A 57084-nucleotide genomic window follows, 5' to 3' on the forward strand; every position below is an offset into this window, starting at 1 on the left:
AAATTAGCTGATTACATCGGGCAAGAAACCGTTAAGCACAACCTTGCTGTGTTTATGGAGGCTGCAAAAATGCGCGAAGAAGCGCTTGACCATGTCCTGCTTTACGGACCGCCGGGCCTGGGGAAAACGACGCTAGCAGCCATTATTGCAGCGGAAATGGGCGGCGAGTTGCGGACTACTTCGGGCCCGGCAATTGAGCGGTCTGGGGATTTGGCGGCGATTTTAACCGCACTTGAGCCAGGAGACGTATTGTTTATTGATGAGATTCACCGCTTGAACCGCACAGTTGAAGAAGTGCTGTATCCGGCAATGGAGGATTTTTGTCTAGATATCGTCATTGGCAAAGGCCCGACCGCTAGATCGGTTCGTTTAGATTTGCCGCCGTTTACATTGGTGGGCGCGACAACGCGTGCAGGAATGCTCTCATCCCCGTTACGCGATCGTTTTGGTGTAATGGCAAGGCTCGAGTACTACAAACCTGAAGAACTGGCCCAAATTGTTGAGCGTTCTGCCGCCGTTTTCCAAGCGACGCTTGAGCCGGCTGCAGCGCTTGAATTGGCACGACGGTCAAGAGGGACTCCTCGGATTGCAAACCGTCTGCTCCGTCGTGTTCGCGATTTTGCCCAAGTAGGGGGGGAGGCTGCTATTTCGTTGGAAAGGGCATGCTCAGCCCTTGAACAGCTTCATGTCGATCCGTTAGGGTTAGACCATATTGACGATAAATTGTTGAAAGGCATGATTGAAAAATTTGATGGAGGCCCGGTCGGATTAGAAACGATTGCGGCAACCATTGGTGAAGAAGCGGCAACGATTGAGGAAGTATATGAGCCGTACTTGCTGCAAATTGGCTTTATCCAGAGGACGCCTCGGGGACGGATAGCGACGCCGGCTTGTTATGCTCATTACGGAGTGGAAAAGCAAAATGGGTAAAACATTAATGGTGATTGGCGCAGTGTTGCTCATTGTTGGTTTTCTTTGGCAAGTAGTGGGTCGCTTTTTGCCAATCGGCAAATTGCCAGGAGATTTTTTGTTTAAAAGCGGGCAAACGACCGTTTATTTTCCGATCATGACCTGCATTATTATTAGCATTGTTCTTTCCCTGCTGTTCTCGCTCTTCCGCCGTTAGAAGTGCTTGCACTAATTGAAAAACGCATGTATGCTAGGAAAAGTTTCAATGGAATGCGTTAGATAGATAGGTGATGACATGGACGTAAATGAATTTGATTTTGATTTGCCTGAAGAATTGATTGCCCAAACGCCTTTGGCAACACGGACGAATTCCCGTCTGCTTGTAGTTGACAAAAAAACGAAAGCGATAAGCGACCGAATGTTTCCTGGTTTGGTTGAAGAGCTTTCGCCGGGAGATTGCCTCGTCTTAAATGATACGAAAGTGATGCCTGCCCGCCTTTTAGGCGAAAAGGTAGAAACGAAAGCAGTCATCGAGCTCTTGCTTCTAAAACAGCTTGAAGGTGACTGTTGGGAAACGCTTGTGAAGCCAGCAAAGCGGGTGAAAATAGGGACAGAGGTCAGCTTTGGCGATGGGAAATTAAAAGCGATATGCACGGCAGTCCAACCCCAAGGGGGAAGGGTATTCCAATTCCACTATAGTGGTGTGTTTTACGAATTGTTGGAGGAACTAGGGACGATGCCGTTGCCTCCTTATATTAAAGAACGGCTAGAAGACGCCGACCGTTACCAAACTGTGTATGCGAAACAGATCGGTTCGGCCGCTGCGCCGACGGCCGGTCTTCACTTTAGCGAACAATTGCTTTCAGAGATTGAAGCAAAAGGCGTAAAAATCGTTTATATTACCCTTCATGTCGGGTTGGGGACATTTCGCCCAGTAAGCGCTCGTTCTGTTGAAGACCACCAAATGCATGCCGAGTTCTATCAAGTGACAGAAGAAGCGGCGCACACGCTGGCGTCTGCCCGGGAAAATGGCGGCAACATTATTGCAGTTGGTACAACCTCAGCAAGAACGCTTGAAACGATATATAGCGATCATGGCGCCTTTGTAGCGGCATCTGGCTGGACATCGATCTTTATTTATCCTGGCTACACGTACCAGGCCATTGACGGGTTGCTGACGAATTTCCATTTGCCAAAATCAACGCTTGTCATGCTTGTTAGCGCATTGATAGGCAAAGAGGCATTAATGGATGCCTATGCACATGCCATTAAAAAACGCTATCGATTTTTTAGCTTCGGTGACGCAATGTTTATACGACCGTAAGGAGAGACAAATAGTGACAGCAGCAATCACCTATGAACACATAAAAACATGTAAGCAATCTGGCGCTCGGCTCGGTCGTGTTCATACGCCTCATGGCACGATTGAAACGCCGATGTTTATGCCGGTAGGTACGTTAGCGACTGTAAAAACGATGAGTCCAGAAGACTTAAAAGCGATGGGTGCGCAAATTATTTTAAGTAACACCTACCACCTATGGCTTCGCCCTGGAGAAGAGATTATAAAGGAAGCTGGAGGCCTTCATAAGTTTATGAATTGGGATAAGCCGATCTTAACGGATTCTGGGGGCTTCCAAGTCTTTTCCCTTAGCGATTTGCGCAAAATAACGGAAGAAGGCGTCCATTTCCGCAATCATTTGAGCGGTGAAAAGCTATTTCTGTCGCCAGAGAAAGCGATGCAAATCCAACATGTGCTTGGATCGGACATTATGATGGCCTTTGACGAATGCCCACCTTACCCTGCTGATCATAGCTATATGAAAGCTTCGGTCGAACGGACTAGCCGCTGGGCAGAGCGGTGTCTTGCCGAACACGAGCGTTCAGGCAAAGATAGCGTTCAAGGGTTATTTGGCATCATTCAAGGCGGTGAATACGAAGATCTGCGCAAACAGAGTGCAAATGATTTGACAGCGCTTGATTTTCCAGGTTACGCTGTAGGTGGACTGTCTGTCGGAGAACCGAAAGATGTCATGAATCATGTGCTTGAGTTCACAACGCCATTGATGCCGGAAGATAAACCTAGGTATTTAATGGGAGTCGGCTCGCCAGATTCACTCATTGACGGGGCGATAAGGGGCATTGATTTGTTTGACTGCGTCTTGCCGACCCGGATAGCGAGAAACGGTACTTGCATGACAAGTGCTGGAAGATTGGTTGTCCGTAATGCCAAGTACGCGCGTGATTTCCGTCCACTCGATGAGAAGTGTGACTGCCATGTGTGCCGTACGTACTCGCGGGCGTATATTCGTCATCTCATTAAATGCGAAGAAACATTTGGGTTCCGTTTAACGACGTATCACAACCTTTATTTTCTTTTAAATTTAATGAAGCAAGTTCGCCAAGCGATTATGGATGACTGCCTTCTTGATTTTCGCGAACAGTTTTTTGAGGAATACGGTTTTAACAAGGAAAACCCACGCAACTTCTAATTCTCTAGAAGAGGTGGCGTTAAAGCAAGGAAGGGAGGGTGTTTCATGGAACTACTTGTCAGTATGCTTCCGTTTATCGCGATTATCGTGCTGTTTTATTTTTTGCTGATCCGTCCTCAGCAAAAACAACAAAAGCGTGTGCGTGAAATGCACGCAAATTTACAGCGAGGCGATAAAGTCATTACAATTGGCGGGTTGCACGGCGTCATTGACTCGATTGACGAGTCTGTTGTTGTGTTGTTGGTAAACGACAACCGCAAACTTACGTATGATCGTAACGCGATTCGCGAAGTGGTGCAATCAGATTAATACAAGAAAGCGCCTAGCTTAGTAGCGGTAGGCGCCATTTTAAGCAAAAGCTCACGCCCTCAAAAAAAGGGATGGGCTTTTTTGTGTGTGAGTGAGCAGGAGGTTCTTATGAATTCCCCCCTGAAAAATTGACACCGAAAACACCACCTAAAGAAGCAATGGCACAATAGCCTGCAAAGAGCAACAGCTGGCTGGAGGTGATTGCTTCATTATAGCCTAAGTAACTGATTGCCAGTAGAAGAGCGACAAACAAAAACGCTGTAAACGCACCAGCTAGCCAGCCTTTGTTTTTTGCTTTAGCTCCTGAAAAAAAGCCACCTACAAACAAGGCCAAAAAACCGCTGCCTACCATCACCCAACGAACAGATTGTTCAGTCAGTGAAGTCAAATAAAGCAATGTTGCCATGAGTATACTGAATGCGACGGCAATGCTAATGCTCACGAATGTGCCAATACATACCGCCGGAAAAAAACGTCTGCTTTCCATTTCTTTTCCCCCTCGTGCCGTTTTTTCTATTCGTATGCTTGCCAACCTGCGAACATGTCTATAGCAAAGGATAAAAGCAACCCCTTAGGGCATAGTAGCAAATAAGGAATGTAAGGAGAGGGGGAGACCTATGCATGGATGCCATGATTGTGCGCGCTGCAGCTACTTATGCGGCACTTGTGTTGATGAAGCAATACAAAAAAGAAACGACGCAAACGCAGCAAGGCCCTTTCGAGTTGGCACTCGCCTTGTTTGCCGGTGAAGCGATTTCCGCATTTTGGCCGTTATGGGTGCTATTGCCGCTCTTTTTGCTGTTAATAGCAGCAATGCTGAAAGGAACGAAAGGCGGGTCGGGCAAATCACAGCAAACAATCAAGTCCCCTACAGCAGCCCCTCCTCTACAGAAAGAAGGACCAGCTTTGGCCATGCCTTTGCCATTAATCATTGATGGTATGATCCAGCATGACCATTTGCGAGAACTGCGTCAAACAGAACTATGGCTCCGCCAGCAATTGCGCAAACTTGGCTACCGCGATATTAAAAAAATTGCTTATTGCTCGCTTAAAGGCAAAGAATCATTTTTTATCGACTCTTTTTAAAAAACACCGTGATAATATGTCCACCCATTTGCTTTGTCTAATAAAAATAGGTTTTTGCACTCGTGACAGGTGTGGACACGGCTATTGTTCCTTCTCATATGCTATTGTGTACGGATTTTTTAGAGGGGGACACTACACATGGCAGAGAATTATTATCACATTTGCCAGCAGCATATTGGCAAATGTGTCGTCATTACAGAACGCAATGGCAAACGCCATTATGGGCGGATTACGCGAGTGGACCATAAACACGTCTATTTGCAGCCTCTTGGCAACCGCGGCTATAGCTACGGCTGGGGTTGGGGCTGGGGCTGGGGTTACCCGGTTGCTCTTGGCGCAATTGCCGGCTTTGCCTTAGCGGGCCTATTCTTCTGGTAATACAAAGAAGCGCTTTTAATTGGGAAAGCGCTTCTTACATAAACTTTTTGATGAACGGAAGGCGCTTTAGTTCCTCTTTACTAAGAAGCTTAAGGGCAAGAATGCCGAATACATAGATCATGCAAGTAATGGCGATGTTGGCGAGCGCTTTTGCTGCGTAAGGCAACCCATTGAATAAATAGGTGTCTATTTGCATACCGGCGTATCCAGTTATGACGATGAGCACCGCTAGTTTCAACATTGGAACAGCGTGGATCACAAATCCTGTCGTCTTGGCAAGTGTAGCGATGTGGAGCAACGTAACGAGTACAAAGCCAGTTACAATTGCCAAAGCTGCTCCCATTATGCCAAAGCTCGAGCTAGAAGCCAAAGCGAAAATGGCAAGCGTTTTAACGATGGCGCCGATAAAACTATTGACCATGGAGGCTTTGGCGTAATCCAATGCTTGTAGAGCAGCAGCAAGGGGGCCTTGCAAGTACAAAAAGAGAGCGAACGGCGCCATTACTTGCAATAGCGAGGCAGCGTGTGGAGCGTTGTACATGAGCACCGTCAGTTCACTAGCAAATACATAAAGAACGACAACGCAAATGCCTCCTGACAAAAGCCCCATTCGTAAAGCTTGTTCTAAACGGTGGTGAATCAGGACTTTCTGTTTATTTGCTGCTGCTTCACTCAAGCTCGGCAATAGCGAAACGGAAAGGGAGTAGGTAATAAAGGTCGGTAATGTGAGCAGCGGCATGACATAGCCGACAAGCAAGCCGTACTGCTCCGTTGCGACAACCGTTGCTACTCCAGCTAAAGCGAGGCTTTGGGCAACGACAATCGGTTCGAAAAACAACGCAACTGTACCGATTAGACGGCTGCCGGTAGTCGGTAACGCAATGGCAAGGAGCTGGGAAGCGGTTTTCCGGCCAGATTTCACAGTCGCAAAAAACTGGCGGCGAAGTCGGAACGGTTTGTGTGATTTGAACAAGTACAGCATATACAAGAGGGAAGCGAGTTCACCACAACCAGCAGAAATCATCGCTCCTGCAGCAGCATACTCTAGACCGTAAGGCATAAAGGCAGCTGTAAAGACGGCGATTAAGCTGATGCGCACAACTTGTTCAAGTACTTGTGAATAAGCGGTTGGCTTCATGTTTTGGCGCCCTTGAAAATAGCCGCGCAACACAGAAGAAACAGCAATGATCGGCACAATTGGTGCTACGGCCAAAAGCGGATACAGGGCACGGGCGTCCGTCAACAGCGTTTTGGCAACGAGTGGGGCTAGCACGAGAATCGCCGTTGTGAAAACAATGCTCAAGGAACCTGTTATTGCAAGGGCAACGACGAGAATTTTCTTGGTTTTGCCTACTTCGCCTTTTGCTTCTGCTTCTGCAACAAGCTTTGCAATCGCAACTGGAAGGCCAAGTTGTGTTAACGTTAAGAGCAGCAACATTGTCGGTACTGCCATCATATAGAGGCCTACCCCTTCAGCACCAATCATCCTTGCCATGACAATTCTGTTAATGAAACCAAGTAACTTTGTGATAAAGCCTGCTGCAATTAAAATAAAAGTGCCCTTTAGAAAGGTTTGCTTGTTCATGGCAATCCCGCCTTCTTTGCTGATCTACCGCGTTTTATACATGTCTATGCGACAAAGGACAGGACATGACAAGCCTTTCCCAAAATGAAGTTCATTCGATTTCATAGCCGTAATAGCAATAATTTGTTAGTATATGTATACTTACAGTTATAAAGAGAGGGTATGAATATGGGCATGAAACAACAGTTTGATGGTTGGCGGGAAGACGTAGAGCCACTTCTTTCCATTAAACAGGAAGAGTTCCACGAACTTGGCTACAATAGTGTCACAAAAGATGATTTGTGGAATTATGCTGTGGACAAGCTTCGTCGCAAAAAAGAATTTACGCCTTTCTACGCATTTGTTGATGAACTTCTGTCGATTCAGCCCCAAGGGTACATGACATGGTTGACAGTCCATGCGTATAAGGAGCCGATTGACTGGTTCAAAACATTTGAGCAAGCAACAGCCGAAAAGTAACAGATTCGAGATTGCGTAGGAGGAAAAACAGATTATGGTTAAAAAAGGCAAAATTGCGCTTTTCTTTCTCATTACTGCGTTGTTTGCTTCTGGAATTGCCTATTTTGCAAAGCCTGTTGTAAACGACGTCAGCCTTGGGCTTGACTTGCAAGGCGGCTTTGAAGTGCTCTACGAAGTTGAGCCAATGAATGAGGGCGATGAAATTAATCAGGAGTCGCTTTTAGCAACAACGACTGCATTGAATGAAAGGGTAAATACGATTGGGGTTTCAGAACCGAACATCCAAATTGAAGGAGAAAATCGCATCCGTGTCCAGCTAGCTGGCGTTGAAGACCAAGAAACAGCACGTGACATTTTAGCGACTGGCGCCGAATTGACGATCCGTGACGTCGATGACAACGTGCTTCTTGATGGCAGCGATTTAACCCAAAATGGCGCTAGCGCGTCGATACACCCGGAAAAAAATCAGCCGATTGTTACGTTGACGCTAAATGATGCAGATAAATTTGGCGAGATCACACGGGAAATTTCTGAACGTCCACTAGGAGAGAATTTGCTCGTCATTTGGCTTGACTTTGAGGAAGGCGACAGCTTTGCAGAAGAATCAAAAAAACAAGACCCTAAATACATGTCAGCAGCGTCCGTTAATGGCCCGTTACATACGCGAGACGTAATGATTGAAGGGAATTTTACAACAGAGGAAACACGCTTTCTTGCTGAAATATTAAATGCAGGCGCTTTGCCTGTTGAATTAAATGAGATCTACTCTACATCTGTCGGTGCATCGCTAGGGGAAAAAGCGATGAACCAAACCATTTTTGCTGGCTCGCTTGGGATTGGATTGATTTTTTTGTATATGATGGTTTACTATCGTTTTCCTGGGATCATTGCTGTCATTACACTCAGCATTTATACCTTTTTAGTGCTTGTCGTCTTTAATGCAATGAATGCTGTTCTGACTTTGCCAGGTATTGCCGCACTCGTGCTTGGGGTTGGCATGGCTGTCGATGCGAATATCATTACTTATGAACGGATCAAGGAAGAGATCAAATCAGGGAAATCGATTTTGTCTGCTTATAAAGTTGGCAGCAGGCGCTCGTTTGCCACAATTTTTGATGCCAATATCACTACATTGATTGCAGCCGGTGTTATGTTTTATTTTGGTACTAGCTCTGTGCAAGGCTTTGCGGTCATGCTCATTATCAGCATTCTCGTCAGCTTTTTAACAGCGGTCTATGGTTCAAGATTGTTGCTCGGCCTCTGGGTGAACAGCAAATTTTTAAATAAACGGCCCGGTTGGTTTGGTGTGAAAAGAGGTGAAATTGATGAGCTTTAATCCGGAAAATTGGAATGTCGATTTGACAAAATACCGTAAAGGCTTCTTTATCGGCTCTGGCTTGTCAATTATCCTTGGAATCGTGTTATTGCTGACATTGGGCTTAAATTTAGGCGTTGATTTTGAAAGTGGCTCGAATGTCGAAATCCAAGCGGATCAGACATTGACACAAGAACAACTACTGAACGACTTTGCAGCTATCAATGAGGAATACGCTCCGAACATTACACTAGGAGGAGAGCAAAGCCAAAGTGCGACTGCCCGGTTTACAGTGGAACTGTCTAAAGGGGAAATTGCTACGATCCAGTCTTATTTCCAAGACAAATATGGCCATTCGCCTAATGTCAGTACAGTGTCCCCTCTTGTTGGTCAAGAGCTTGCTCGCAATGCGATTTTGTCCGTATTGATCGCTTCGGTCGGAATTGTTATTTACATCGGTCTCCGCTTTCACTACCTTTATGGCGTTTCAGCGGTTATTGGCTTGCTTCATGATGCCTTTATTATTATTGCGTTGTTCAGCTTATTCCAAGTTGAAATTAATGTTCCTTTTATAGCGGCAGTGCTTACTGTTGTCGGCTATTCAATCAATGACACCATTGTTACGTTTGACCGCATGCGGGAAAATATTAACAAGGAGAAAGAAATTAACAGCTTCGAGCACTTGGCGCAAATTGTAAACAAAAGCTTGCTTCAAGTGCTAACGCGCTCGATCAATACGGTAGTGACAGTGCTGTTTGCCGCCGTCGCATTGCTGATTTTTGGGGGCGAAGCGATCCGTTCGTTTTCATTGGCTCTTGTCATTGGCCTGATTGCCGGCACCTATTCCTCCATGTTCCTTTGCGCGCAAATGTGGCTTGTCTGGGAATGGAAACGGCAAAAGAAACTTAAAAACAAACCAAAGAAAACAGAGGAAGAGTACATTTGAGTGGAGGGGGATGGAAATGAAGGCACAGACCGCGTTTATTATCGGCATTATTGCTGCGATCATCATTGCTGTTTTTGCAGTATTAAATGTAGAGAGCGTACCAGTTAACCTGTTAGTTGTAAAAGCACAATGGCCATTGATTCTAGTCATTTTGGGCTCGGTTCTTCTAGGAGCGATTGTCGCAGGAATGATGTCCTTAATGAAAGTGCTTCAATTAAATGCCGAAATAAAACGGCTCCGTACGGCGAGACAGGCAAATGCTGATCAACCACATGAAAGCAGCCGTCAAAAAAGAGAAGTTAAGAAACAGAGTCATTGAAATGCGTTGTCACCCCTTAGCCCCTCCTGTATAATAGGATGGTCGAGGGGTGTTTTTACATATGTTGCAAGCAAAAACAAGATGGCGCATTTTAGAACAAAACGAGCTGTTGGCGCAGGAACTCGCAGACGAGCTACGTGTATCGATGTTAACGGCCCGTCTCCTTGTGCGCCGGGGAATACAAACGGTCCAGGCGGCCAAGCGATTTTTACACTACGAAGAGCCGACGTTTTACGATCCCTTTCTGCTGAAAGGGATGGAAGAAACGATTGAACGAATTGCCCTCGCAGTCAAACGGAAAGAACGCATTCTTGTTTTTGGTGACTATGATGCTGATGGCGTCAGTTCTACTTCCGTCATGCTAACAGCGTTACAAACTTATGGCGCCGACTGTGATTACTATATACCAAACCGTTTTACAGAAGGCTACGGGCCAAATTGCCCAGCGCTTGACTTTGCAAAAAGACAAGGTTATCACTTAGTGATAACAGTCGATACAGGAATTTCTGCTTTGAATGAAGCCGCCCATGCCAAAGACATCGGTCTGGATTTTATTATTACTGACCACCACGAGCCACCGCCGGTTTTGCCAGAAGCACTGGCGATCATTAATCCCAAGCAGCCCGACTGCCCGTATCCATTTAAAGAGCTTGCCGGTGTAGGCGTTGCCTTTAAAGTTGCACATGCTTTGCTCGGACGCCTGCCTGAAGAATTGCTTGATTATGCTGTGATTGGCACGATCGCCGATTTGGTGCCTCTCGTCGATGAAAATCGGCTGCTGGCTAAAAAGGGGCTCCGCGCGATTGAATCAAGCGGCCGTCCTGGGATCCGTGCTTTAAAGGAAGTATGTGGCATGAAGCAGGAAGCAATGGACGCCGATCATATCGGCTTTGCGATTGGCCCCCGTCTAAATGCGGCAGGACGGCTTGATTCTGCTAATCCAGCAGTTGAACTGCTGCTTGCTGATGATGAAGATGAGGCAAAAGCGCTTGCCGCAGAAATCGATGGCCTCAATAAAGAACGGCAAGCCATCGTCAGCAAAATGACAGAAGAAGCGATTCGCCTTGTTGAAACAACCTATGGTACAAATATCCCCCATGCCATCGTTGTCGCAAAAGAAGGCTGGAATCCAGGGGTCATCGGAATTGTCGCCTCTCGCCTTGTAGAGCAGTTTTACCGGCCGACAATTGTCATGAGCATGGACGAATCTTCAGGACTTGCCAAAGGCTCGGCTCGGAGCATTGAAGGGTTTGATATGTACCAGGAATTGGCAAATAACCGGGACATACTCCCTCATTTTGGCGGACATCCGATGGCGGCAGGAATGACACTTAAAACTGAGGACATTGGTGACTTACGTTCTCGTTTAATCGAGCAAGCCAAGCAGACACTTTCTGACGACATGCTTACGCCTGCCACTGATATAGACCTCGTTGCAGAAGTGGAGGATGTAACCGTTCAAGTGATTGGCGAGTTACAGGCACTCGCTCCGTTTGGCGTTGCCAACCGTAAACCGATTGTACTAGTTGAAGACGCACACATATCCGATATGCGTCGGATCGGCAGCAACCAAAACCATTTAAAAATCCAGTTTACTGGCGCCCAAAAGCCGCTTGACGGAATTGCTTTTAGAATGGGGCATTTGTATGAAGAGATTACGCCACATGCAAAGTTATCAGCAATCGGAACGGTGTCATTGAATGAATGGAACGGAAAAGTAAAGCCACAGCTTATTATTGACGATCTCGCCGTATTGGAGTGGCAACTATTCGATTGGCGCAGCATCCAGCCAAACCGCTTAAACAGCCGGTTGCTTGACTTGCCCAATGAAAAACTCGTCGCCATTTCCTTTCAAGAAGGAACAAAGGAAAGACTTGGGTTGGAAATACCTGTATATCATTACCAGCAAGCGCCTTCCTTTTTTGAAGCTTACGTCGTGCTACTCGATTTGCCTAACAACCGCGTTGAGCTGGAAACTCTTTTTTCTAAGAAAGGCAAACCAAGCCGTGTGTATGTTGTTTTTTCAGAGGAAGAAGAATCGTTTTTTCAAACGAATCCAAACCGGGAGCAGTTCAAATGGTACTACGGATTTATTAAGAAAAAACAACGCTTTTCATTGAACCAACTTGGCGCGAAGCTTGAAAAGCATAAAGGTTGGTCAGCACGCACGGTCGAATTTATGACCACTGTATTTTTAGAACTTGGTTTTATCAAGCTTGACGGCGGCATTGTTGAAGCAGTAGAAAACCCTGAAAAAAAAGCATTGACTGCATCGCCGACCTATCAAGCAAAACAGGAAAAAGCATGGCTTGAGAATGAATTTGTTTTTGCGTCTTATCAACAGTTAAAAGAATGGTTCCAGGCTGCCATTGAAGGGAGCGCTGAAACAAAAGAGGAGTCGATCCTAAATGGATTATAAACAATATATAACGATTGTCGAAGATTGGCCGCAAGAAGGCATACGCTTTAAAGACATTACGACGTTGATGCAAAACGGCACTGCCTACAAACGTGCCATTGAAGAACTTGCCGCTTATGCAAAGGAAAAACAAGCAGATGTCATTGTCGGCCCTGAAGCACGAGGCTTTGTTGTTGGTTGCCCAATTGCGACTGAACTTGAAATCGGCTTTGTCCCTGTCAGGAAGAAAGGCAAATTGCCCCGGGAAGTCATTGAAATCAACTATGGGCTTGAATACGGAAAAGACTGTTTAACGATCCATAAAGACAGCATCCAACCAGGCCAACGCGTCGTGATTACCGATGACCTTCTCGCCACAGGGGGAACGATTGAGGCAACAGCTAAAATGGTAGAGCAGCTTGGTGGGAAAGTGGTTGGGATTGCGTTCCTTATTGAACTTGCTTATATTGGCGGCCGCGATAAATTGAAACAGTATGACCTTTTTTCATTAGTGTCTTATGAATAAACCGCTTACAGACTGGTGTACCAATCAGCTCATCACTCAGACTGATAGAAAACGCTTGTCAGCCGAGGTGAGCAACGAAGGATGCGAGCGTTTGTCTACAGTCTGAAGACTGGTGTGCAAATCGGCACAGCAGTCTTTTTGCAATTTCTAAGCCGCTCTCCCTTTACAACACTGAACGAGTAGCGGATAATAGAAAGAAAACTTGTCGAATGAGTAAAGGTGATTTCATGACAATTGATCAGGTGCTCGAAAAAGCGCGTGCGTATTTGACAAAAGACGATGTTGTCTTTTTGGAAAAAGCGTACGAGTTTGCTGAAAAAGCACACAGTGGTCAGTACCGCAAATCGGGAGAGCCCTATATTTTACACCCAGTCCAAGTAGCTGGCATTATTGTCGGGCTTGAATTAGATCCGAATACGATTGCCGCCGCTTTTCTTCATGATGTCGTTGAAGATACCGAAGCAACAGTCGACGATTTGGAAGAAGCGTTTAACGAGGAAGTCGCTATGCTAGTTGACGGCGTGACAAAATTAAAGAAGTTTAAATATAAATCCAAAGAGGAGCAGCAAGCCGAAAACCATCGGAAAATGCTTATGGCAATGGCGAAGGATATCCGCGTCCTCTTGATCAAACTGGCAGATCGTCTCCACAATATGCGAACACTTAAATTTATGCCACCGCAGAAGCAGCGGATCACTTCAAACGAAACGTTAGAGATCTTTGCTCCATTGGCACATCGTCTTGGAATTTCAACGATTAAATGGGAACTGGAAGATACAGCGCTCCGTTATTTGGATCCACAGCAGTATTACCGTATTGTCAATTTAATGAAACGGAAACGTGCGGAACGGGAAGAATATTTAACAGAAGTGATGGATAAAATCAAAGTCCAACTTAAAGAAGTGAACGTACAAGCAGAATTGTCGGGCCGGCCGAAGCATATATACAGCATTTACCGCAAAATGGTGATTCAGCACAAACAATTTAATGAAATTTATGATTTGCTAGCTGTCCGAATTATTGTTAAAAACATTAAAGACTGCTATGCGGTTCTTGGCGTCATTCATACGTGCTGGCGGCCGATGCCAGGCCGCTTCAAAGATTACATTGCAATGCCAAAAGCAAATATGTATCAGTCGCTGCATACAACCGTAGTTGGGCCGAACGGAGACCCGCTGGAAGTGCAGATCCGTACAGAGGACATGCACCGGGTAGCTGAATATGGTGTTGCAGCCCATTGGGCATATAAAGAAGGGAAAACTCTCTCAAGCAACCGCTATTCGTTTGAAGATAAATTAACGTGGTTTCGTGATGTGATTGAATCGCAGACAGACACAAATGACGCCCAAGAGTTTATGGAATCTATGAAAATGGACCTGTTTTCTGACATGGTGTTTGTGTTTACACCAAAGGGCGATGTCATTGAATTGCCCCGGGGATCGGTTCCTCTTGATTTTGCTTATCGGATCCATAGTGAGATCGGCAACCGTTGCATCGGCGCAAAAGTAAACAGCAAAATGGTCCCTCTTGACCATGAACTGAAAACGGGTGACATTGTCGAAGTGATGACGTCGAAACACTCTTATGGGCCAAGCCATGACTGGTTGAAAATCACCAAGTCGTCACATGCTAAAAACAAAATCAAACAGTGGTTTAAAAAAGAAAAACGCGAAGAAAATGTCGTCAAAGGAAAAGAAGCGATAGAGAAAGAAATACGGGCGCTTGATTTCGAGGTAAAGGACATTTTAACGCAGGAAAATTTGCAAGAAGCGATTAGCAAGTTCAGTTTTGCTGGCGAAGAAGATATGTACGCAGCAGTTGGTTATGGTGGGATTAGTGCTAAACAAATTGTCAATCGCCTTACGGAAAAACAACGCAAAGCAAAAGACAGCGAGCAGGAGCAACAATCCCTTGATGCTGCGCTAAACGAAATCCAAACCGTTTCACCAAGCAAGCGGACAAATTCAATTGGCGTACATGTAAAAGGTGTCGACAATATGCTTATCCGCCTAGCACGATGTTGCACGCCCGTTCCAGGAGACGAGATTGTTGGCTACATTACGAAAGGCCGCGGCGTTTCCATTCACCGCAAAGATTGCCCGAATGTCATAGCCGATTCCGATTCTTCTCGTTTGCTCGAAGTAGACTGGGAAGGAAATGAACAACAGGGCAAGTCGTATAATGTCGACATCGAAATCACTGGATTTGATCGCAATGGTCTGTTAAATGAAGTGCTGCACACATTGACAGAAACGCGCACGCAAATTAATACAATTTCTGGGCGTTCTGACCATAAGCATAAACTGGCGACGATTGAAATGAGCATTTCCATTTCCAATATCGCTCATTTGCAAAAAGTGGTCGACAAAATTAAACAGTTAAAAGACATTTACTCTGTGCGGAGAGTAACCCATTAGAGTCAAGGCAGGTGAGAAAAGTGCGTGTTCTAGTCCAGCGAGCGAAACGGGGCAGTGTTCGAGTCGACCAAAAAACAATAGGCGACATTGGGCAAGGCCTCGTCCTCTTAGTTGGAATTCATCAGGAAGATACGGAAGCGGACGTACGTTTTTGCGCAGAAAAAGTAGCCCATTTGCGCATTTTTGAAGACAGCTCTGCCAAAATGAATGAATCGGTACTCGATCAAGGCGGTTCCATCTTATCGATTTCCCAATTTACGCTTTATGGTGACTGTAAAAAAGGACGTCGCCCTAATTTCATGCGTGCTGCTAAGCCTGAAAAGGCAAAGCAGCTTTATGAACTTTTTAACAGCTATTTGCGAGAACTTGGCCTTGTTGTGGAAACGGGCGAGTTTGGCGCTATGATGGAAGTAGAGTTAATTAATGATGGTCCGGTAACGATTTTAGTTGAAAGCGAGTAAGATGTCAGAAGAGGAGGGCAGGCGAGGGAAGATCCGAATAGAACGGGTGTTCACGCGCCTATACTTGCACAAACGAAGATGTATACGAGCGTTAGAACGACAGTCCGGAGCTTGCCAGTTGGCAGGCTTCTTTTTTATAAATTAAGGTTGACATGAAGGGAGAAACAAGTACAATAAAGTTGAAATGAGAACGTTTTCAATAAAGGGGTGGATCAATGCCCACAATTAAAGATGTGGCTCTTCGTGCTGGTGTGTCACGGTCAACGGTTTCCCGCGTAATGAACAATCAGCCTTATGTGGATGAGGAAAAACGAAAAGCCGTTAAACAAGCAATGAAGGAGCTGGGCTATTTACCGAATTCATCGGCTCAACGCCTCAGGGGAACAGAAACGCGGACAATCGCTGTCCTTGTTTCACGAATTGTAAACCCTTTTTTTAGTGCGATTGTAGACGCGATGGACGAGGTTGCTGCTGAACAGTCGTATAGGCTTATTTTATGCAACACAAGAGGTTCTGCAAACCAAGAGCTCCATTTCTTACAGCTTTTGCGAACCAAACAAGTCGATGGCCTTATTCTTGCTTCGCTCGTTAATGATTGGGAAACGATTGCGCCGTATACGGATTATGGCCCAATTGTCATTTGCAATGAATATCCACGCCAGTCTGAAGGAGTGCCAGTGGTTACAATTGACCAGACAAAAGCGATGTACGAAGCAACTGTCCATTTGTTAAAAAAGGGTTATAAGCAAATTGCTTATTGCAATCCGATCACAAAAACGGATTCGGCTGCTGCTATTCCTCCTCTTGCCCAAGACCGTTATTTAGGGTTCTGCCAGGCAATGGATGAAGTAGGGCTGCAAATGTATGACGAATGTTTGTTTTTGGGGCATTCCCTTGAAGACGGCAGAAACATATTCAAGCAAATGGTGTGCTTGGCTGACCGCCCTGATGCAATCTTGACGGGAAGCGATGAAGTGGCTGCTGGAATCATCGCTGAGGCAAAAGCTGCTGGTTGGAAAATTCCTGATGACTTAGCGATTGTCGGTTTTGACAATCAACCACATGCTACTTTGATTGAACCAGAGCTGACGACCATTCACCAGCCTGTGCAGGAAATGGGCAGGACCGCAATGGAGTGTATGCTTGCTTTGTTGCGAAAAGAAAGCCCGCCGCCGTTAGCAACATATTTGGAGGCGCCGCTGTTGGCGCGGAAATCGACTTAACGATTATTGAGAACGATTCCAGAGAGGGGAAACATGATGAATGTAACAATTTGGAATGAATTTAGGCACGAGCAAAAAGATGAGGTTGTACGCAACGTTTATCCAGACGGGATTCACCAAGTCCTTGCTGATTTTTTAGGCAATGAACATCAAGTTGCAACGGCAACATTAGATGAGCCTGAACATGGTTTGACAGAAAAGGTGTTAAACCAAACCGATGTCCTTGTTTGGTGGGGGCATATTGCCCACCATGAAGTAGCCGATGAAGTAGTAGAACGTGTCCATAAAAGAGTGCTTGAGGGAATGGGCTTGATTGTCCTTCATTCAGGCCATTTTTCGAAAATATTCAAGAAATTGATGGGGACAGGATGCGATTTAAAATGGCGTGAGGCGGATGAAAAAGAGCGCCTTTGGGTTGTGAGCCCAAGCCATCCAATTGCAGAAGGCATTGATGAATACTTTGAACTAGAGAAGGAAGAAATGTATGGCGAGCACTTTGATATTCCCAATCCAGATGAGATCGTTTTTCTTAGCTGGTTTCAGGGCGGCGAAGTGTTCCGGAGCGGCTGTACGTACACGAGAGGTAACGGTAAAATCTTTTATTTTCGTCCAGGGCATGAAACATATCCAACGTTTAAAAATCAACATGTCCAGCGGGTCATTCAAAATGCCGTTCGCTGGGCAGCACCGACGAAACGGGCATATCCTGCTTACGGGAACGCCAAGCCCCTTGAGCCAGTCCCAGGAGGAAGCAAATGATACAATTAAAACTAGGATTTATCGGCGTCGGCGGTATTGCATCAGGCAGGCATATCCCAGCATTTTCGAAAATTGAGGGAGTGGAACTTGCTGGCGTTTATGATGTAAATGAGAGCAGAGCGAAAGAAGTTGCCGCCAAATTTGCGATTCCTTTTGTCGCAAAAGAGGCAGCGGAGCTGTTCAAACATGTTGATGCTGTTATTATTTGTACGCCTAACAAATTCCACCATGAGATATCCGTTGCTGCCCTTGAGGCAGGTGTCCATGTGTTTTGCGAAAAACCGATGGCCATTACGGATGCAGCGTGTGAGGACATGGTCAACGCAGCCGAGAAAGCGAAGCGTGTATTGCAAATCGGTTACCATTACCGTTTTAAAAAGGAATCTCAAGCCGCCAAACGCCTCATTGCCTCTGGTGGGATCGGCGACCCTCTAGTCGTGCGTGTTGAAGCGATGCGACGGAGAAAAGTACCTGGATGGGGCGTGTTCACCAATAGATCCCTTCAAGGAGGCGGGTGTCTAATGGATTACGGTTGCCATTTGTTAGATTTAGCACTTTGGCTCCTTGACTTCCCAGAAATAGAAAGTGTTCATGGGCAAACGTACGAAATGGTCAGCCGCGATCCAGACCAGGTCAATCAATGGGGATTGTACGATGCGACCACCATTGACGTCGAAGACCACGCCACTGCTTATATTAAGTTTAAAAATGGAGCGACGATGCTATTTGAAACGTCGTGGGCCGCCAATGTTCCTGAAGACAAAGAAACGTTAAGCATCTCTGGCACGCAAGGAGGCGTAAACGTGTTTCCTTATGCAGTCAACCATGCTTCTCAAGGAATGATGACGACTACTGTAGCGGACTGGATTTCTGGAGAAAGCGATGAAGGGCTAGCGCAAGCACGGCATTTTGTCGCTGCCTGCACGAGTGGAACGGAACTTATCGTGAAACCGAGTGAAGCGCGCCTCGTTTCGAGCATCATCGAACAAATTTATGAACAGAGTAGTAAATAGAACAGAGCTTCGATCATTGGCGATGGCTCATTCTGATTGATCGAAAACCGGCCCCAACATTCTGAAGTCTCCTTTTCCCACCCTAGGGTGCAGGGAAGGGGATTTCTTTTAGCTTTACGGAGATGCCTCTTTTTGTGGTAATCTAAAGCAAAAAAGGGGGGGAAACGGTGGAGCTGGGCAGCACCATGTTCACATTTTTGCAAGAGCAAATTGACAAAGAACGGATTCCCGGAGCCGTCATCAGTGTGATTCATCGAAACCGCCTGCTTTTTCGGGGTGCGATCGGCTATCGCCAATTATGGCCAGACAGGCAGCCGATGACTGTCGATACTGTTTTTGATTTAGCTTCTTTAACGAAAGTTGTTTGTACGTTGCCGCTCATTTTACAGTTATGGCAAAGTAGGCGCCTCTCCCTTCATATGCCCGTAGCAGACGTGCTCCCTTCTTTCGGCGCTAATGGGAAAGAATCTGTAACGCTTTTCCAGTTGCTCACCCATTCAGCAGGGCTTCCTGCCAGCGTTCCCTTTTATAAAGAGGGGCTTAATAAAAACGAAACGATTGCCCGTGTTTGTCAACTAGCACCGACATACACACCTGGAAGCCGTGTTGTTTATAGCGATGTGGGGTTTATTGCCCTTGGAGCAATCATTGAACAAGTAACAGGGAAGAAGTTGCAACAAGTTGCAAGCGAATGGATATACTCACCTCTTGGCATGCAGGAAACACAGTTTTGCCCGAGATTTCCTGCTACTCGTTACGCAGCAACGGAATGGGATAATTGGTTAGGGCGTCACAAATGCGGTGAAGTCCATGACGAGAATGCTTTTGCCATGGGGGGTGTCAGTGGCCATGCAGGGCTTTTTTCGACAGTGAGTGACCTTGAAAAATTTGCTTACGACATGCAGGCAGCAACCCCTTTGCTAATTGACCCAAACATTCTCTACTATGCACGGCAAAATTTTAGCGCTGGTATGGAAGAACCGCGGGGACTCGGCTGGATCGTAAAAGGGACACAGACCAACTCGTCTTGCGGCCGTTTTTTTTCCTCGTTTTCCTATGGCCATCTTGGCTTTACCGGCACAAGTATGTGGTTTGACCCTGTTGCTGAACTTGCCGTCATCTTTTTAACGAACCGTGTCCATTTAGGAAGAGACAATCACGCGATTCGTCGCATTCGCCCTGCGCTCCATGACTTAATCTATCAATGCCTCTTTTTTTAAAAATGCGTTTAAAACGGCTTAGTAATGGCTATCCTAACAAAAACGTTGGGAAAAGGAGCGGTTACATGCGGACTAGTAGCAACTATCCTGTGCCGTTTGACATGCAATGGGAAAAAGAGGTTCCTACCCCAATAGGGGCCTGGGATCTGGTGAAACCTTTAGAAACAGGAATCGAGCAACATTACTTACCAATTTATAAAAAACAGCAAAATCGCAATTAACGGTTGACACCGCTCTGTGTAATTCGTATAGTTATAAACATCTTAGAGTTATTGTTGAAGCCTATAAGGGCACAAAAAGACGGCAACAAGCGACTGCCGTTTTGCTAAAATCACAATTAAAAAAAGGTTTAAAACCAATGATAAGGCATAGTAGTTAACGGCAATAGATGCAAAGAGAGGGCCGCCTAGGCTGAAAGCGGCCTCTTCTACCGTAACGAATGAACACCTTTGAGGATCCTTTCTGAACAACCACTGGTTTAGTAGGAAAGGGCGTAGCTGGCGTTAACAGACAAAAGTGGGGGCTTGATGCCTCAATTTGGGTGGTACCACGGGATATGCTCCCGTCCCAGATGATCCGATCATCTGGGACGGGAGTTTTTTTATGGAAAAGGAGAGATGAGATATGTCGATTCAGCTGCCACGGGGGACGCAAGATATTTTGCCGGATGATGCGGCAATTTGGCAGTACATTGAACAAGTTGCTAAGGAAACATGCGAAACATACCATTATCAAGAAATCCGTACACCGATTTTTGAACATACCGAAGTTTTTTCACGGGGTGTAGGCGACACGACCGATATCGTCCAAAAAGAAATGTATACCTTTTCGGACCGGGGCGGCCGCAGCTTAACACTAAGGCCTGAGGGAACGGCGGCAGTCGTTCGTTCTTATGTCAACCATAAACTGTATGGATCTGCAGCACAACCAACGAAGCTGTACTACACGGGACCAATGTTTCGTTATGAGCGTCCACAAGCAGGGCGTATGCGCCAGTTTGTCCAATTTGGCGTAGAGGCGCTTGGCAGCGCTAGCCCGCAACTAGATGCTGAAGTGCTCGCATTGCTCATCGCCATCTGCAAAAAACTTGGCCTCGTCAACTTAAAACTGGTCATCAATTCACTTGGCGATTGGGAAAGCCGCAAGGCACATCGGGAAGCATTAATTGCTCACTTTAAGCCATCAATTGATGAATTTTGTAGCGATTGCCAAATGCGCCTAGAAAAAAATCCATTGCGTATTCTCGACTGCAAAAAGGATAGAGAGCATCCGCTTATGGCAACAGCACCGTCCATTTTAGATTATCTAAATGAAGAGTCACGTGCTTATTTTCAGTCGCTTAAGGAAACGCTCGACTTGCTGAACATTCCTTATGTTGTGGATCCAACGCTTGTGCGTGGGTTGGATTATTACAACCATACCGCATTTGAATTGCTTAGTACGGCTCCAGGATTCGGAGCAATTACAACGCTGTGCGGAGGCGGTCGTTACAATGGCCTTGTCCAGGAATTTGGCGGCCCAGAGACGCCAGGCATCGGATTTGCCTTCAGCATCGAACGCTTTATATTAGCGATGAAAGCGGAGAATGTCGACTTGCCAGTTCCGCAAAGCCTTGATGCGTATTTAGTTACCTTGGGCGATGAAGCAAACCGCTTTGGGCCGCAACTGTTGCAACGTTTGCGCGATGCAGGCATTCGTGCCGATAAAGACTACTTAGGCAAAAAAATGAAAGCACAGCTTAAAGCGGCTGACCGTTATCAAGCGTCTTATACAATTATTATTGGCGAAGACGAAATCGCGAAGCAACAAGCGCTGGTTAAACAAATGGCAACTGGAGAACAAACGGTAGTCGCCATTAGCGATTTGACATCATATTTACAAGAACAGATACGAGGAGGAAACTAGGAGATGAAACGTACACATCATTGTGGCCAACTTGACAAAACACTCGCAGGCCAACAGGTACAACTAAAAGGGTGGGTGCAGCGGCGGCGTGATTTAGGCCAGGTGATTTTTTTAGATCTTCGTGATCGCTCTGGTATCGTCCAAGTTGTGTGCAGTCCGGAAGTCAGTGAAGAAGCGCTGAAAGCAGCTGACCGTGTCCGCAATGAGTACCTTGTTGCCGTTTCAGGCACTGTGGTGGAACGGAATGAACAGGCAGTTAATGACAAGCTGGCGACTGGCGCTATCGAAGTTCACGTTCGTGAACTCGAAATCATGAATGTCTCGAAATCTTTGCCATTCCAAATTGAGGCAGACACGGATGCGGCTGAAGATGTCCGCTTGAAATACCGCTATTTGGATTTGCGTCGCCCTGATATGCAAGAAGCGTTCGCGATGCGTCACAAAATCATGAAAAGCGTTCGTGATTTTCTTGATGCAGATGGCTATTTGGAGATTGAGACGCCGATGCTAACAAAAAGCACGCCGGAAGGAGCGCGCGATTATTTGGTGCCGAGCCGCGTCCATCATGGCCAGTTTTATGCGCTGCCACAATCGCCGCAAATTTTCAAGCAACTGTTGATGGTGTCTGGTTTTGAAAAGTACTTCCAAATTGTCCGCTGTTTCCGTGATGAGGATTTGCGGGCAGACAGGCAGCCTGAATTTACACAAATCGATATTGAAACAAGCTTTCTTGATACAGAGGATATCTTGGCGATGGCTGAAGCCATGATGCAAAAATTGCTGAAAGAAACACACGGGATTGAACTAGAGCGGCCATTCCCGCGGATGACGTACGATGAAGCGATGAACCGCTACGGTTCTGACAAGCCTGACACTCGTTTTGGCATGGAACTTATCGAACTCTCTGACGTGCTCAAAGACACGGAGTTCAAAGTGTTTAAAGGCGCGTTAGAAGCAGGCGGCATTATTAAAGGCCTTACACTAAAGGGCGGGGCCGATAAGCTTTCACGAAAAGACATTGATGCGCTAGCTGATTTTGTCAAGCCTTATGGGGCCAAAGGGTTGGCTTGGCTCAAAGTCGATGCCGAAGGGATAAAGGGACCGATTGCCAAATTCTTTAATGAAGCGCAAACAGCTGCATTGCTTGCGGCAATGGACGCTGAAGCAGGCGATTTGCTCTTTTTCGGAGCGGATAAAAAGCAAGTTGTGTTTCATGCACTGGGCGCACTGCGCTTAAAGTTTGGAAAGGAGTTTCAGCTAATTGACGAAAACGCGTTCCACTTCCTCTGGGTAACCGATTTTCCACTTGTCGAATATGACGAACAAGCAAAACGGTTTGTCGCGCTCCATCATCCGTTTACACGCCCGAAAGCGGAAGATTTGGACCTTATGGAAACCCACCCAGAGCAAGTGCGTGCTGAAGCATACGACCTTGTCTTAAACGGCTTTGAGCTTGGCGGCGGCTCCCAGCGCATCTATGAACGGGAACTACAAGAAAAAATGTTCAAGCTCCTTGGTTTTAGTTCAGAAGCGGCTAAAGAAGAGTTTGGCTTTTTGCTTGAAGCTTTTGATTATGGAACGCCTCCACATGGCGGTATTGCCCTAGGTCTTGACCGAATCGTCATGCTCCTTGCCCGCAAAAGCAATTTACGTGAGGTGATTGCTTTTCCAAAAACGGCAAGCGCTAGCGACCTTCTAACTGAAGCGCCAAACAAAGTAAGCGTCGAACAGCTGATTGATTTAAACTTGTCCATTATTAGCAAGCGCAGTTGACAAATACGTTGACGCTGCTTATAATGTGCCTAATATAAAAATGAATAAGAACTTATCAAGAGTGGCGGAGGGACCTGACCCAATGAAGCCCGGCAACCAGTTTATTTGTAAACCACGGTGCTACATTCAGCAGAGCAGATTTTGTTCTGAAAGATAAGTGAGGCGAACCCCTTTTCTTATCTGAAAAGGGGTTTTTTCAATGGAGAAAGGGTGAAGACGGTGAAAATAGGCATTATTGGATTTGGGACAGTAGGGACGGGCATCTACGAGCGCATCATAAGTACACGGAAAGCTCTCCAACAAATGGCAAGTGATCGCATTGAACTTGTCTCCATTTTAGTTAAAGATCAGTCTAAGCAAAGACAAAGCGAAGGAGCCAAACTCGTTACGTCATCATGGGATCTCTTCCGGGAGGCTGCTACATATGATGTTGTGTTTGAAGTGACAAATTGTGTCGAGCCGGCCAGGACGTATACGGAAAGCTTGCTAGCAGAAGGCGTATCTGTAGTGACAGCCAATAAAAAACTTGTCGCCTTACACGGTAAAGAACTAGAGGCGATCGCCCTCTCATCTGGTGCCTACTACGGCTATGACGCTGCTGTTTGTGGAGCGATCCCGATTGTAAATGTGCTGCAAAGCGTATTGGCGACAACGGCGATTGATGGGGTATCAGGCATTTTAAACGGCACAACGAACTTTATACTCACTGAAATGGACGGTGGCAAAACCTATCAACAAGCTCTAGATGAAGCGAAGCGGCTTGGCTATGCAGAAACAGACCCGACTTCTGATGTAGAAGGCCATGACGCCCTTTATAAGTTGACCTTGCTGGCGCGTCTTTGTTTTGGGCAATGGGTAGACATATCGGCATTTGAATGCCAAGGAATTGTCGGGATTGAACCATGGCATGTACGGGTGGCAAAAGAAAACCATTTTGCCTTAAAGCTTGTTGGCACATCTTTTTTACAGAAAGACGGCAGCATAACTGGGACTGTGAAGCCAGCTTTTGTGGAGGAAACGCATGTATTAGCGAGCATAAACGGTGTGGACAATGGCGTTCTGTTACAAGGCAAAGACATTCAGCAACTGTTTTTTGCTGGCCCAGGAGCAGGGCAAGAGGCAACAGCCAATAGCGCTGTCGAAGACTTTATTCTACATGAGAAAGGCAAGCGTTTGCGTAGGGCCGTCCTTTCCCAGCCTGCATCTAACGTGCCTCAGCTGCAAAAGCAGCTTTGGTTTGTACCTACTGGGGCAGACCTCAGTGAAGTTTCCAGCAATATTCATGTGTGGCAACGCCGCCGCGAAAAAGAGGGCGATGTCCTTTTAATGACGGCGCCGCATTTGGAAGTTCCTTACCAGTCGTATCAAGTAATCGGTGCGGAGCATGTATTTAAACAGGAACAGGCACACGCTTTATGAGCGGAATTTTGTTTCAGGCACAAGCTTTTTGAAAGCTTTAATAAAGGATTCGGGATTTTGCTTAATTTTATAAGTAACAACGCCTTGGCTTGTATGCAAATAAAGAAAACCAAGCTGGCTTTCTCCACTCGGCAGCCTGTAGGAAATGTCGAAAACAGAACCAATAGGGAACGAAGCGTTTTCTGTTTCAATCCGATCGGGATAAAGAGCTAAGTCAAACGACGTTTCGATAATCTGTTTTTTAAGTAGACCAATTTCCTGGCGAACTTCGATACAGCGGTGCGTTGCCAGCTTTGACATGGGCGATCCCTCCTTTGGTTAAACAGCTAAATAGTATGTCTAATTTTGCCCAGTAAAGGAGGGCAAGCAAAAAGACAACGTATAATTACCATAGCACATCTAACAAGAATTCTCGAATCTCACAATCACTGAAAAAGCCGTAGGAAAAACGTTTTAATTTTCCGTGAATACTTGAGAAGCGTTTAAAAAAAGAGTATAATGGCTATACAAACATTATCCTGAGATGTTCGTAAGAATTGTTTACTTTGAGCCAACACCTTAAAAAAGGGAGCTTGCCGTTATTTGCTCGCTTACATGCCCCGCAAGCTGGGGACGTAAAAAGGCCAATACGAAGCACCCACCTGCCTTGCAGGTTCAAAGCACCAAATTCTTACGGCATAGTCGGGATAATTTGTGACGATGAAGCACCCTCTGGTGGGTGCTTTTTTGTTTGGCCTTATAACGGTTAAAGATGCAGCCAATGGAACTTGTTTCATATGGAGTAGCCTAAAAAGTAGTAGATGGGTGATAACCGTTTGCTGGTGAGATAAACATCCGATCATTAGGAGTACAAGTCCGATCGATTTTTGCCTCATGAACCCCCATTCGATTCGCATCTTCCCACGGCTGCATTCCTCGTCTGATAAGCATTTTCTATCAGTCTTGGTAAGGTTATCAACTTTGTCGACAACCTCAAAGCCCGGCGTTGGCCGGGCTTTTTTAAATATAAATTTGCCTATCCTGTCTTCCAAGACGCTGTTGGTTGTTAATGGTTCAATCACAATCATTTAAGTGTTTTTGCTTTCCAGCTTTTTCAACGCTACGTCAGGCACTTCCGTAAGTACTTGTTTATCATGTTTGATGATGAAGGAAAGGAGCAAACTCATGATTCCAATGATGATGATCACAAAATAAGCATCATTCACTCCGTATATGGAAGCTTGCACCATGATATCTCCCTGCGCTGCTCCATTTGGTCCATCAACAGCCATTAGTTGTTGATAATGCTTATTGGTACTGTTTGTCATCACTGTGACAAGCAGAGAAGTGCCAATAGCTCCGGCTACTTGTCGAATTGTATTCCAAATCGCTGATCCGTGTGCGCTTAGGCTTAGTGGAATTTGATTTAAGCCAGCTGTTTGTATTGGCGTAATAAGCAAGGCCATCCCGATACGCCGGCCAGTAGACATGAGAAGGAGATACGTATAACTTGTTGAGTCGGTTAATACTGTAAATGGAATTGTAGTAGCAATCGTAATCAATATACCAATGATTGTAATCCACTTAGCTCCGTATCGATCGTAGAGTTTTCCGGAGACAGGGCTTAGCAAGCCCATGAGAATGGCTCCCGGAAGCATCAGTAAACCGGACTCCATAGCCGTATAGCCTCTGGCATTTTGAAGATAGAGCGGCAGCAGTATCATATCTGCATACATAATAATGGTTATGCCGATATTGATGATGTTGGTCAATGTAAACATTTTGTATTTAAAGGTCCGAAGATCAAGAAGCGGATCAACAGAAACCAACTGCCGCCAAGTAAACAGGCTAAGACCAATAATTCCTACAAGAAGTGAAACGATAACCTCTGTACTCGACCAGCCTCCATTACCGGCTGCGCTAAAGCCATATAATAACCCTGCAAATCCAATCGTTGAAAGGATGACACTTTGGACGTCTACCTTGGCCCGGGCTGTTTTTGACACGTTTTGCAGATAAAAGTGTGCGAAGATGATCAACATCACGATCAACGGAACCAAACCGAAAAACATGACTTGCCAAGGGAAAACTTCCAGTACATAACCAGCAAGGGTAGGCCCGATTGCTGGAGCAAACAAAATAGCGAGAGAGACCATCCCCATGATCGTGCCTCGCTTGGCTGGAGGGTACAGTGTTAAGACAACATTATAAAGTAAAGGGATCATAACGCCTGCTCCAGCTGCTTGAATCACACGGCCTGCCAACAAAATAGGAAAATTGAAGGCTAAAGCTGATATGATTGTACCGGCAAGAAACGTGATCATCGAACTTTGAAAAAGCTGGCGTGTGGGAAATCGTTTCATCAAAAAAGCAGTAATGGGAATGAGAACACCGTTTACTAACATATAACCTGTTGTCAACCATTGCGCCGTTGCTGCTGAAATGTCAAGGTCATTCATTAATACGGGGGTGGCAACACTCATAACTGTTTGATTAAGCGCTGTAAGGAATGCCCCTAAAATCATGATAAATACAATGACGCCCCTTTTCGTTAAAGGACCGTCCGTTTCTGTCTCTTTATTCAATCCCATTTCATCCTTTCTTAACTTGTAACAAGTATTGCTTTTTACGGTTTAACATTTTTGAAGAAAGGCTATTGCTGTCTAGCGCCAGCGCCTATCAACCAGCAGGCTTTGAGCTTCATGTAAAGGTTAGCCTGTGCCATAACCGATTCAAAGAAGTCTTGTTCAGCTCATCGCAGTGCACGATGTCAAATCGGGAAGCGTCACACGGGGCACGTTAAAGTAGTAGCATGCTTACGATAAGTCACCATCGTCTTGTTCCTCACGGTGTTGCCATCTGCAAGTGCGATTTGTTATACAGATAATTTACAATGTGTTGTATAATCAACAAGACATAAACTAAATTATATTACAATGAATACTCTTTACAAGCTACAATAATCAATAGAGTGTAAATTAATGAACAACATGGTTCGTTTTGTCGTTTATCTGGTAGATAATCAACATTCGTCTTTGGATTGTATATTTGACTGGGAGAGGAAAATCACTAATGACAAAAAATAAAAATACACGCACAGATCCCCGTATCCTGCGGACCCGGAAATTGATCAAAGATGCTTTTATTGAATTACTTCAGGAAATGGACATTGAGAAAATAACAGTTAATTGCTTGACGGAGAGAGCAACCATTAACCGAGTTACCTTTTACCTGCATTATCAAGATATTCCAGATATGTTGGAGAAAATGGCTGAGGAAATGATTGAGGACCTTACAGCAGCGATGGCTAAATCCAACATGAATGAGCAATCAAGTGAAGGTGTTAATTGGCAAGGCTTGGTCTATTTACTGGAGTATATATCCGCACATGCTGAATTTTATAAAATTGTTCTTGGCTCAAAAGGTATACCGATTTTTAAAGATCGTTTATTAACTTGGTTAACGAGCAGGATTGTCTCAGGGGTAGAAAAACGTGAATCAATCATTGAACAAGCAGGTATAAAAAAAGAAATATTGATCTGGTCTCATTCATCTGCTTTGATAGGCGTGATCATTTCTTGGCTTCAAAACGATATGCCGTATACGCCGTCTTTTCTCGTAAAACAATTCATGTCCATTCATTATCGAACGTTTAGCAAGTAATGTTTGGGGAAAGGTTTGGAGCATAGATCGGGGATGCAACGTATACAGAAATAACTTGGAACAAGTAGAAAGAGGGGGGAGGAGCCCCCTCATGCTTGATTGAAACTCGGCCTTATCCCCAAACTTCTTTGGCGATATCGACGATATATTTTAATTTTGCCCATTGCTGTTCCTCGGTTAAAAGGTTTCCATGATGAGTGGAAGCAAAGCCACATTGAGGGCTTAAACAGAGCTGTTCCAACGGTACATATTGGGTTGCTTCTTTAATGCGGGCAATGATTGATTCTTTATTCTCTAATTCCCCATTTTTGGAAGTTAGAAGTCCAAGTATAACCCGGGCCCCGCCGTTCGGAATATGCTCTAGTGGTTTAAAGTCTCCTGAACGATCGTCATCGTATTCTAAAAAGAAACCATTCACTTTTTCTTTTGCAAATAAAGTTGGGGCAATAAGGGCGTAACTGCCTTCAAAAGCCCAGTTTGACCGGTAGTTGCCACGACATAGGTGAGTCGTTACAACGAGATCGTCTGGTTTTTCTTCCAAAACGCCGTTCACGACACGGAGTGCTAAATCAATCAAATACTCTCTTGAATATGCGCCATCATTAAATGGAATGTCAGGTGAAGAAAGGCCGGCAATATAGACATCGTCAAATTGCAAATAACGACAACCTGCATCATAAAAAGCGTTCATGGCATCTCGGTAGGCTTGAATAATATCTTTTGCGTATTCCTCAATATCAGGGTAAATCGTTTCATCGCGTATGCCAATATTAAACAATTGATTCGGGCTCGGAATGGTTTGCTTAGCGACTGCACGCCCGGCGACAATCTCATTAAATTCAATAAAGTCTTTTACATGGGGATGATCATGGTTAAATGAGATTTTCCCTACGTTTCGGACGTTGTATCTTTCCGTTTCTTCATTGCCTTGGAAAAGATAGCCGACCTCTGGAACATACCCTTCTACGCCGTTCAAATGTTCGAGGAAATCGGTATGCCAAAAACGGCGTCTAAATTCCCCGTCCGTCACCAGCTCTAAGCCTATCTCAATTTGCTTATCGACGATTCGTTTGATTTCTTGCGTCTCAATTTCATGCAATTCCGCGGCAGTAATGGTTCCTTCCTTAAATTCATTTCTCGCTTGGTGGATACGTTCTGGCCGTAGTAAACTGCCAACGTGGTCTGCCCTAAATGGTGGTTTTACAGCAATGTTTGTCATCTTAAATTTCTCTCCTTTTGAATAAAGAATGGTCACCCAAAGTGATACTTGCCGCTTCTCCTCCTCAGCTGTACCGGCCAAAACAATAAAAGGACCTTCTAGAATAAAGAAGGTCCTCGTACTATAGACAACGAACTTCTTATCTCCTAGGTACATCACCTATTGGAATTAGCACCATTGCCAAAGGCCGGTTGCTGAGACTTCAAAGGGCCAAATCCCTCCATCTCTCTGGATAAGAAAAAACATATTTATTTTTAAAGGGTTAATGGTTAATACTCTAGTATATCTTTCAAAAAAATGCAAGGAAAATTTAGATATTATTTAACCAGAAAACGGCTTATGGTTAAAAATCGTTTAAACTTATTTAGGAATTTGCTTATTCTTCGATCTTTTAAGGCAGCCCATTCGCTTTTCACTTAATGCGATGAAGAAAAATCACATACGAGCAGACGGAATCCTTCGATTTTGTGGTATGATCAATCAAGTACAAAGGCACTAAAGGAGTGGACATCGATGTTGCATCAGTTTTCAAGAAATGAGTTAGCGATCGGCCATGATGGGCTGGAACGCCTAAAAAGCAGTACAGTTGCTGTGTTAGGGGTAGGAGGAGTCGGATCATTTTCGGCGGAAGCTCTTGCCCGTTCCGGCGTCGGCAAAATTGTGCTCGTTGATAAAGATGATGTCGATATTACAAATGTGAATCGCCAGATCCATGCATTGCTATCAACAGTTGGCAAGCCGAAAGTTGATTTGATGGCTGCACGGATAAGTGACATCAACCCAAATTGTGAAGTAATTACAAGAAAAATGTTTTATACCGAGGAAACGTATGAATCGTTTTTTTCGCATAAACTTGACTTTGTCATTGATGCCAGCGACACCATTTCTTATAAAATCCATTTGATTAAACAATGTAAGCTGCGGGGCATTCCGATTATTTCCAGCATGGGAGTCGCCAATAAAATGGACCCAACCCGCTTAAGGATCGCGGATATTTCCGAAACAAGCTATGACCCCATTGCAAAAGTGATTCGTACGAGGTTGCGAAAAGAGGGGATTCATAAGGGGGTCAATGTCGTTTTTTCAGATGAGGAACCAATCCAAATTAGGGAAGACATCCGTAAGGAAATCGTACCTGAAACGGCTGAACAGGGAAACATCCGTAAAGCGAAACTACCGCCGTCTTCAAATGCATTCGTGCCGTCTGTATCAGGCTTGATCATGGCGGGACATGTCATCACTCGTTTACTAGAAGGTATAGAAATCAACCGACGTTCTTAACTAGAAAGCTCCTACGCTAAAAAACGTAGGAGCTTTCTTCCTTTATAACAGGAACATAGGTAAGAAGGGATTTACTTTGATAGTTTCTCTAAGTTTCCGTTAGCGTCCATCCGAAATGCAGGATGTTCTTGTTCGTCTTCTTCCAAAATCGCAAGGCGGCGCGCCCTGTTCATAATCGAAATCAACGACTGGTAATCTTCTTCAATCATACTATGCTCTTGTTTATTTCGTTGTAGCTTTGTTTCTAGTTCGTTTAATTTAGCGGTCTTTTCTTCCAATTGAGCGCGCAACTGCTTGTTCTCTAATTCTAAGCGTGATGACGCAGGCTCGGTTTGCGCTAACTGTTTAAGTTGGCCAATAATAGATTCAAGTGTAACCGATCCACCATCCTCAGTTGCAGTTTGATAAAACGTTCTAGATGCACTTCTTGTATTTCCAATACGAGCTTGAGAGAAATAGCTGGCCGAAAGCGCTCGTTTCCGTTCTTTTCGTTCTCGTTTGGCGGAATCGATTTGCTTTAAGTATTTTTGCCGTACAACAGCATTCCATCTAAATCCGCATGCTGCAGAGGTCCGGTTTAAAGCATCCCCAACCTCGTCAAATGCCTTTAGCTGTGTACTTCCTTCTTTAATATGAGTTAATACAGTCTCAGCAAGAAGCACATCATCTTCATGGGACCATGCATCTTGTCTCGTTTTCATTTGTCCATCTCCTTCATGCAATGCTTATGGCTTTACTTTTGCCAGAGTTTCGCCATTTTATACTAGCCTGCTAAAAAAGATCTTGTTTGCGAGAATGGACAATCACGTCAACAAAGAGGCCATGCATGTTGGCAGAAAAACAAGAGGATATACGGCATGTTTAGCTTCGTCTTTTATACATTTCGCTAAGCGCTTGTTCGAATTTCCCTGTTTGCTTTGGCTCATAATAACGGTGATGGGCAATTTTGTCTGGCAAATACTGTTGTTTGACCCAGCCATCTGCATAGTCATGAGGGTATTTATAGTCGCTGCCTCTTCCTAATTGTTGCGCTCCTTTATAATGAGCATCTTTTAAATGGCGAGGAATTTCGCCACTGCCGCCTTTTCGCACTGCGTCAATTGCAGCATCAAGTGCTTTATAGGCACTGTTGCTTTTTGGAGAAAGGGCAAGTTCAACCACAGCGTTGGCAAGAGGAATGCGTGCTTCAGGCAGTCCGAGCCTTTCTGATGCTTCAATGGCTGCGAGCGTTCGAGGCCCCGCTTGGGGATTGGCAAGACTAATGTCTTCATAGGCGATAACGAGTAGACGGCGATGGATGCTAATAAGGTCGCCTGCTTCTAACAAGCGTGCCAAGTAGTGGAGACTCGCGTTCACGTCGCTTCCGCGGATGGACTTTTGAAAAGCAGACAGCACATCATAATGGGCATCGCCATTTTTGTCATGTTGAATGCTTTTTTTCTGGATGCTCTGTTCGGCGGAACGGAGTGTGACAGAGCGTGTGCCATCTGGCTGTTTAGGTGTGGAAAGGACAGCAAGCTCAAGCGCATTAAGGGCAGCGCGGACATCGCCGCCGCAGGCTAATGCCAAATGTCGGAGTGCTTCAGGCGCGATATCGATTTTTTCATGGCCTAATCCTCTCTCTTCGTCTGCGAGGGCACGGCGCAGCGCTTCTTCGATATCATCAGGTTCGAGCTGTTCCAATTCAAAAATATGGCAGCGGCTACGAATCGCTGGATTGATCGAATGGTAAGGGTTGGCAGTGGTGGCGCCGATTAAAAGCAATAGACCGCTCTCTAAATGGGGGAGCAAAAAGTCTTGCTTTGCTTTATCAAGTCGATGCACTTCATCTAATATTAAAAGGAGCGAGCCGTACATTTTGGCTTCTTCGACAGCCGTCTCCATATCTTTTTTATGATGGACAGTTGCGTTCAACATGCGGAAGTGCATGCCGCTTGACCCTGCAATCGCTCTGGCAATGGACGTTTTTCCTGTACCTGGCGGACCATAAAGCACCATGGATGAAAGCTGGTTCGCTTTAATCATTCTCGATAACATCATGCCTTCGCCAAGCAAGGAATGCTGGCCAATCACTTCTTCGACAGAAGTAGGGCGCATGCGATAGGCCAACGGTTGTCTTTTCATGAGTGTCCCTCCTCTTTTTCCTCGTCTTACGTAGTGTAGCTCAGACAAGCAGAACTTGTCCATGAACGAAATGCCCGTGCCTTCTCGATTCTGCGAACTTCTATCAATCCAGTATGAAAACATGCTATAATGTCAAGGGTATAAAGGAAAATTTATCGCTTGCCAAGTAGCAATAGGCAACATTCGAGAGGGAAAAGTGGATAACGAGATAGGTTTGTCAAATATATGAAGTGAAAGACGGAGTATTTGCCAGATACTACAGCATTTATTTTGATGAAAGAGGGATTGACGTGAAAATTTCGACAAAGGGACGTTATGGATTGACGATTATGATGGCACTCGCTAAGAAATCAGGGGAAGGGCCTGTTTCCTTGAAATCTATTGCCAAGGAATATAAACTATCAGAGCATTATTTGGAGCAATTGATTGCGCCGCTCCGCAATGCGATGCTCGTTAAAAGCGTTCGCGGAGCATATGGTGGCTATATGCTGGCCAAAGATGCTGAGGATATTACAGCAGGCGATATTATTCGTGTTTTGGAAGGACCGATTAGTCCGGTGGAAGTGCTTGAAGACGAGGAGCCTGCCAAGCGCGATTTATGGATAAAAATACGGGACGCAGTCAAGGATGTGCTCGATAAAACCACTCTTGCCGACTTAGCCAATTTTAAGGAAGATGGAGAACAAGAGTACTATATGTTTTATATTTAATACAATGGAGCAATGGGACGGAAGGTGCCACTCATGAAGCAAATTTATTTAGACCATGCAGCCACATCAGTGTTGCATCCGCAAGCGTTGGAAGCGATGATGCCTTATTTTTCTACGGTTTTTGGCAATCCATCAAGCATCCATCAGTTTGGACGCCAAGCGAAACAAGCGTTAGTCGAAGCCCGTGAATCGATTGCGTCATTGCTAAGTGCGAAAGGCAATGAGGTGCTGTTTACGAGTGGCGGTACAGAAGCGAACAATTTGGCGCTTATTGGCTTTGCCCGTGCTAACCGAAAGAAAGGCACGCATATTATCACCTCAGAAATTGAACATCATGCTGTCCTGCACACGCTTGAGGTATTGGAAAAAGAAGGATTTTCGATAACGAAGCTGCCTGTCAATGAAAGTGGGCAAATTTCCCTTACGCAATTGAAAAATGCTTTAACCGACGAAACGATCCTTGTCTCCATCATGTTTGCGAACAATGAAGTTGGGACAGTGCAACCGATTAAAGAAATTGGCGAGCTGCTAAAAGGGCATCAAGCTGCTCTTCATTCCGACGCTGTTCAAGCAGCTGGGCTATATGAGCTCAATACAGACGAGCTCGCAGTAGATTTGTTGACAATTGCAAGCCATAAGCTAAACGGGCCAAAAGGGATTGGCTGTTTGTTTGTACGTGAAGGCATCGAATTAGAACCGCTGTTGCATGGTGGCGAGCAAGAACGGAAACGCAGGGCAGGCACAGAAAATGTGGCTGGTGCTGTTGGCTTTGCTTATGCTTTTAACCAAGCATACGCTGAACGTGAGCAGCGCCGTCAAAACTATAAATTATACAGGACGATGTTTTTTGAAACAATGGAGCGGCGCGGTGTAACAGTGCTGGAAAATGGCGAGTGTGGAGAACGACTTGATCACATTTTAAACGTTTGTTTTCCAGGTGCTTCTACAGAACCGCTTTTGATGAAATTAGACTTGCTAGGCATTGCTGCGTCTGGAGGTTCTGCTTGCACGGCAGGGACGCTTCAACCTTCTCATGTCATTCAGGCGCTGTATGGAAAAGATAGCCATCGTGTCAAAGAAGCGATCCGTTTTAGTTTTGGCATTACCAATTCAAAGGAAGAGTTGGCTTATGCGTTTGAGCAAATTGCGGATTGCGTCTTGTCTGAGCAAGGGAAAAAGGCGTTCATTGAATAGCGGCGAGCAATAGAAAGTGGGGAACCAACATGAAAAAACGAGAAGATACACGTGTCGTTGTCGGCATGTCTGGAGGTGTAGACTCTTCTGTAACGGCTTTGCTTTTGAAAGAACAAGGTTATGATGTCATTGGGATTTTTATGAAAAACTGGGATGATAGCAATGATTCAGGCTTTTGTTCGGCAACAGAAGATTATGAGGACGTTGAGCGAGTAGCACAACAGCTGGGCATCCCATACTACGCAGTTAATTTTGAAAAACAATACTGGGATAAAGTGTTTACGTATTTTCTAGATGAATACAAAGCAGGACGAACGCCAAATCCTGACGTCATGTGCAACAAAGAAATTAAGTTTAAAGCATTTTTAAACCACGCGATTTCCCTTGGCGCTGATTATGTCGCGACGGGTCATTATGCCCAGTTGCAGGAAATCGATGGGGAATATAGGCTAATAAAAGGCGCAGATGCTAATAAAGACCAGACGTATTTTTTAAATGCACTTAGCCAAAAACAACTGTCAAAAGTGATGTTCCCTCTTGGCCATTTGCAAAAAGCCGAAGTACGAAAAATTGCTGTTGAGGCAGGGCTTGCGACAGCAACGAAAAAAGACAGCACAGGCATTTGTTTTATTGGCGAACGGGATTTTAAAGAATTTCTGCAAACCTTTCTCCCAGCACAACCAGGGCGGATGGAAACGACCGACGGCATTGATAAAGGGCAGCACGATGGGCTTATGTACTATACGCTTGGCCAGCGTCAAGGGCTGGGCATTGGTGGTGCTGGTGAGCCATGGTTTGTCATTGACAAAGACTTGGAACGGAATGTACTCATTGTTGGTCAAGGCTATCATCATCCAGGACTGTACTCGGATGGGCTATGGGCTACTGACATGAACTGGATTGCCAAGGAAGAAAGAACGAGCCCATTTACATGCAAAGCAAAATTTCGATATCGTCAAGAAGACCAAGGCGTTACCGTATTTCCGAAGGAAGATGGCCGTGCGTTTATTCAGTTTGATCAGCCACAACGCGCGATTACGCCAGGACAAGCGGTTGTGTTGTATGAAGGAGATCGTTGCATTGGCGGCGGCGTGATTGACAAAATTCACCGGGAAAATGCGTAAACCGCGTTTTCCTTTTTAGCTTTCGGAGGGGGAAAAACGATGGATAATCAAGCGGGAATTGAGCTCATGCGAAAAGGGAACTATGAAGAAGCGGCAAAACAGTTTGCTGCCTACATTGAGGAAAATCCAAAAGAACCGACAGGCTTTATCAACATGGGGAACTTGCTGGCAGCACTCAAAGATTTTGAGCGTGCGATCGTTTTTTATGAGCGAGCATTGGAGCTCGACCACGATGCGACTGTTGCCTATTACGGGATAGGCTGTGTCCATTATCAGCAGGAAAACCATCAACAAGCGATTAAAGCGTTTACTGAAGCGCTTGCGCATGGCATGAATGAGGCAGACTTGTTTTACATGCTGGGCATGAGCTATTACAGCGAAGGGAAGCTGGCTCATGCACAGGCTAACTTAAGCAGAGCTTATGAATTAAGTGGTGAAGACAGCGAAATTGTTTTTCAATATGGGCTGTGCTTAGCCCAGCTTGATCTGCTGGATGAAGCGCGTCCTTTGTTTGAAAAAACCATTGCCCTTGATCCTAGTCATGCCGATGCTTATTACAATTTAGGGGTTGTCCAGGCAGCATTTGATGAAGCTGAAGCCGCCCTTGCATCATTTAACCAAGCTCTTGCCCACCAACCGGACCATCTTCTTGCTGGCAACGGCAAAAGGCTTATTGAAGCGACACTTGAAAAAGGGTGAAGCTATGGATAATGTTGGAGAAAAAACGTTGGAGAAAGGGTTTGTTAAAGGAAAAGTCGTTCATGTGTTGTTTCGCAATGAAGAAAACGACTATACCGTGGCGACGACGCGGATTGAAAAGACCAATGAACAAATTGAAGGGCGAAAAATAACGGTTGTCGGCCACTTGCCTGAACTGGAAGTAGAGGAGACCTATTTATTTTTCGGACAAGTCGCTGAACATCCACGCTTTGGACTCCAATATAAGGTGGAAACGTTTAGGCGTGATTTGCCCCAGACAAAAAGCGGAATTGTTCGGTTTTTGTCAAGCGACCGTTTCCCTGGCGTCGGCAAAAAGACAGCGGAAGCAATTGTCGACGTCCTCGGTGAAAGGGCCATTTCAGCCATTATTGAAGACCGGAGTGTATTAAACAACATTCCGAAGCTAAAAGAAGATACAGCGACGATGCTCTATAACCAACTTCTAGAGCAACAAGGCGCGGAGCAAGTCATTATACAGCTGTCCCAATACGGGTTTGGCACAGAGTTGTCAATGAGTGTGTACCGAACTTACAAATTGCAAGCACTTGATGTGATCCGCACCAATCCTTATTTGCTCATTCAGGATGTGGAAGGAGTCGGCTTTCGCCGTGCAGACCAATTAGGGGCAGCGATTGGCTTAACTGGGAACCATCCAGAGCGTTTGCGGGCGGGGCTCCTTTATTTGCTCCGGGAATGTTGTATGCAACAAGGACATTTATACTTGCAGCAAGAAGCGCTCATTACAGAAGGGGCTGCATTATTATCGAGCCCCAACGTACAAATTGAAGCTTCCGAGCTTGACTCCATCCTCATCGAAATGAATGAGGAGGGCATGCTCGTTCGTGAAGAAGATCGCGTCTACTTAAAGTCATTGTATTATGCAGAAAAAGGCATTGCGACCAACGTCCGCCGGATTTTAAGCCAAGAACTGGCACAAGAATTTACGGAAGCAGAAATCGAAAAAACACTTGGGCAAATTGAAGAAACACATGCTGTTACCTATTCAAACACGCAAAAAGAAGCGATCGCCACCGCTCTTCGTTCTCCGCTGTTGTTGCTGACAGGCGGGCCAGGAACAGGAAAGACTACGGTCATTAAAGGAATTGTTGAAGCCTATGCTGTGCTTCATGGGCTTTCTCTTGAAGTGGCTGCTTACAAAACCAAATCTTTCCCCCTTAAGTTGACAGCGCCCACTGGTCGAGCCAGCAAACGGATGGCTGAAGCAACGGAACTGCCTGCAAGCACGATACACAGCTTGCTCGGCTGGAAAGGCAGTGCAACCGGCTTTGAAAAAGGCGACCATGAACAGCTTGAAGGGGAACTGTTAATTGTCGATGAGATGTCGATGGTCGATGCTTGGGTTGCAAACCAGTTATTTAAAGCGATTCCCAAAGGCATGCAAGTCGTGCTAGTAGGTGATGAAAACCAGTTGCCTTCTGTAGGGCCTGGCCAAGTATTAAAAGACCTCTTAGAAGCAGACGTTATTCCAACGATCCAATTAAAGGACATTTACAGGCAAGCTGAAGGCTCTTCCATCATTGAGCTTGCCCATTCCATGAAGGATGGCGTGCTTCCAAGTGATTTTTTAACAAAAAAGGCAGACCGCGTCTTTTTTCCTTGCCAACCGAACCAAGTGCAACAAGCGGTTTGGCAAATTTGTGAAAGCGCCATGAAGAAAGGCTATAGTGCTAAAGAGATCCAAGTACTGGCGCCCATGTACCGAGGGCAGGCAGGGATCAATGAATTAAACACGATGCTTCAGTCCTTATTTAATCCTACAAAAGAAGGCCGTAGAGAGCTGCCATTTGGGGATGTTGTTTTTCGCAAGGGCGATATGGTGCTCCAGCTAGTCAACAATCCGGAGGAAGGCGTATACAACGGTGATAGAGGAGAAATTGTTGCTGTTTTTTACGCGAAAGAGACGACGGAAAAAAAAGACCAGCTTGTTGTTTCCTTTGACGGCCTGGAAGTCACATATGAGAAAAAAGACTTTTCACAGCTAACCCATGCCTATTGCTGTTCCATCCATAAAGCACAAGGGAGCGAATTTCCAATTGTCGTGATGCCAGTCGTGTCCAGCTACATGCGTATGTTAAGGCGTAACTTGCTTTATACAGGCATTACCCGGGCCAAGCAGTATTTGCTCTTATGTGGCGATCGGAAAACGATGGAACAGGCAATTAAACATGCGGACGAGCACCGTCATTCCAAATTAAAGGAGCGCCTTCAACAATTGCTTTCACGTACTGGTAACGTTCACCGGGGATAGAGGAAGCTACATATGCATAACTTAAGACTGTTCGGAAAGGCGGTGTTTCTTTGCGAACAGTTCAAGCGCTTATAGGGCTTCCTGTTATCAGCAATGCAACTGGCATTGAACATGGCCGGGTCGTGGATGCTCTGTTTGATGGCAAAGAAGTCGTTGGCTTAACGGTGAAACGAACACATTTGTTTGCTCATCATGCTTTTTTGCCGATTGGTGAAATTGCTCACGCTGGTCAGGAAGCAGTTATGATCGCCGGTGAACAGGCTTTAAAGCCGGTTAACCGCGAGCAAAAAATGCTTCACCCGATTCACACAGGTCGACGCCGTTTCAAAGGAAAGCCGCTTCTTTCCGAGGAAGGGGAAACGCTCGGATTGGTAGAAGATGTATATTTTAACGTCGAATTGGGCACGATCATAGGGTATGAAGTGACAGATGGCTGGCTCTCTGATATAAAGGAAGGCCGCAAAGTTGTGAAAGGCCAACGTTTAGTGATCAGTAAGGAACGGGCCATACTGTCTCTGTAAAGGAGGCCCTCTATGCGTTGCCCTAACTGCCACCGAAAAGACATCGGAAAGATTGGCACAAACCAATACTATTGTTGGAATTGTTTCATCGAGATGAGTTTAGTGAAAGACACGTTGCTCCTTCACCAAGTAGAGGAGGACGGTTCGCTCAGCTCACTTGACGATTTGTTTGAAACGGAGGAACGTCGTCTAAACATGTAAGCTAAGCGGAGGTGAGCCTTTTGCGGAAGTCAATCGCTCCACTGATGGCCATCGGCGTTGGCGCTGCATGGTATTCATTAAATGACCGGAAAACAAAGCGGAGAATCCGGCAATTTATAGAGCCAGTGATGCAAGCTAACCTGATGAATGCCCGTACTTGGAAAAAAGCGAGGAAGAGATTCAAACGCATGTTTGCCTAGACAGGAAAAAGCGGCCCGTTGCGGCCGCTTTTTTTGATTATGAAGCCACTATTTTGCGCAAGCTAGTGAGGAGAGGCAAAAGGAGTTGGAGTCATGAAGCGAGAACGGCTGCAAACGGACGTGTTAAAATGGACGAAATACTTGCTGATCGTGCTATTGTTGTTGCTGGTAGGCCAAGTGGTGTTATTTTTGCGGCCAGTGTGGGACATTTTAGCGACGTTGCTTGGACCGCTTTGTGTTGCTTTCGTATTGGCCTATTTGCTTCATCCCATTGTTGAGTGTCTTGTTCGCCTAGGATTGCCACGGCCACTTGCAACGTTTATGTTGTTTTTAGCATTTATTCTTACGATCGCCGCTATGCTTTTTTGGGGTTTGCCGGCGCTTGCAACACAGGCAAAAGAAGCCATGGATGTGCTGCCAGGGCAATTGGCTGAAGTGAAAAGGTCACTGTTGAACTTTAAACGTACTGCGGAAAACCTACCAAATCCACTCGACGACCAGGTCGGCGAATGGAGCATGAAAATCGAAACATTTGCAAAAGCGGGGCTTGACCAGATTGAACAAGTGATTATCCGGGTGTTACAGTCCTTTATGACGTGGATTGTCGTCCCTTTTTTAGTGTTTTACCTTTTAAAAGACTATGAGCTCCTTAAACGAGTTGCTTTTTACTTAACGCCAAGAAAATGGCGAAAAGGGTTGACAGCCTATGCAAACGATGTTGATCGGACATTTGGTTCCTATGTTCGTGGTCAATTGCTGGTCGCTTTTTGTGTTGGCGTGCTTTCGACTGTTGCTCTGTGGATTCTTGGCGTTCCTTATCCGATTGTCCTCGGTTTTTTTGTAGGTGCGACCGATTTTATCCCTTATTTCGGAGCGATAATTGGCGCCATTCCAGCAGTCGGTGCTGCTCTTCTTGAATCAACGACACTCGGTCTTTATACAGTGATTGCTTTAGTCATTATTCAGCAAATTGAAGGGAATCTACTATCGCCGGTTATTGTCGGCCGGACGGTCCATTTGCATCCAATGATCATCATTATTGCACTGTTAATTGGCGTGGAAGCTGGTGGCATTGTTGGTTTGCTCATTGCGGTACCCGTTGCTGCGATTTTAAAGGTGACGGTCGTCCATATTCGTCAGTCCATTAAAGGCGATATCCAGCACGATTGACATTTGTATCCTTGAACGCTATAATCGTGCTGAAAAAGATATACCGGAAAACGGTTATTGCGTTGATAGAACGAGTACGTGTCAGCCCGTCTAAAGAGAAGCGCTTTCTTGGCTGAAAAAAGCGCTGGCGAAGAGATGCGGAACGCTATTCTGGAGCTGTGGGCAAAACCCACCGTATTTTCCTGCGTTAAAGGTATGAAAGTGGTGGTGCTGGATTGCGCCATAATGAGGGTGGTACCGCGTGAACAGACATCTCGTCCCTTCTTTCTAGGGAGGAGTTTTTTTATGTGCTGATAAATACATAAGGAGTGATTCATATTGCAACGGTTAAGTTCGGCAAGTGTTCGCCAAATGTTCATTGACTTTTTTAAGGAGAAAGGCCATTCTGTAGAGCCGAGTGCTTCACTTGTGCCTTTTGAAGATCCGTCATTGCTATGGATTAACAGTGGTGTTGCCACATTAAAAAAGTATTTTGACGGACGGGTGATTCCCGAAAACCCGCGTATTGTCAACGCGCAAAAGTCGATTCGCACGAACGACATTGAGAACGTTGGAAAAACGGCGCGACACCATACATTTTTTGAAATGCTTGGCAATTTTTCAATCGGCGATTATTTTAAAGAGCAAGCGATTGAATGGGCATGGGAATTTTTAACCGATAAAAAATGGATCGGGTTTCCACAAGAACGTCTTTCTGTTACCGTTCATCCTGAAGATGAAGAGGCTTACCACTATTGGCATCAACATATTGGTCTTCCGGAAGAACGGATCATCCGTTTAGAAGGGAACTTTTGGGACATTGGCGAGGGCCCAAGTGGTCCAAACTCAGAAATTTTCTACGACCGTGGGCCAGAGTATGGCGATGACCCGAATGACCCAGAATTGTATCCAGGTGGTGAAAATGAACGCTACCTTGAGATTTGGAATTTGGTTTTTTCCCAGTTCAACCATAACGCAGATGGCACATACACGCCATTGCCAAAGAAAAACATTGATACAGGCATGGGCTTAGAGCGAATGGTGTCTGTGATCCAAGGAACGCCGACTAACTTTGAGACAGATTTGTTTATGCCAATTATTGAGGCGACGGAAGCACTGGCCAGTAAAACATACAAGGAAGCAGACACTGCTTTTAAAGTGATTGCCGACCATATTCGAACCGTTGCTTTTGCAGTTGGCGACGGGGCGTTGCCGTCTAATGAAGGTCGCGGTTATGTGTTGCGCCGCTTGTTGCGCCGCGCTGTTCGCTTTGCGAAGTCAATTGGCATTGACCGCCCGTTCATGTATGAGCTTGTGCCAGTTGTGGGTGCAATCATGAAAGACTTCTATCCTGAGGTTGCAGACAAGCAAGACTTTATTGCACGGGTTATTCGCACCGAAGAAGAGCGTTTCCATGAAACATTGAACGAGGGACTTGCGATTTTAAGCGATGTCATCGAAAAAGCAAAGACTAACAACAATGAAACAATTGCAGGTGAGGATGCGTTTCGCCTTTATGACACATATGGCTTTCCAATTGATTTAACGGAAGAGTACGTCCATGATGAAGGGTTGACAGTTGACCGTGCTGGCTTTGAACGGGAAATGGAACAACAGCGGCAGAGAGCACGTGCGGCTCGCCAGGAAAGCGCATCAATGTCCGTCCAGGAAGATGTCTTTGGTGAAGTGAAAACGCCAAGTGTATTTGTTGGCTATGAGCATACGGAGACAGACGCGGTCCTTACGACGCTCGTCCGCGGCAAAGAGAAAGTCGAACAAGCCTTTCAAGGGGATGTCATCCAATTCTTTCTTGATCAAACACCTTTTTATGCTGAAAGCGGCGGGCAAGTGGCAGATAGAGGGATGATTGTAACCGACACGGGACAAGCTGTAGTTAAAGATGTGAAAAAAGCGCCAAATGGCCAACATCTGCACACGGCTGAAGTGACAAATGGCGAAATCTCAGCTGGCCAACGAGCAAGCGCCCGTATAGAAGTAAGGGAACGACTCGATATTGTTAAAAATCATACAGCTACCCATTTGCTCCACCAAGCGTTGAAAGACGTTTTAGGTGAACATGTCAATCAAGCAGGTTCGCTTGTGTCGAGTGAACGGTTGCGCTTTGACTTTTCCCATTTTGGGCAAGTGACGCCAAATGAGCTCCAACAAATTGAAGAAATTGTTAACGAAAAAGTGTGGCAAGCGTTGCCAGTTGACATTTCGATTCAACGTTTAGAGGAAGCGAAAGCGGCGGGCGCAATGGCCTTGTTTGGTGAAAAATACGGCAGCGAAGTCCGAGTTGTCCGAGTTGGCAATTACAGCCTTGAACTGTGTGGTGGTTGCCATGTGCGCAACACAGCTGAAATCGGATTGTTTAAAATTACGAGCGAATCGGGTATTGGCGCGGGTGTACGCCGTATTGAAGCCGTTACGTCAAAAGGCGCCTATGCGTTTTTGTCAGAGCAAACAGCGATTTTAAAAAATGCGGCTGAACGTTTAAAAGCAAAGCGGTTATCTGATGTGCCGCAGCGAATTGAAAGCTTGCAAGAAGATTTGCGGAAAGCCCAACGGGAGAACGAATCGTTAACCGCTAAGCTTGGACAAGCTGAAGCTGGACATTTAAATGACCAAGTTAAGGAAATTGGCGGTGTTGCCGTTATCGCCGCACAAGTCGATGCAAAAGATACGGAAGCACTCCGTTCTATGGTGGACACGCTTAAACAAGCACACGAAAAAGCAGTGATTGTACTTGGAGCAAAAACAGGCAACAAGCTTGCCTTTGTCGCTGGCGTTACAAAGCCGGCTATTGCGGAAGGCTTCCATGCCGGCAAATTGATTAAAGAAGTTGCCGCTCGTACAGGCGGGGGGGGCGGCGGACGTCCTGATATGGCGCAAGCAGGTGGAAAAGATCCTGCCAAGTTGGACGAAGCCCTTGCTTATGTACATGAATACGTGAAATCAATTTCCTAAACGGTCGATTCTGTTGTACAATAGGACAGACGACAGAACGACGCGCATTTCGTCTAAAGAACGCTAAAAGAGGTGAGAGCTAGTTGAGTTCAATGGATAATACGATGCAATTCAATTTCAATGATGATTCCTTTGACGCAGATGTCCAAGAAGTGCTCTTGTCTGTTTATGATGCGCTTGAAGAAAAAGGGTACAACCCGATTAACCAAATTGTCGGCTATCTGTTGTCTGGTGATCCAGCCTACATTCCTAGGCATAAAGATGCCCGCACGCTAATCCGCAAATTAGAACGAGACGAGCTAATTGAAACGCTTGTGAAGTCGTATTTGCGGGCCCATGGCAAGGAAAACAAATGAAAACAATCGGCTTAGATGTAGGGACAAAGACAATTGGTGTCGCTATTAGCGATGCGTTCGGGTGGACAGCGCAAGGACTGCCGACGATCCAACGATCTGAAGACGACCCAAACCGTGATGTTGAAGTACTAGCTGAGCTGATCAAAGAAAATGACGTTCAAAAAGTAGTGATTGGTTATCCTAAAAACATGAACGGCACGGTTGGGGAAAGCGCCGCACGAAGTGAGACATTTGCACGAACACTTGAACAACGGTGCAATGTGCAGACCGTTTTATGGGATGAACGCCTTACAACAGCCGCAGCTCAGCGCGTTTTAATTGATGCGGATGTAAGTCGAAAAAAACGCAAAAAAGCTGTAGACAAAATGGCTGCTGTTTTCATTTTACAAGGATATTTAGACCGCCAAAGCCACACACTGACATAGAACAAACCAATTAGCAAAGTGAGGGAAAAAGAATGGCTCAAGAAGAAAAAGAGCGTTTTGTCATTCCAGACGAGAATGGCACGGAACATTTGTTTGATGAATTGTTCCGTTTTACAGTCGACGAAACAGAAAAGTCTTATATGGTACTCGTTCCAGTCGGGGAAGAAGAGGATGAGGAAGAGGAAGTCGAAGTGTTTGCGTTCCGCTATGAAGAACAGCAAAACGAAGACAATGACATTTCCTTTTACCCCGTCGAGACGGACGAAGAATGGGACATGATCGAAGAAATGCTCAATACCTTCTCTGAAGAGGAAGAGTAAAACCACAAACCCGTGCTGAATGTGGCACGGGTTTGCTTTAGAATAAAGGGCGAATTCTGTAAAAATGAAGGCGATAAAGGATGACTTTAGCATTTTTTGTAGTATAATGGGACGGGTAAGGAGGCAATAAATGACAAAGCAACCGAAACAGCATTCAGAGCTTTATCAGGAACGTGCATCCCAAGCCAAAACCGTCCGTAAGATTGTGTTTATTTGTGTTTTGATTCTGTTTGCCGTGATTTTGGCAACCGGCATATTCAGTTATTTTTACTTAACAAATGCTTTAAAACCAATGGACGAAGAAGGGGAAGGCACCGATATAGAAGTAACGATTCCTGTCGGAACTTCGACAAGCGGAATTGCGGAAATTCTAGAAGAAGAAGGATTAATCCGCAATGCGACGTTTTTCCGTTATTACGCTCGTTATAAAAATGAATCGGATTTCCAAGCAGGGACGTATACATTAAACACATCAATGGACATGGATGAGCTTATTGCAAGTTTAAAAGATGGCCGAGTCGTGGCTGAGGCTGCCTCGACAATTACTATTCCTGAAGGCTTTAACTTAGCGAGCTTAAGCGAAAGGCTTGCCGAGTTTACTGGAACATCCCAAGAAGAAGTAATGGCAATTATGGATGATGAAGAATATGTCGAAGAGCTTATCGACAACTATGACATGCTGACAGATGAAATTTTGAACGAAGAGATCCATCACCCACTGGAAGGCTACTTGTTCCCCGCTAGCTATCCATTTGAAGAGGAACAGCCTCCTGTAAAAACGGTCATTGAAGCGATGCTTGACCAAATGGAGCAAGTTTATCAAAACAATACCGACTTGATTGAAAGCAGCGAATACACATTCCATGAACTGCTGACGCTTGGATCCATTATTGAACGGGAAGCAAAAGAGGCACCAGACCGCTTTGAAATTTCTGGCGTCCTTCATAACCGGTTAGAGCAAAATATGAAGCTGCAAGTCGACCCAACCGTTGCATACGCCCAAGGCGAGCATATTTATATGACAACTTATGATGACCTTGACATCGATTCACCGTATAATACGTATCGATATGAAGGGTTGCCGCCAGGGCCGATTGCTACAGTTCGGGAGCAATCACTTGTGGCTGCTGCTGACCCGAATGACACCGATTACCTTTATTTTTATGCCCGTTACAATGGCGAGATTATCTATAATGAAGATTACAACAAGCATCTAGAAGCACGTGATGCATACCGTCATGAATGGGAAGAAGCAGAAAATAATGAGTAGGGCGGGGAGCCTAGCCTCCCTTGCTTTTTTCATTGCAAAGGAATGGCTTAAACATGATGAACCAAGAAATACATGCCTATGTAACGTCGCTGCTACCGAAGCGTTCACCGCTTGTTATGGAAATGGAGCAGTATGCAAAGGAAAACCATGTGCCGATTATGGAACTAGCGGCACTGGAAGCCATGCTTTTGCTGCTTGTCGCCAAACAGCCAAAAACAATTTTGGAAATTGGAACAGCAATTGGCTATTCGGCTATCCGAATGGCGGAAGCGCTTCCGCAAACACAGATTACGACAATCGAACGGGATGATGTTCGCTTCCATCAAGCACAGGCTTACATACAGCGCGCTGGCTTGCAAGACCGGATTCACCTTATCCATGGGGATGCTACCAATGCAGTTGATCTCATTGTACATTCCACTCCATTTGATGTATTATTTATTGATGCTGCAAAAGGGCAATACCAAACATTTTTTGAATTGTACACGCCGAAGTTAGCAGATTCGGGGCTTGTGATCAGTGACAATATTTTGTTTAGGGGCCTTGTCGCAAAAGAAGACTTGTCTTCGCAACCAAAACGTTTGCGCAAGCTTGCGATCAAAATCAAACGCTACAATGAATGGCTGTGCAACCATCCGCAATTTACTACGCGCATTTTGCCGATCGGCGATGGGATTGCGTGCAGCATGAAGATACAAACTTAACAGCAACATAGGAGAGGAAGACGAATGGAATCAAGCACGAGGCCAGTGATCATTGGCGTGGCTGGCGGTACCGGATCTGGCAAGACAACTGTCGCCAAAGAAATATTTAAGCAGTTCAGCCAGTCATCCATTGTCTTGATTGAGCAAGATGCATATTATAAAAATCAAGATCATCTCACATTTGAAGAGCGTTTAAAAACGAATTACGACCATCCGCTTTCATTTGACAATGAGCTTCTTTATGCTCATCTTATGCAACTGGCAGATCGGTCGCCGATTTTTAAGCCTTCCTACGATTATGCCAATCATACACGCGCAAAAACGGTTACAAAAATTGAGCCGAAAGATGTCATTATCCTAGAAGGAATTTTGATTCTCGAAGACGAACGTTTACGAAGCATGATGGATATAAAGGTGTTTGTCGACACGGATCCTGATATCCGCATCATTCGTAGGCTTGTTCGCGATACAAAGGAGCGCGGACGGTCAATTGATTCAGTCATTGACCAATATACTTCGGTCGTGAGGCCCATGCATTTACAGTTTGTGGAGCCGACAAAACGTTATGCCGATTTAATTATCCCAGAAGGCGGGCAAAACAAAGTCGCGATCGATTTGATGGCAACAAAAATTCGCACAATTATTGAACAAAAGAAGTTGGATGCTTAAAAAGAGCCAGTCCCAACCGTCCTTTTGTATATATTAATGAGGAGTGAATAGCATGTCAGAAGAGAAAAAACATTACATGACCGCAGAAGGCAAGAAAAAACTTGAAGAAGAACTACATTATTTGATTACAACACGACGTAAAGAAGTCGTTGAACGTATAAAAGTCGCCCGTAGCTTTGGTGATCTGTCGGAGAACTCCGAGTATGATTCTGCCAAAGAAGACCAGGCATTTGTTGAAGGCCGGATTGCCCAACTGGAAAAAATGATTCGCAATGCGGTCATGATTGAAAATGAAAAAGTAGATGGCAATGTTGTTTCATTAGGAAAAACGGTCCGCTTAATGGAATTACCTGATGGGGAGGAAGAAGAATACACGATTGTCGGTTCAGCGGAGTCAGATCCTTTTGAGGGAAAAATTTCAAATGACTCTCCGATGGCGCAAAGTTTGTTAGGTAAAACAGTTAATGACCGTGTTGTTGTTAATACGCCAGGCGGGGAAATGGAAGTCGAAATCCTTGAAATCCGCTAGATATAAGGAGTCCTCTTGTTGCAATTGTAACAAGAGGACCATTTTTTTTCACATGATTTTTCGTGAATCTCCGACAAAAGGAAGGTTGAAGTTCAACTGAAACAAGCTATAATGGAAAAAGAACGTTGGAAAGAGGAGGTTATTTGATGGGACGGCGATCTGAATATCGCAGAAATAAACGCATTAATCGAATCTTAAACATTGCTATTATCATCGTTACTGTGCTGATCCTCTTTCTTGGTGGCAACCTTGCAGTAAATTGGTTTAGTTCGGATCAAGCTGCTGTGGATGAACAAGAAAGCAGCTCAGGTCAATCAGGAGATGGCCAAACGATTGAAGAAGGCGATGAAGAAGGAAGTACAGCAGCCAATGATGATGGCGACAGCGACAGCGATGCTTCCGAAGAAGAGAATAATGAAGACGAAAATAGCAGTGAGGAAAACGACGAAGAAGAACAAACAGAAGACGAAGAAACGGAAGAAACAGAGGGCGATACTGTTCCTACGCAACAGGAAAATCCGTCACCAAATGATTTTACAAGAGGAAGCCAAAACTGGAACGAAATGGAGTCAGCCCTTTATTTGGCCACAGGTTTAAATGAATCGAATTCAACGCTTATGTGGTTAGGAAATGGTGGCTCCACTACAAGTGCACGGGGTGTGTTGCTTGATAACAGCACAGGCACCTATCACGATGTACGCCTTCAATGGGAAGACAGTGTTGGTTGGACGGTTGTATCATCGAGTGAATCAGCAACAGATCCTCGCTAAGCAAAAGGAGCGTCTACCTCAACGATTCGCGTAGACCGAAGAAATAACAGTCTACAACCACCCTCAGACTGATAGAAAACGTTTGTCAGACGAGGAGTGCAGGCGAGCGTTTGTCTACAGTCTGGAACGGATGCATCATGCATCCGTTTTTTGCTGTACACCAATCTCATTAAGCAATTTGAAAAAGCGTTCTTTGCTTACTCGTTCTCGCTCATAGCCAACAAACGGGTTTTCAAGTTGTTGGATGCGTCTAAGCACATCAACGTGTGAAAATTGCTGAGGCGAAAGGGTTGGCGATGCTAATTCATCTTCCCGTAAAGGAACGGCGGCAAAGCCGGTCTCTCTCATGGAGTATGGGGCAATGACCGTTTTGTTATAAGCGTGCTGAACGTAATCGATATAGAGACGGTTACGGCGCTTTTTTTTGAGCCGTTCCGTCGTATACTTGCCTGGTTTTTGTTGGCAGAGAAAGTCGGCGACAAATTTCATGAAGCGGCCTGTTTCCTCATAAGTAAGAGCCTGTTTTTCCAATGGAATGTGAACTTGCAATCCTTTCCCACCAGTCGTTTTACAGAAAAAGGGGAGTTGAAACCGGGTGAAAATTTGTTTCATGTCAAGTGCTGCTTCCTGGGCAAGGCCAAACTGATCTTGGCTTGGTGGATCGAGATCAAAGACAATTTCGTCTGGTTTGTTTGATTCGATCGTTTGAAACGGAATATGGAGTTCCAACGCCAGTTGGTTTCCGAGCCATATAAGCGTTTCTGGATTGTTGCAAAGAATATAACAAATGTCTTCTAACCAAGCTGAGCTGACATAAGCAGGCGCATAACTTGGAATATGCTTCTGGTAAAAACGTTCGTTTGCAAACGTCCCATGGGGATAACGAATAACAGTAAGCGCTCGTCGATATAAAAAAGGAAGCATAAAAGGCATAACAGCTTGCAAATAATGAAGGTAATCGGCTTTTGTGACTTGTTCCCATAACGGTTTATCTAAACTTGTCGTCTCTACAATGTCTGGCAATGGATACAGTCCATGGAACAGTGTGGCCATGGTGATGTCGTCTGGATCAGCATGATGCAAAAAGCGGGCAAAGGAGACTTCACGGAGCTGTCCACCGGAAAAGCCAATACAAGCGAGCTCAACGACGATTGACGGAGCGAGGCGAAACCCATTTTTTTCAGTTGTTCCTTTTGTTCGAAAAAAATCGGCTAACGTCTTGGCATCGTCTGGCGAAAGGCCGTGTTTAAAAATAGCGACTTCCGTTAATTCCCCTTGTTGGTGATAAACGCTGCCATGAAAATAACCATTCGTTGCATCATAAAATGTGACAAGAACAGGCACAAATCGGTAATGTTTCAGCTTTAGCCAATCCTTTGAACGGACATTTTGACTGTAAGGGCTTAGCTGTTTTTTTAGGACAATCCCTTCGCCATTATAACGTTTAACAGTTGTAAGGAGATCTTGAATAGCGGTTGTCGACTCAATCACACCCAGTGTCGGGACAGCACCTAATGGAGAGAGAACGGGAATATCGGCGCGTTTGCAGAAGGACAACAACTGTTTGCGTCTTTCTCGATAAGGAATGTTAGGTTGGTTGAGTAGGTCAAAGGCAATCCATTGGCAAGGCCTGCTTAACATTTCCTTTTCGATCACATGAACGTTGCTCATGCGCGAACGTGTTTGTACGGCAGGAAAATGGCTTGCATAGCCATCCAGCAAGCAAACAAGCTCTCCGTCCAATACGATCGGCAACTTGCCAGAAAGTCTTGTTCGCCTTTCTTCGAAAGCACTTACGACTTCAGGGAAAGCGTGGTTTAGCAAACGCCCGTTACGGCTTATTAGCTCAATGCTAGTGTCTGTGATGGAGACAAGGCAACGATAGCCGTCGTATTTAGGCTCCCCGATCCAGCCTGTTGACTTAGGAAATGCGGTTGTCTCCGTCAGTTTCATTGGTTTCATTGGCGCCACCTCCTAGCTATAGAGTAACCAAACCTTTCCTGTGATATTAATGGCGATTGCGCCGTATAGTAAGAGTGAGGTGAAATCATGCATACAGTATGGAAAGGCAGCATCCAGTTCGGGCTAGTTCATATTCCTGTTAAGCTGCACACGGCAACCGAAAACAAAGACATCAAAATGCGTCAGCTCCATAAAAAGTGCCATACGCCAATCTCTTATGAAAAAAAATGTCGCAACTGTGAGGAAGCAGTGGAAGCAGAAGATATTGTCAAAGCATACGAATACGCGAAAAATAAATTTGTTGTCGTCGAAGCAGAAGAACTTGAGCAGTTTCGAAAAGACAATGAAGACAAAGCGGTGCAAATTCTTGATTTTGTCCAGTTGGAAGAAGTTGATCCGATTTATTTTGACCGTTCTTATTTCTTAGCGCCAGGTGATGGTGGCTCGAAAGCGTATGCACTATTGCAAAGGGCGCTTGCCGATTCTAAAAAAATCGGCATAGGTAAAATCATTATTCGCGCGAAAGAACATTTGGCGATTGTCCGCACGTACGGCAATGCCTTAATGATGGAGACGATTTATTTTCCAGATGAGGTGCGGAAGCTTGCTGATGTCCCGAATTTGCCAGAAGAGCCAAAAGTAGAGGAAAAAGAACTAAAGACCGCATTGCTCTTGATTGACCAGCTTACCAGTGAATTTGACCCAGAATCTTACACGGATGAGTACCGGGAACAGCTCTTTAATCTAATTGAGCAAAAAAAGCAAGGAAACAAAATGGTTGTCTCAGAGCCAAAAGAAGCCGAACGCGACACGAATGTGACCGATTTAATGTCAGCGCTAGAGGCGTCACTAGAGCGGACAAAGCCGAAACGGAAAAAAGCGGCTGCATCAAAACGAAAAACAGCAACAAAGAAAAACGCATAACCAGGCGGATCGAAAACACTTGTCAATCAAGAAAAAGAAAGCGACAGGCTGAACCAGCAGGCATTGCCAGCTGGTTTTTTTCAATTTTATGTGTGAAATCTTGTTTAAAGGTGTGTATACTGGAAAAGGAATTGTCCAACAGAAGGGAAGAGTGGATGTGAAAATCGGTATCATTGGCGCAATGGAAGAAGAAGTCAACTATTTACGAGATAAAATGGAAAACCGCGTAGTGACAACGATTGCCAATTGTGAATTTACAGAAGGCCAAATTGGCGCTGTGGAAGTAGTCTTAACACGGTGTGGAATTGGAAAAGTGAACGCCGCACTAGCAACAACGCTATTGAATGATCGGTTTCAACCTGATGCCATTATCAATACTGGCGTAGCCGGAGGGCTCAACGCAAATATGGCTGTTGGCGATCTTGTCATTTCAACAGAAGTGCGTTACCACGATGTCGACGCAACTGTGTTTGGTTATGAATATGGACAAGTTCCTGGGATGGTGCCAGCGTATTTGCCAGATGCGACCTTAATTGCAGCAGCGAAAACAGCCGCCCAAAAAGTAGGTTTCCATTCAGAAGAGGGGCTTATTGTGACAGGGGATTCCTTTATGGGGGAAGAAACGCGTGTAAACGAGGTCAAAACGTTATTTCCTACTGCTTATTGTGCAGAAATGGAAGCAGGCGCGATCGCTCAAGTATGCCACCAATTCCAGACGCGATTTGTTATTATCCGGGCATTGTCTGACGTGGCAGGCCAAGACGCAAAGATGTCATACGATACATTTTTAGAAAAATCAGCTGTTAATTCTGCTAAACAAGTGATGTTGATGCTCGACCATTTATCAGCATAATTTTCCTCTATTAGCAAAAGTCTTCGCCTTTCGAACTTCTTTTGATCTGTTAAGATAGAAAAGGAGAGCAGTAGGAGAGGAGGCAGTCTAATGGACGAAAAGACGATTCAACGTTTGAAACAGGATCAGCATGATTATCAGTTGTTCTGCTTGTTGTTTTTAGGGGCGGGTTTATTTTTGACAATTGGTTTTTGGCTGCCTGAGCCTTACCAAATACATGATGCAAGTGTACAGATATATTCAGGCATTATTGGAGCTGCTATTGTATTTGCCGGTTGTTGCTTTGGCCTTTCTTACTTGGCTAAACGAAAATTGAACAAACACGAATAAGACAAACAACTCCACGTAAAATGAAGCCCTAAGCGTTTGCTTAGAGCTTCATTTTGTTAATGGCAATTTTAAACTAATGTCATGAAGCAGAAGATTACGTTTTGTTTACAAGTGTTGCGTGGAGAATGGAGACGGTAAAAGTCCCATTCCCATTGATTTCGTTAAACACTTTCCAGTTTGGTGACAGCATTGCTTTAAATTCAGCTAATTGTGCCGCTGTCAGTGTAAGATTGTCAAATCGGTCGTCTGCCATTTGGTAGTCAATGCCTTCCTCCAGTCCATATTTTAAACCAAGCAAGCGTTTAATCCCGAATTTCGACACAAATTTAATGGTGTAGCCTACTTGCACTGCTTGCGAAAAGTCGTCGAAAGCAGTTTCCGCGGCCGTAATGAGTTCATGATAATCGAATGTGTCGTCAAAGCTGTTCAGTGTTTCGGCATCTTTAGCTTTCAACAAGTCAATGAGTGTTTGTCGCTCCATGCCTTTAGCAAGCAACGTTTCCACCATAAAAGCTTCCCATTGCGATAAAGCTGGAAGGTTCATGTTTCTATTCTCCTTATGCCTTATTCGGCCAATTTGATTTCGTTTGCGTAATAGAGCTCATCAAGCCTTGGTGTGTAGTCCAAACGGTCACTCACGCCGTATCGCCCTTGAAGCTGGAATAAATAAACAGCGCCACGATCTTCAGCTAAAATTTGTTGAACTTGTTGATATTGGGCGGCACGTTCTTCCTCATCCATATTATAGGCCGCATCTTCAAGGAGCTGTTCAATCTCAGGGTTGGTATAAGGAGCGACTCCCTCTTCTTTAAAGAAATCGAGCACGCTCGCATCAAACATGTCATTTCCCCAGCCGACAAAGACTGCTTCTTCTAACTCGCCATTAAATAACCGGTTGGCAAACTGGCTTTGTTCAATCAGTTCGATATTAGCTGTAATGCCGACATCAGCTAACATACCACCGACCACTTCCGCCATTTCCGTATAGTAATTATTGACGGACATATCGATTGTCACGCCATCTTCATAGCCAGCTTCAGCAAGAATTTCCTTTGCTCGTTCTGGGTCGTACTCGTACGTGTCATATAAAGAAGGATCGGAGCCAAAGTTTCCCGGCGTGATGTGAGTCCGAGTTGCTGTAGCGCTGCCTTGAAGAATTTCATCGATGATCACCTGATTGTCGATGGCCAAATCAATCGCTTCTCTTACGGCTGGGTCAGCTGTAGTTTCTCCTTCTTCATTGGATAGCCAAATTTGGATGACGCGTTGGATCGGTTCTAATGCCATATGGGTGCCATCATTGTTGTCAATCCGCTCCATGTCAGCTGTTGGAATATTGAAGGCGATATCGACGCCGCCGGTAAGAAGCTCGGATACGCGGGTTGAGTCTTCAGGCACCACACTGAAGCGAACGGTTTCCCAATTCGGCTCTCCTTCAAAATAGCCTTCATATTTGCTTAATACGACGGCCTCATCTTGTTGCCAAGATTCAAATTGAAATGGACCTGTTCCAACCGGGGCATTGAAAAACTCATCAGCGCCTACTTCGTCAAAGTAGTCTTTTGGCAACATGCTTGCCGCTGGAGTGGAGAGGCGACTGAGCAATTGTGGGTCAGGCTCAGCTGTTTTAATTTGAATGGTATGGTCATCTACTATTTCCACGTTTTCAATTTGGCTGAATGTGGCATATTGCTGGAGCGTCGTATCGTTTGCAACTCGTTCCAATGAGAATTTGACATCTTCCGCCGTAAACGGATCGCCGTTATGAAAAGTAACGTCATCACGTAATTGGAATTCCCAAGTTACATCATCTATCGTGTCCCAAGTCTCCGCCAAATCAGGAATGATTTCTCCTGCTTCATCCCGTTTTAACAACTTATTGTACACATTTACGAGTACAGCCGAAGTCGTAATGACGCTATTGTTATGAGGGTCAAACGTAGTGATGTCGGCAGGGTTGGCAATCGTTAGCTGGCCATTGCCAGACGCTGTATCGTCATTGGTCGTATCGTTCGTATCAGGATCTTCAAAGCCACAGGAAGCAAGGAGCGCCAGTGTAACAGCAGAAATGGTTATAAAAGAAACTGGTTTTTTCATGTTTTACCCTCCAATAGATTGTTTGTGCCTGTCTCTAGGATGAGAAGGTGGCACGGCTTTTAACAGTGATTTTGTATAAGTGTGCTCTGGGGATTGGAAAATGTCGTTTGTTTCTCCGATCTCGACGAGCTTGCCTTTATGCATAATCGCGACACGGTTGCTAAGCTGTTTCACAGTCGGCAATCCATGGGCAATAAAAATATAAGAAAGCCCATATGACGTTTGCAATGACTTGAGCAACTTTAAAATTTGCGCTTGGATGGACACGTCAAGGGCAGAGACAGCCTCATCACATATGATTAGATCTGGTTTTAAGGCGATCGCTCTAGCGATGCTTAAACGTTGCCGTTGCCCACCGCTGAATTCGTGGGGAAACCGGTTTAAATGCTGCTCGCTTAAGCCAACCTCATGCAATAATTCAAGCGCTTTGTCGTTCCGGTTTTTCTTGTTTAGTTGCTTATGGAGAATGAGCGGTTCTGTGACGATTTCCTTAGCCCTCATCCTCGGGTTTAACGACGCATATGGGTCTTGGAACACTGCCTGCATACGCCTTTTAGTCGCTTTTCTTTCCACTTTTGACTGGTTGGCAATGTTTTGTCCTAAAAAATAGATTTCCCCGCTAGTGGGTTCCAAGAGCTGCAAAATCATTTTCGCCACCGTTGATTTTCCACTACCTGACTCGCCGACAATGCCCAATGTTTCTCCTTTAAAAACTTGGAAACTGACGTCATCCACTGCTTTAAAGGAAGATGCTTTGTTTGTTTTGCTTTTTTTCAATGGAAATGTTTTGCTCAGATGGCGTACATCAAGAAGCAATTCACTCGTCGGTTCCATCTTTTTTTCCACCTTTCCTGGATACATGCAGCGTCCATTCATAATAATTGTTGGCTATCCATTAGCTAAGCCTGAGGGATTGCCGAGAATGACACTAAGCAAACTAAAAGCTTGCGTCCAATGTCGGCATTGCCTTTAACAGGCCAATTGTATAAGGGTGTTGCGGTTTGTCAAATAAGTCGAAGACAGTCGCTTCTTCGACAATTTTGCCGGCATGCATCACAAGAACCCGGTCAGCGATATCAGCGACTACACTTAAATCATGGGTAATAAATACGATTCCAGTCCCGTTTTGTTTGTTTAACCGTTTCATAAGCGCTAAAATTTGCGCTTGCGTCGTGACATCGAGTGCTGTTGTCGGTTCATCCGCAATTAACAATTTTGGTTGACAGGCGATGGCGATGGCGATCATCACCCGTTGCCGCATGCCTCCAGACAATTGGTGTGGAAAGCGTTTTGCCGTTTCTTCAGGGGTTGGAATGTCGACTTGTTCCAGCAAATCAATCACTTTTTTAGCAATAGCGGATTTACTCCAGCTACGGTTATGGATTTTAAGTACTTCGGCAATTTGCGTCTGAATGCGTAACATTGGATTTAAAGACGACATCGGCTCTTGGAAAATCATCGACATTTCTTTGCCACGCAATCGTCTACGTTCAGTTGCTGACATAGTCAGTAACTCTTGCCCTTCATAAAGGATAGAGCCGCGAATGGTAGCGTTTCTATTTAACAGACCCATGATCGAAAGAGACGTCACACTTTTTCCGCTACCTGATTCGCCGACAATGGCTACAATTTCACCAGGATA

Annotated in this window: 58 protein-coding genes, 1 other RNA gene, 2 riboswitches and 2 other annotated features (2 of these 63 cut by a window edge); of the genes, 47 read left to right on the plus strand and 12 right to left on the minus strand. The window is 45.2% G+C overall.

What is annotated here, in order from left to right:
- The 5 genes from ruvB to yajC form a co-directional block, all read left to right on the plus strand.
- On the plus strand, positions 1–930 hold the 3' portion of the coding sequence (gene ruvB, locus N6H06_RS07430) for a Holliday junction branch migration DNA helicase RuvB (RefSeq protein ID WP_062747532.1). The gene continues 72 nt to the left of window position 1, outside the view; only the last 930 of its 1002 coding nucleotides appear in the window; its start codon lies beyond the left edge, outside the window; the stop codon is at positions 928–930.
- Entirely contained in the window at positions 923–1126 is a 204-nt protein-coding gene (locus N6H06_RS07435) for a DUF2905 domain-containing protein (RefSeq protein ID WP_062747530.1), read from the plus strand. The genes ruvB and N6H06_RS07435 overlap by 8 nt, the downstream gene beginning before the upstream one ends.
- A 78-nt stretch (positions 1127–1204) precedes the next feature.
- On the plus strand, positions 1205–2233 hold the full coding sequence (gene queA, locus N6H06_RS07440) for a tRNA preQ1(34) S-adenosylmethionine ribosyltransferase-isomerase QueA (protein ID WP_263705988.1): 1029 nt from the start codon (positions 1205–1207) through the stop codon (positions 2231–2233).
- A 13-nt stretch (positions 2234–2246) separates the two neighbouring features.
- Entirely contained in the window at positions 2247–3398 is a 1152-nt protein-coding gene (tgt, locus tag N6H06_RS07445) for a tRNA guanosine(34) transglycosylase Tgt (protein WP_062747526.1), read from the plus strand.
- A gap of 45 nt (positions 3399–3443) precedes the next feature.
- Entirely contained in the window at positions 3444–3707 is a 264-nt protein-coding gene (gene yajC, locus N6H06_RS07450; protein ID WP_011246403.1) for a preprotein translocase subunit YajC, read from the plus strand.
- Positions 3708–3813: 106 nt separating this feature from the next.
- Here the strand turns inward: yajC and N6H06_RS07455 are convergent, their stop codons facing one another.
- Entirely contained in the window at positions 3814–4194 is a 381-nt protein-coding gene (locus N6H06_RS07455) for a TIGR04086 family membrane protein (protein ID WP_062747524.1), read from the minus strand.
- Positions 4195–4328: 134 nt separating this feature from the next.
- Between N6H06_RS07455 and N6H06_RS07460 the strand changes: the two genes are divergently transcribed.
- A complete protein-coding gene (locus N6H06_RS07460) occupies positions 4329–4793 on the plus strand; it encodes a YetF domain-containing protein (protein WP_212953245.1) in 465 nt (154 codons plus the stop codon).
- Positions 4794–4931: 138 nt separating this feature from the next.
- Positions 4932–5171 carry a hypothetical protein gene (locus N6H06_RS07465; RefSeq protein WP_062747520.1) on the plus strand — a complete coding sequence of 80 codons (240 nt, stop codon included), beginning with the start codon at positions 4932–4934 and terminating at the stop codon, positions 5169–5171.
- A 34-nt stretch (positions 5172–5205) separates the two neighbouring features.
- On the opposite strand, the gene spoVB is transcribed toward N6H06_RS07465, so the two are convergent.
- Positions 5206–6756, minus strand: a complete 1551-nt coding sequence (spoVB, locus tag N6H06_RS07470; protein WP_263705989.1) for a stage V sporulation protein B — start codon at positions 6754–6756, stop codon at positions 5206–5208.
- A 168-nt stretch (positions 6757–6924) separates the two neighbouring features.
- Between spoVB and N6H06_RS07475 the strand changes: the two genes are divergently transcribed.
- The 16 genes from N6H06_RS07475 to N6H06_RS07550 all read left to right on the plus strand — a co-directional run bounded on the left by N6H06_RS07475 (position 6925) and on the right by N6H06_RS07550 (position 24909).
- Positions 6925–7215 carry a post-transcriptional regulator gene (locus N6H06_RS07475; protein ID WP_062747516.1) on the plus strand — a complete coding sequence of 97 codons (291 nt, stop codon included), beginning with the start codon at positions 6925–6927 and terminating at the stop codon, positions 7213–7215.
- Between the two features lie 34 nt (positions 7216–7249).
- Positions 7250–8551, plus strand: a complete 1302-nt coding sequence (secD, locus tag N6H06_RS07480) for a protein translocase subunit SecD (RefSeq protein ID WP_082808291.1) — start codon at positions 7250–7252, stop codon at positions 8549–8551.
- On the plus strand, positions 8541–9476 hold the full coding sequence (gene secF, locus N6H06_RS07485) for a protein translocase subunit SecF (RefSeq protein WP_082808290.1): 936 nt from the start codon (positions 8541–8543) through the stop codon (positions 9474–9476). The genes secD and secF overlap by 11 nt, the downstream gene beginning before the upstream one ends.
- A gap of 16 nt (positions 9477–9492) precedes the next feature.
- Positions 9493–9795: a LapA family protein gene (locus tag N6H06_RS07490; RefSeq protein WP_062747514.1), complete on the plus strand. Its 303-nt coding sequence runs from the start codon at positions 9493–9495 to the stop codon at positions 9793–9795.
- Positions 9796–9856: 61 nt separating this feature from the next.
- Positions 9857–12214: a single-stranded-DNA-specific exonuclease RecJ gene (gene recJ, locus N6H06_RS07495; protein ID WP_263706340.1), complete on the plus strand. Its 2358-nt coding sequence runs from the start codon at positions 9857–9859 to the stop codon at positions 12212–12214.
- Positions 12204–12719, plus strand: a complete 516-nt coding sequence (locus N6H06_RS07500; RefSeq protein WP_062747510.1) for an adenine phosphoribosyltransferase — start codon at positions 12204–12206, stop codon at positions 12717–12719. The genes recJ and N6H06_RS07500 overlap by 11 nt, the downstream gene beginning before the upstream one ends.
- A 209-nt stretch (positions 12720–12928) precedes the next feature.
- The gene (locus N6H06_RS07505) at positions 12929–15136 is read left to right on the plus strand and encodes a RelA/SpoT family protein (RefSeq protein WP_062747508.1); all 2208 of its coding nucleotides are present in this window, start codon (positions 12929–12931) and stop codon (positions 15134–15136) included.
- A gap of 20 nt (positions 15137–15156) precedes the next feature.
- A complete protein-coding gene (dtd, locus tag N6H06_RS07510; protein WP_062747507.1) occupies positions 15157–15597 on the plus strand; it encodes a D-aminoacyl-tRNA deacylase in 441 nt (146 codons plus the stop codon).
- A 215-nt stretch (positions 15598–15812) separates the two neighbouring features.
- Positions 15813–16820 carry a LacI family DNA-binding transcriptional regulator gene (locus N6H06_RS07515; RefSeq protein ID WP_062747505.1) on the plus strand — a complete coding sequence of 336 codons (1008 nt, stop codon included), beginning with the start codon at positions 15813–15815 and terminating at the stop codon, positions 16818–16820.
- 36 nt (positions 16821–16856) lie between these two features.
- Positions 16857–17579, plus strand: a complete 723-nt coding sequence (locus N6H06_RS07520) for a ThuA domain-containing protein (protein WP_263705990.1) — start codon at positions 16857–16859, stop codon at positions 17577–17579.
- On the plus strand, positions 17576–18592 hold the full coding sequence (locus N6H06_RS07525) for a Gfo/Idh/MocA family protein (RefSeq protein WP_263705991.1): 1017 nt from the start codon (positions 17576–17578) through the stop codon (positions 18590–18592). The genes N6H06_RS07520 and N6H06_RS07525 overlap by 4 nt, the downstream gene beginning before the upstream one ends.
- Positions 18593–18759: 167 nt before the next feature.
- Positions 18760–19812, plus strand: a complete 1053-nt coding sequence (locus N6H06_RS07530; protein ID WP_238583316.1) for a serine hydrolase domain-containing protein — start codon at positions 18760–18762, stop codon at positions 19810–19812.
- 65 nt (positions 19813–19877) lie between these two features.
- Positions 19878–20033: a hypothetical protein gene (locus tag N6H06_RS07535; RefSeq protein WP_193754478.1), complete on the plus strand. Its 156-nt coding sequence runs from the start codon at positions 19878–19880 to the stop codon at positions 20031–20033.
- Positions 20034–20161: 128 nt separating this feature from the next.
- Positions 20162–20385, plus strand: a binding site (T-box leader).
- 51 nt (positions 20386–20436) lie between these two features.
- Complete coding sequence (gene hisS, locus N6H06_RS07540) at positions 20437–21717, plus strand: histidine--tRNA ligase (protein ID WP_263705992.1); 1281 nt, start codon at positions 20437–20439, stop codon at positions 21715–21717.
- Between the two features lie 3 nt (positions 21718–21720).
- Entirely contained in the window at positions 21721–23490 is a 1770-nt protein-coding gene (aspS, locus tag N6H06_RS07545) for an aspartate--tRNA ligase (protein ID WP_062747497.1), read from the plus strand.
- A 49-nt stretch (positions 23491–23539) separates the two neighbouring features.
- Positions 23540–23650: riboswitch (SAM riboswitch) on the plus strand.
- 59 nt (positions 23651–23709) lie between these two features.
- Entirely contained in the window at positions 23710–24909 is a 1200-nt protein-coding gene (locus N6H06_RS07550) for a homoserine dehydrogenase (RefSeq protein WP_263705993.1), read from the plus strand.
- Here the strand turns inward: N6H06_RS07550 and N6H06_RS07555 are convergent.
- A complete protein-coding gene (locus N6H06_RS07555; protein ID WP_062747493.1) occupies positions 24904–25209 on the minus strand; it encodes a hypothetical protein in 306 nt (101 codons plus the stop codon). The genes N6H06_RS07550 and N6H06_RS07555 overlap by 6 nt on opposite strands.
- A 212-nt stretch (positions 25210–25421) precedes the next feature.
- Between N6H06_RS07555 and ssrS the strand changes: the two genes are divergently transcribed.
- Positions 25422–25601: non-coding RNA, 6S RNA (gene ssrS / locus N6H06_RS07560), on the plus strand.
- Between the two features lie 375 nt (positions 25602–25976).
- Here ssrS and N6H06_RS07565 read toward each other — a convergent pair.
- Positions 25977–27413 (minus strand): DHA2 family efflux MFS transporter permease subunit, encoded by a 1437-nt coding sequence (locus N6H06_RS07565; protein ID WP_404830343.1) that lies wholly within the window; start codon positions 27411–27413, stop codon positions 25977–25979.
- Positions 27414–27960: 547 nt separating this feature from the next.
- Between N6H06_RS07565 and N6H06_RS07570 the strand changes: the two genes are divergently transcribed.
- Positions 27961–28551, plus strand: a complete 591-nt coding sequence (locus N6H06_RS07570) for a TetR/AcrR family transcriptional regulator (RefSeq protein WP_062747489.1) — start codon at positions 27961–27963, stop codon at positions 28549–28551.
- A 112-nt stretch (positions 28552–28663) separates the two neighbouring features.
- Here N6H06_RS07570 and N6H06_RS07575 read toward each other — a convergent pair whose 3' ends face one another.
- On the minus strand, positions 28664–29770 hold the full coding sequence (locus tag N6H06_RS07575) for a 5-methyltetrahydropteroyltriglutamate--homocysteine S-methyltransferase (protein WP_062747487.1): 1107 nt from the start codon (positions 29768–29770) through the stop codon (positions 28664–28666).
- Between the two features lie 136 nt (positions 29771–29906).
- Positions 29907–30009: riboswitch (SAM riboswitch) on the minus strand.
- Positions 30010–30283: 274 nt separating this feature from the next.
- Here N6H06_RS07575 and N6H06_RS07580 point away from each other — a divergent pair.
- Positions 30284–31051 carry a tRNA threonylcarbamoyladenosine dehydratase gene (locus N6H06_RS07580; protein WP_062747485.1) on the plus strand — a complete coding sequence of 256 codons (768 nt, stop codon included), beginning with the start codon at positions 30284–30286 and terminating at the stop codon, positions 31049–31051.
- A 71-nt stretch (positions 31052–31122) separates the two neighbouring features.
- Here N6H06_RS07580 and N6H06_RS07585 read toward each other — a convergent pair whose 3' ends face one another.
- Together N6H06_RS07585 and N6H06_RS07590 are read right to left on the minus strand one after the other, a co-directional pair.
- Positions 31123–31752 (minus strand): RsfA family transcriptional regulator, encoded by a 630-nt coding sequence (locus tag N6H06_RS07585; RefSeq protein ID WP_263705995.1) that lies wholly within the window; start codon positions 31750–31752, stop codon positions 31123–31125.
- A gap of 160 nt (positions 31753–31912) precedes the next feature.
- Positions 31913–33175, minus strand: coding sequence for a replication-associated recombination protein A (locus N6H06_RS07590; RefSeq protein ID WP_062747481.1), 1263 nt, complete (start codon positions 33173–33175; stop codon positions 31913–31915).
- Positions 33176–33465: 290 nt separating this feature from the next.
- Between N6H06_RS07590 and cymR the strand changes: the two genes are divergently transcribed.
- The 18 genes from cymR (at position 33466) to N6H06_RS07680 (ending at position 49276) form a co-directional block, all read left to right on the plus strand.
- Positions 33466–33885: a cysteine metabolism transcriptional regulator CymR gene (gene cymR / locus N6H06_RS07595; protein WP_062747479.1), complete on the plus strand. Its 420-nt coding sequence runs from the start codon at positions 33466–33468 to the stop codon at positions 33883–33885.
- 33 nt (positions 33886–33918) lie between these two features.
- Positions 33919–35079, plus strand: a complete 1161-nt coding sequence (locus N6H06_RS07600; protein ID WP_062747477.1) for a cysteine desulfurase family protein — start codon at positions 33919–33921, stop codon at positions 35077–35079.
- 29 nt (positions 35080–35108) lie between these two features.
- The gene (gene mnmA / locus N6H06_RS07605; protein WP_062747476.1) at positions 35109–36203 is read left to right on the plus strand and encodes a tRNA 2-thiouridine(34) synthase MnmA; all 1095 of its coding nucleotides are present in this window, start codon (positions 35109–35111) and stop codon (positions 36201–36203) included.
- A gap of 39 nt (positions 36204–36242) precedes the next feature.
- Positions 36243–36902 (plus strand): tetratricopeptide repeat protein, encoded by a 660-nt coding sequence (locus N6H06_RS07610; RefSeq protein ID WP_062747474.1) that lies wholly within the window; start codon positions 36243–36245, stop codon positions 36900–36902.
- Positions 36903–36906: 4 nt separating this feature from the next.
- A complete protein-coding gene (recD2, locus tag N6H06_RS07615; RefSeq protein ID WP_062747472.1) occupies positions 36907–39192 on the plus strand; it encodes an SF1B family DNA helicase RecD2 in 2286 nt (761 codons plus the stop codon).
- Between the two features lie 50 nt (positions 39193–39242).
- Complete coding sequence (locus tag N6H06_RS07620; protein WP_062747470.1) at positions 39243–39713, plus strand: PRC-barrel domain-containing protein; 471 nt, start codon at positions 39243–39245, stop codon at positions 39711–39713.
- Between the two features lie 12 nt (positions 39714–39725).
- Complete coding sequence (locus N6H06_RS07625) at positions 39726–39914, plus strand: hypothetical protein (RefSeq protein WP_011246434.1); 189 nt, start codon at positions 39726–39728, stop codon at positions 39912–39914.
- A 20-nt stretch (positions 39915–39934) separates the two neighbouring features.
- Positions 39935–40114, plus strand: a complete 180-nt coding sequence (locus tag N6H06_RS07630) for a hypothetical protein (protein WP_035204549.1) — start codon at positions 39935–39937, stop codon at positions 40112–40114.
- A 93-nt stretch (positions 40115–40207) separates the two neighbouring features.
- Positions 40208–41284: an AI-2E family transporter gene (locus tag N6H06_RS07635; protein ID WP_062747468.1), complete on the plus strand. Its 1077-nt coding sequence runs from the start codon at positions 40208–40210 to the stop codon at positions 41282–41284.
- Positions 41285–41337: 53 nt separating this feature from the next.
- Positions 41338–41549: a binding site (T-box leader), on the plus strand.
- A 53-nt stretch (positions 41550–41602) separates the two neighbouring features.
- Entirely contained in the window at positions 41603–44233 is a 2631-nt protein-coding gene (alaS, locus tag N6H06_RS07640) for an alanine--tRNA ligase (RefSeq protein WP_212953267.1), read from the plus strand.
- Between the two features lie 83 nt (positions 44234–44316).
- A complete protein-coding gene (locus N6H06_RS07645) occupies positions 44317–44589 on the plus strand; it encodes an IreB family regulatory phosphoprotein (RefSeq protein WP_062747463.1) in 273 nt (90 codons plus the stop codon).
- A complete protein-coding gene (ruvX, locus tag N6H06_RS07650; RefSeq protein WP_062747462.1) occupies positions 44586–45014 on the plus strand; it encodes a Holliday junction resolvase RuvX in 429 nt (142 codons plus the stop codon). Before N6H06_RS07645 ends, ruvX begins: the two co-directional genes overlap by 4 nt.
- A 32-nt stretch (positions 45015–45046) precedes the next feature.
- Positions 45047–45334, plus strand: coding sequence for a DUF1292 domain-containing protein (locus tag N6H06_RS07655; protein WP_062747460.1), 288 nt, complete (start codon positions 45047–45049; stop codon positions 45332–45334).
- A gap of 130 nt (positions 45335–45464) precedes the next feature.
- Positions 45465–46604: an endolytic transglycosylase MltG gene (mltG, locus tag N6H06_RS07660; RefSeq protein WP_062747458.1), complete on the plus strand. Its 1140-nt coding sequence runs from the start codon at positions 45465–45467 to the stop codon at positions 46602–46604.
- A 53-nt stretch (positions 46605–46657) separates the two neighbouring features.
- A complete protein-coding gene (locus N6H06_RS07665) occupies positions 46658–47308 on the plus strand; it encodes an O-methyltransferase (RefSeq protein WP_062747933.1) in 651 nt (216 codons plus the stop codon).
- Positions 47309–47332: 24 nt separating this feature from the next.
- Complete coding sequence (gene udk, locus N6H06_RS07670) at positions 47333–47977, plus strand: uridine kinase (protein ID WP_062747456.1); 645 nt, start codon at positions 47333–47335, stop codon at positions 47975–47977.
- A 52-nt stretch (positions 47978–48029) separates the two neighbouring features.
- Positions 48030–48506: a transcription elongation factor GreA gene (gene greA, locus N6H06_RS07675; RefSeq protein ID WP_062747454.1), complete on the plus strand. Its 477-nt coding sequence runs from the start codon at positions 48030–48032 to the stop codon at positions 48504–48506.
- A gap of 146 nt (positions 48507–48652) precedes the next feature.
- Positions 48653–49276 (plus strand): YrrS family protein, encoded by a 624-nt coding sequence (locus N6H06_RS07680; RefSeq protein WP_062747452.1) that lies wholly within the window; start codon positions 48653–48655, stop codon positions 49274–49276.
- Positions 49277–49411: 135 nt separating this feature from the next.
- Here N6H06_RS07680 and N6H06_RS07685 read toward each other — a convergent pair whose 3' ends face one another.
- Entirely contained in the window at positions 49412–51238 is a 1827-nt protein-coding gene (locus N6H06_RS07685) for a DNA ligase D (protein WP_263705997.1), read from the minus strand.
- An 87-nt stretch (positions 51239–51325) separates the two neighbouring features.
- On the opposite strand from N6H06_RS07685, the gene ku reads away from it, so the two are divergent.
- The 3 genes from ku to N6H06_RS07700 all read left to right on the plus strand — a co-directional run bounded on the left by ku (position 51326) and on the right by N6H06_RS07700 (position 53345).
- Entirely contained in the window at positions 51326–52162 is an 837-nt protein-coding gene (gene ku, locus N6H06_RS07690) for a non-homologous end joining protein Ku (RefSeq protein ID WP_062747448.1), read from the plus strand.
- Positions 52163–52319: 157 nt separating this feature from the next.
- Complete coding sequence (gene mtnN, locus N6H06_RS07695) at positions 52320–53015, plus strand: 5'-methylthioadenosine/S-adenosylhomocysteine nucleosidase (RefSeq protein ID WP_062747930.1); 696 nt, start codon at positions 52320–52322, stop codon at positions 53013–53015.
- 90 nt (positions 53016–53105) lie between these two features.
- Entirely contained in the window at positions 53106–53345 is a 240-nt protein-coding gene (locus N6H06_RS07700) for a YrhC family protein (RefSeq protein ID WP_062747446.1), read from the plus strand.
- Between the two features lie 94 nt (positions 53346–53439).
- Here N6H06_RS07700 and N6H06_RS07705 read toward each other — a convergent pair whose 3' ends face one another.
- From N6H06_RS07705 to N6H06_RS07720, 4 genes are all read right to left on the minus strand, one after another.
- A complete protein-coding gene (locus tag N6H06_RS07705) occupies positions 53440–53889 on the minus strand; it encodes a hypothetical protein (RefSeq protein ID WP_062747444.1) in 450 nt (149 codons plus the stop codon).
- Between the two features lie 20 nt (positions 53890–53909).
- The gene (locus N6H06_RS07710; protein ID WP_062747442.1) at positions 53910–55442 is read right to left on the minus strand and encodes an ABC transporter substrate-binding protein; all 1533 of its coding nucleotides are present in this window, start codon (positions 55440–55442) and stop codon (positions 53910–53912) included.
- A 3-nt stretch (positions 55443–55445) separates the two neighbouring features.
- Positions 55446–56276: an ATP-binding cassette domain-containing protein gene (locus N6H06_RS07715; protein ID WP_263705999.1), complete on the minus strand. Its 831-nt coding sequence runs from the start codon at positions 56274–56276 to the stop codon at positions 55446–55448.
- Positions 56277–56379: 103 nt separating this feature from the next.
- Positions 56380–57084 carry the 3' portion of an ABC transporter ATP-binding protein gene (locus N6H06_RS07720; RefSeq protein WP_062747438.1) on the minus strand. 99 nt of this gene lie beyond the right edge of the window, so 705 of the gene's 804 nt are visible here — the last part of the coding sequence; its start codon lies beyond the right edge, outside the window; the stop codon is at positions 56380–56382.

Source organism: Shouchella tritolerans (genome assembly GCF_025770735.1).
Lineage (GTDB): Bacteria > Bacillota > Bacilli > Bacillales > Bacillaceae_D > Shouchella > Shouchella tritolerans.

Excerpts from the sequence above, each read along its gene's own strand:
- N6H06_RS07435 (WP_062747530.1), top strand. The coding sequence starts at position 923 with ATGGGTAAAACATTAATGGTGATTGGCGCAGTGTTGCTCATTGTTGGT.
- queA (WP_263705988.1), top strand. The coding sequence starts at position 1,205 with ATGGACGTAAATGAATTTGATTTTGATTTGCCTGAAGAATTGATTGCC.
- yajC (WP_011246403.1), top strand. The coding sequence starts at position 3,444 with ATGGAACTACTTGTCAGTATGCTTCCGTTTATCGCGATTATCGTGCTG.
- N6H06_RS07455 (WP_062747524.1), bottom strand. The coding sequence starts at position 4,194 with ATGGAAAGCAGACGTTTTTTTCCGGCGGTATGTATTGGCACATTCGTG.
- N6H06_RS07460 (WP_212953245.1), top strand. The coding sequence starts at position 4,329 with ATGGATGCCATGATTGTGCGCGCTGCAGCTACTTATGCGGCACTTGTG.
- N6H06_RS07465 (WP_062747520.1), top strand. The coding sequence starts at position 4,932 with ATGGCAGAGAATTATTATCACATTTGCCAGCAGCATATTGGCAAATGT.
- spoVB (WP_263705989.1), bottom strand. The coding sequence starts at position 6,756 with ATGAACAAGCAAACCTTTCTAAAGGGCACTTTTATTTTAATTGCAGCA.
- N6H06_RS07475 (WP_062747516.1), top strand. The coding sequence starts at position 6,925 with ATGGGCATGAAACAACAGTTTGATGGTTGGCGGGAAGACGTAGAGCCA.
- secD (WP_082808291.1), top strand. The coding sequence starts at position 7,250 with ATGGTTAAAAAAGGCAAAATTGCGCTTTTCTTTCTCATTACTGCGTTG.
- secF (WP_082808290.1), top strand. The coding sequence starts at position 8,541 with ATGAGCTTTAATCCGGAAAATTGGAATGTCGATTTGACAAAATACCGT.
- N6H06_RS07490 (WP_062747514.1), top strand. The coding sequence starts at position 9,493 with ATGAAGGCACAGACCGCGTTTATTATCGGCATTATTGCTGCGATCATC.
- recJ (WP_263706340.1), top strand. The coding sequence starts at position 9,857 with ATGTTGCAAGCAAAAACAAGATGGCGCATTTTAGAACAAAACGAGCTG.
- N6H06_RS07500 (WP_062747510.1), top strand. The coding sequence starts at position 12,204 with ATGGATTATAAACAATATATAACGATTGTCGAAGATTGGCCGCAAGAA.
- N6H06_RS07505 (WP_062747508.1), top strand. The coding sequence starts at position 12,929 with ATGAGTAAAGGTGATTTCATGACAATTGATCAGGTGCTCGAAAAAGCG.
- N6H06_RS07515 (WP_062747505.1), top strand. The coding sequence starts at position 15,813 with ATGCCCACAATTAAAGATGTGGCTCTTCGTGCTGGTGTGTCACGGTCA.
- N6H06_RS07520 (WP_263705990.1), top strand. The coding sequence starts at position 16,857 with ATGAATGTAACAATTTGGAATGAATTTAGGCACGAGCAAAAAGATGAG.
- N6H06_RS07525 (WP_263705991.1), top strand. The coding sequence starts at position 17,576 with ATGATACAATTAAAACTAGGATTTATCGGCGTCGGCGGTATTGCATCA.
- N6H06_RS07535 (WP_193754478.1), top strand. The coding sequence starts at position 19,878 with ATGCGGACTAGTAGCAACTATCCTGTGCCGTTTGACATGCAATGGGAA.
- hisS (WP_263705992.1), top strand. The coding sequence starts at position 20,437 with ATGTCGATTCAGCTGCCACGGGGGACGCAAGATATTTTGCCGGATGAT.
- aspS (WP_062747497.1), top strand. The coding sequence starts at position 21,721 with ATGAAACGTACACATCATTGTGGCCAACTTGACAAAACACTCGCAGGC.
- N6H06_RS07555 (WP_062747493.1), bottom strand. The coding sequence starts at position 25,209 with ATGTCAAAGCTGGCAACGCACCGCTGTATCGAAGTTCGCCAGGAAATT.
- N6H06_RS07565 (WP_404830343.1), bottom strand. The coding sequence starts at position 27,413 with ATGATTTTAGGGGCATTCCTTACAGCGCTTAATCAAACAGTTATGAGT.
- N6H06_RS07570 (WP_062747489.1), top strand. The coding sequence starts at position 27,961 with ATGACAAAAAATAAAAATACACGCACAGATCCCCGTATCCTGCGGACC.
- N6H06_RS07575 (WP_062747487.1), bottom strand. The coding sequence starts at position 29,770 with ATGACAAACATTGCTGTAAAACCACCATTTAGGGCAGACCACGTTGGC.
- N6H06_RS07580 (WP_062747485.1), top strand. The coding sequence starts at position 30,284 with ATGTTGCATCAGTTTTCAAGAAATGAGTTAGCGATCGGCCATGATGGG.
- N6H06_RS07585 (WP_263705995.1), bottom strand. The coding sequence starts at position 31,752 with ATGAAAACGAGACAAGATGCATGGTCCCATGAAGATGATGTGCTTCTT.
- N6H06_RS07590 (WP_062747481.1), bottom strand. The coding sequence starts at position 33,175 with ATGAAAAGACAACCGTTGGCCTATCGCATGCGCCCTACTTCTGTCGAA.
- N6H06_RS07600 (WP_062747477.1), top strand. The coding sequence starts at position 33,919 with ATGAAGCAAATTTATTTAGACCATGCAGCCACATCAGTGTTGCATCCG.
- mnmA (WP_062747476.1), top strand. The coding sequence starts at position 35,109 with ATGAAAAAACGAGAAGATACACGTGTCGTTGTCGGCATGTCTGGAGGT.
- N6H06_RS07610 (WP_062747474.1), top strand. The coding sequence starts at position 36,243 with ATGGATAATCAAGCGGGAATTGAGCTCATGCGAAAAGGGAACTATGAA.
- recD2 (WP_062747472.1), top strand. The coding sequence starts at position 36,907 with ATGGATAATGTTGGAGAAAAAACGTTGGAGAAAGGGTTTGTTAAAGGA.
- N6H06_RS07625 (WP_011246434.1), top strand. The coding sequence starts at position 39,726 with ATGCGTTGCCCTAACTGCCACCGAAAAGACATCGGAAAGATTGGCACA.
- N6H06_RS07635 (WP_062747468.1), top strand. The coding sequence starts at position 40,208 with ATGAAGCGAGAACGGCTGCAAACGGACGTGTTAAAATGGACGAAATAC.
- ruvX (WP_062747462.1), top strand. The coding sequence starts at position 44,586 with ATGAAAACAATCGGCTTAGATGTAGGGACAAAGACAATTGGTGTCGCT.
- N6H06_RS07655 (WP_062747460.1), top strand. The coding sequence starts at position 45,047 with ATGGCTCAAGAAGAAAAAGAGCGTTTTGTCATTCCAGACGAGAATGGC.
- mltG (WP_062747458.1), top strand. The coding sequence starts at position 45,465 with ATGACAAAGCAACCGAAACAGCATTCAGAGCTTTATCAGGAACGTGCA.
- N6H06_RS07665 (WP_062747933.1), top strand. The coding sequence starts at position 46,658 with ATGATGAACCAAGAAATACATGCCTATGTAACGTCGCTGCTACCGAAG.
- udk (WP_062747456.1), top strand. The coding sequence starts at position 47,333 with ATGGAATCAAGCACGAGGCCAGTGATCATTGGCGTGGCTGGCGGTACC.
- greA (WP_062747454.1), top strand. The coding sequence starts at position 48,030 with ATGTCAGAAGAGAAAAAACATTACATGACCGCAGAAGGCAAGAAAAAA.
- N6H06_RS07680 (WP_062747452.1), top strand. The coding sequence starts at position 48,653 with ATGGGACGGCGATCTGAATATCGCAGAAATAAACGCATTAATCGAATC.
- N6H06_RS07685 (WP_263705997.1), bottom strand. The coding sequence starts at position 51,238 with ATGAAACCAATGAAACTGACGGAGACAACCGCATTTCCTAAGTCAACA.
- ku (WP_062747448.1), top strand. The coding sequence starts at position 51,326 with ATGCATACAGTATGGAAAGGCAGCATCCAGTTCGGGCTAGTTCATATT.
- N6H06_RS07700 (WP_062747446.1), top strand. The coding sequence starts at position 53,106 with ATGGACGAAAAGACGATTCAACGTTTGAAACAGGATCAGCATGATTAT.
- N6H06_RS07705 (WP_062747444.1), bottom strand. The coding sequence starts at position 53,889 with ATGAACCTTCCAGCTTTATCGCAATGGGAAGCTTTTATGGTGGAAACG.
- N6H06_RS07710 (WP_062747442.1), bottom strand. The coding sequence starts at position 55,442 with ATGAAAAAACCAGTTTCTTTTATAACCATTTCTGCTGTTACACTGGCG.
- N6H06_RS07715 (WP_263705999.1), bottom strand. The coding sequence starts at position 56,276 with ATGGAACCGACGAGTGAATTGCTTCTTGATGTACGCCATCTGAGCAAA.